The following is a 55,978-nucleotide window of genomic DNA, read 5'->3' as shown; positions in this document are numbered from 1 at the left end:
CGCCGTGCCGCTGTGGCTCTGCAGGAGCTCGATGAGCTGCCCGACGAGCTGGTCGAGGAGTCCGGCCTCGTCGGCGTCCAGACTGAGGCGCAGCGCGCCTCCGGGGAGCGGGAGGAGTCTCACCCGACGCCCCCTTGCCGCACGGTGGCCCAGAGTCCGTACCCGTGCATCGCCTCGACGTGGAGCTCCATCGCCTCGCGACCGCCCTCCGCGACCACGGCGCTGCCTGCGGTGTGTACCCGCATCATGAGTTCGTCGGCTCGCTCGCGCGTCATGCCGAAGTGCGTGCGGAAGACGTAGGAGACGTACGACATCAGATTGACCGGGTCGTCCCAGACCACTGCCTGCCACGGCTGCTCCTCCTGAGCCTCGAGCTGTTCTGCGCGGTCAGGTCTGAGCCGCGTGTCCGCCATCATCCCCACCCCAGCTCGTGGATGCGTTCTTCCGAGATGCCGTAGAAGTGGGCGATCTCGTGCACCAGCGTGATCCTGATCTCGGCGACGAGCGTGTCGCGATCCTCGCAGTGGGCGAGGAGGTTCTTCCGGAACAGGATGATCCGGTCCGGCTCTTCGCCGAATCCGTATGCCTCGCGCTCGGCGAGCGAGAAGCCCTCGTAGCTGCCGAGGATCGCGCTCCCGTCCTCGGGCTCGTCCTCGACGAGGAAGATGACGTTGTCGAGCTGCTCCATCATGTCGTCGTGCAGCGAATCGAGGCCCTCGGCGACAAGAGCCTCGAACTCCTCGGGTGGCACATCGAGCATGATTTCAGCCTACACAGCGGCGCCGATGAGTGTCACCCGCCGAGTCGCCGCGCGATTCGCACGGGCCCGTCGCATGGGCTATGATGGTGGAGTTGTCCCGCGGCCCGTTCCGCGTGACAGACATGGTGGCTATAGCTCAGTTGGTAGAGCACCGCGTTGTGGTCGCGGGGGCCGCGGGTTCAAGTCCCGTTAGCCACCCCACATACGAAAGGCCCCGGCTCAGCGCCGGGGCCTTTCGTCGTTGTGGGCTCCCAGCCAGTCACCCCGAGCGTCGCGCGATGTCGGCCGGCGTGTAACTGGCGAGGGGGTTCCTGCCGAGCGCCTGCCGCGCCGCAGCTACGAGCAGGTGCCGGGTGTGCGTCGCTTTCCCCGCGCGGACGATGCGTGTGCGGAGGCGGTAGGCGTCGGTGTAGGCGATGCGCGGCGCCCAGACGGGGGACCGGCGTCGTCGGGACACTCGTGCGGTGAGGTGCAGGAACGCTTGGGTGCTCCCGATCGCTGACGCGAGGTCGACGCCGGCGGAGATGGAGGGGAGCGGGGCGGGGGCCGCGCCGTGCTCACCGATCACGGCGCGGAGCGAACGCAGATCGGTGTACGCCGGGATGTATGGCAGGCATCGTGCGAAATCGACCCCTCCCTCGGCGATTTCGTCGAGCGGAGCCTCCGACGAGAACCCCATGAAGCGTTCGAATGTCCATGACGATTCCGGTGCGAAGGAGGTAACCTGCGCAGCGAATCCGACGTTCATGACGAGCAGGTCGGGGATTCCCTGGTGGCGTGCGCGGCGGGCGATGAGCGAACCGATCTCGGGTCTCGTGAGCTCGGACTCGTCGAGCACGAGCGAAGCACCGAGCATGAACTCCTCGACGTTCTCAGGGGTGACGCCCGACAGGAAGGTCGTGATCTCAGCCTCGGGATTGATGTCGAGCACCCGGTCGCGGAAGACCTCGGCTTTCGGGCGACCGCAGGTGGACACCGCGGCGCCCTCGACGCGGTTGATGTTCTCGAGTTCGAAGACCTCGGGATCCGCGATCCGGAACCGGCTCACGCCCATCCGAGCGAGCTTGAGGCCGAGCTGGAATCCGTCGCCGCCGACGCCGGCGATCGCCACGCAGGAGTCGGTCAGCGCGCGCTGTTCGTCCTCGCTCCAGAAGCCGTAGTTGCGCGAGAACTCCGGAGACGCGAGGGAGCGCGCCATCACGAGGCCCGGGCGGTGCGTGAGCGGCGGACGGCCCGGCCGAAGTGGGTGAGCGACGGTTCGGCTGCCCGGTACGCGTCGATGCACCCCCCGTTCCTGAGATCGACCTGTTCGGCGGAGCCCGCGAGATCGATCTCGATCGGGAGGTTGAAGTCGAGGTAGTGCTCGACGTATCGGGGTTCACCGATGCGGGAGATGGAGATGATGCCCTGAAGATGACGCTCGAGCCACGGTTCGATGATGGCGAAGGTGCGACCGAGGTCGTGATTCGCGATGTACGCGAGCATGACGGCGAATAGGTGCCACTGGATCAGGTCCTGCACCACCGCCGTCTCGTGCCTAGCGATGACGCGGGAGACCTCGACACTGCGCGCATCGAGCGGTACCGAGGTGAAGGAGTCGGGGCAGAAGTCCTCGACCGGCAGCGGTGTGCCCTCGCCCCTGATGATGAGACGCGAGACGCCGACGACGCGGACCCCCTCCTCGTGGTTCTCGAAGATCGCGAATGCGACGGACCGGGCGTCGTCGGCGTCGCGGTCGGTCCCGTCCTCCTGAATATCGCTCTCATCGAGCTGGCCAGTCTGATCGACGTAGACCTTCCGTCGGAGGAAGAAGTGCGCGTGGTATTCAGCCGCGAGTCCGGGCATCGGCACGTCGTTCACCGCGATGAGACCGCAGGCGAATCGGGTGTCGGGGGAGTCTGCGAATACGGTGGAGGAGAGGACGGGAATGACGTCTCGGTTCGTGACGGTGCGATCGATGTGTGACAACGACGGGTTCCTTCTGAGTGAATGCTGCCGAAGGGGCGCGGAGCGGCGGATCCGCGGGCGGGCGGGTGCGGTCTCATTGTGCACCACGAGCGACGTGAACGGTCGCTGGACGCGCGCGAGCGCATCATTTCGTTCGGATATGTCTCGCCTCCCGACTGCCACGTTGGTAGCATGAAGCGATCACGCAGGCCTGAGAGGAGCGATGGTGCCCGAAGACACTTGGCGAGCGAGCGGTCGGGGGTCCCGCACGGGGTCGGACGACGTCCGGGCGCGGATGCTGCGCAGTGCCATCGACCACGTCGAGTCGGTCGGCCTGACGCTCGGCGTGGGTGATGCGGTGGTGCAAGGCCTGGCCCGCGACGCCGGTGTCTCCCCCCGGCAGTTCGCCCAGCTCTGGCCCTCATCGGAGCACTTCCTTGCCGACGTCTTCTGCGAGCTCGCCGACCAGGCGAGGATCGACCGCGCGGACTCGGAAACGCTGCTGACGACCTGGCAGTATCTCAGCATGCGGACCGAGGATCTGCGCTCGCCCGAGGGACGGAGGCGGGTGCTCATCGACATCATCAGGACCGCGGCGGAGTACAACTTCGACGTCGTCACGGCATCGGGCAAGTGGCGCACCTACGCGGCGCTCTCGACGACGATCATGTCGTGGCCGGACGAAGCGGTGCGCGCGAGGATCCTCGACGCCCTCCGTGCCAGCGAGCTCGCGTTCGCCGAGACGATGGAGAGTTTCTACCGGAACGTGCTGCCGACGGTCGGCTACCGATTGAAGCCGGTCTACCACGGCGATTATCAGCCGTTCGTCGTTGCCGCAGCATCGGTGATCGAAGGGCTCGGGATCGTGCGGACGACGGTTCCGACGCTCGTCGAGGCCCGCTTCGATTTTCCGGTGGGTGAGGGAACCGAGGCCTGGTCGGTGGCCTCTCTCGCCTTCGTCGGCGTCGTGGACGCTTTCATCGAACCCGACCCCGCTTTCGTGCCTGAAGAGGCGATCGCTCGCCTGAGCTCAGGCGTCGACGTCACGCCGAGGTCGCAGGCCGATCAGCACTTCTGACGCGTCGTTCCGCTCCTGGAGTACGGCGGAACCTCTCCTAGAGCGGTTCAGCTGACGACGGCCTGTGCACCCCGCTGCTGGAGGCGATCGCGGGTGAGTGCGAAGGAGAGCGGGCGGCCGAAGTGGAAACCCTGCGCGCTTGCGGCCCCGAGCCTGCGCATGACCTCGACCATGGCAGCGGTCTCGATCCCCTCGACGACCATGGTGTAGCCGAGGTTGTCGCTGAACCCCTGGAGCGCTTTCACCACTTCTCGCTGCCTCGCGTCATTGAGGTTGTTGATGAGGCTCTTGTCGATCTTGAGGATGTTCATCGGGAAGTGGACGAGGGAGCCCACCGAGGAGTCGTCGGAGCCGTAGTCGTCGAGGGCGATGACGATCCCGGCGGCCTGCAGCGCCTCGGCATCTCGGCGCAGCTGGTCGGTGGCCGAGCGGAGCGAGCGCTCGTTGAGCTCGATGCACAGTGAGACGTCTGGATGGGCTCCGGCGGCTTCGCGGACGAACGACCCCAGTTCCCGCTCGCTGATCTGCCCGAGTTCCAGGTTGACCGTCATGCAGTCGATGCTCGGCACGATGGTGCGGAACGACTCAGCGGCCTCCAACGCCTTCGTCACCACCTGCCGGGTGAGCTCGTTCATGAGTCCGAGGCTCTTGGCCCTGGCCACGAGCGACGGTGGCGAGATCGGGCCGAGTTCGGGATCGACGTAGCGCACCAGCGCCTCGAACGCCCAGATCTCTCCGCGTTCGAGGTCGACGATCGGTTGAAAGGCGAGCGAGAGCCTGTTGTTTTCGATCGCACGCGCGACGATCTCGTTCGTGCGTGTGGATCGGTGCGTGGACAGCCCGACGCTGCTGCCGTGGTGCGCACCATCCGCGTCACGCGACCGCTTGATCTGCAGCATGGCGCGGTCGGCGTCTTCGACGAGCGTCTGAGCGTTGATTTCCCGGTGACTCGAGAAGGCCAGGCCGGCGCTGACGACCGGCCGCAGCTGCTTTCCCTCGATCATGAGTCTCTCGCTCAGCGCGTCGACGATACGGTCAGCGTTGGCCTTCGCCTGGTCGATGGAGTCGAGGTCGGTGAGGACGACGACGAATTCGTCGCCGCCGACACGGGAGACGAAGTCGCCGCCGCCGGCCGTCCGTTTCAACCGTTCGGCGACCGCTCGCAAAATCTCGTCGCCGGCGCGGTGGCCGAAGCTGTCGTTGAGCTTCTTGAAGTTGTCGAGGTCGATGAACAGCAGCGCGATCCCCTCGCGATACGGTCGGTGCTCGTTCGCTTCGACGAGTGCGCGCTGGAACGCCCCGTAGTTCGGGAGGCCCGTGAGCGGATCGCTGTTCGCGCGTTGCTCGAGCGCATTGACCTGGTACTGGATGCGCGCCGTCTCGCTGGCGACGTGCGCAAGCGTCGAGAGCGCCCGTTCGTCGTCTCTCGTGAACGAGGCGCCTCCGATTTTCCGGGCGGCGATGACGTAGCGCTCGATCTCGTCGCCGAGGAATACGGGGGTTCCGATCTCTGCCCCTTCAGGGGCACGGTCGAGGATCTCGACGTCGAGCGCGTCCACGATCGATTTCGCGCGGTCGCGGAGCGCTGAGACGAGCGAGTCCCCGGACTCGAGCGGCAATTCGACGGCGGCGTCCACCACGGCGCTGAGTCGATACTCCACGTCGGTGTATGCGTGGCGGCGTGCGAGCATGTAGCAGATCGCCGCGGCGAGGAGCACGATGAACGGCGCGAGATCGGCGTCAGGGTCGTTCTCGAGCCAGGGGATGACGACCGCATGGCTCACGTTCATCGCTGTCGTCGCGAGTGTGACGAGCAGGACGACGGTCATGACCCGCTTTGCGCTGAGGGAGAACCGCCACCCCTCGCTGTGGAACGGTGCGTCCAGCCGATATCGGACGAACTCGCCAAGGAGGAAGACGAAGTAGTAGGCGCATGTCGCGAGCAGGAGCTTCGGGAGCGTCCAGAGCACATCGTCGGGGAGCTCCGCCTGAACCGAGGTGAACGCCAGCGCGGAGAGCGAGCCGAGGCCGGCGATCTGGAGCGCGTGGAGGGCATTCCGGCGAACGACGAGCTGCGAGACCACGATGCCGATCGCCCAGACCCCGACGCCGACGAACGGTGAGATATCGGGGTGAGGGATGGCGAGCATAATGACGGCGACCCCCACCAGCGGGAACCCGGGGGAGGGCCCGACGCGCACCTGCATCGGCGCGCAGATGATCACGCTGCCGATGATGGTGAGCATGAGCGTCCAGGACTCCGGTGGACTCGCGAAGAGGCCGGCCAGCGCAGACGAGATGATCGCGATGGCGAAGACGATGAACGCGAAGCCGAAGATCACGCCCCGCTTCGTCGCCCGGTCGTGTCTGACCACCATGCCTCTTCCTCTGTCGCGGAGAGATCCGCGTCATGACGCCGGTCTCGAACCTGAGAGGTGTTCATTATGACATGACCTGTCTCGATCAGAGCAGCGCCGCGGCGGGCCGCCTCATTCGGCCACAGCTGCCCCGATAGCCTCACCGAGTGCCCGGGCGCCGGTCTCGGAAGGGTGCACTCCATCCGAGGTCATGTCGGGTTGGAATCGATCCCCGCTCCTGAGTGGGTCGGCCGCATCGACCCACTCCCAGCCCTGCTCCCCGGCGAACGACCGGAGAAACGCGTTCAATTCCGTAGTGCTCTCCCTGGCGTGATCGTTGGGCGGCACCGAGGACAGAATCACTCGGTCGATTCCCACCGCATCGACGATCTCGAGCAGACTGGCCCCGGTGTCATCGTGCGATCGCGTGGACACGTCGTTGGTGCCGGCGAGCACGACGAGCACGTCGGCGTCGAAGGGCCCTGAGATGGCGTCGGCCATGCGCTCGGTGGTCGCACCCCACTCAGCCCAACCGCCGACGAACTCGACTTCGGGGCCTGCGGCGTAACTCGTCCAAGAGAGTGGCCCGGGAACGCCGTCGTTCAGGTCACGGCTGTCGCCCGCGGTGATCGAATCGCCGACGACGGCCATCCGCACAGCCTCGGCACGGGCCGGGGTTTGCGGTGGCGGGTCGCTCGGTTCTGGCGGCGCGGTACAGGCGCTGACCGCGAACGCGATTCCGGCGACCAGCGTCACGGCGAGTGGACGTCGTCCCATATAGCCAGCGTAGGGGAACCCGCCACGGGCGTACACTGTGACGGCCGCACACCGTGTCGAACCGCCCGAGGAGGCGCCGATGACTTCTTCCCGCAGCAGCCGCGCACCGCTCAGGCGACGCGATGCGAGTCGCAGACGGGCGCAGGGAGGTCGTGCTCCCGAGTCGGCCCGGTCGTCTCGGATCACCCGCTACGTGCGCGACGGCGTGGTCGAGACCGCACCGGACGACGCCGCGGTGACGGACGGGCTCGCATTCGCCGCGGCGGGAACCGACCGCATGACGGTGTCGCTCTACCCATCGCCGACCGAGGCGGACATCCGGGAGCTCGCTGACGCCTGGGACCTCCATCCGATCCTCGTCGACGACCTGCTGCACGCCGGCCAGCGGCCGAAACTCGAGCGGTACGGCGACGTCCTCTTCATCGTGGTGCGCTCCGCCTGGTACATCGATGAGCGCGAGGACGTGGACTTCGCCGAGTTCCACCTCCTCGTGCGCGCGGGAGCCGTCGCGGTGCTCTGCCCCGATCGCAGGTGGATCGACGGAACGCCCGGATCCGCAACGGAGTCGTTCGCGATCGGAGCATCGGATCGGCGTGAGCAGACCCTCCTCGCCGACGAACAGGTCCTCAGACTCGGACCCGAAGCCGTCGTCTACCGCCTCCTCGATGCGATCGTCGACGGCTACGTCCCAGTGCTGCAGGGACTCGGGACCGACAAGGAGCAGGTCGAGCGCCAGGTGTTCAGCGGCGACGACGGGGTCGCCGAGCGCATCTACAGGCTCAGCCAGGAGGTCATCGACCTGCAGCACGCGACGTCGTCGCTCTCGGAGGTCGTCCTGTCGCTGAATCGCGGATTCGGCAAATACGACGTGCCCGAGGAGCTCAGAGCGTATCTCGGCGACGTCTCGGACCATCTCGCGCGCGTCAGCGTGCGCGCATCCGAGTATCGCGAAGCGCTCGCGCAGATCCTGAGCGTCAACGCCACGCTCGTGGCGCAGCGGCAGAACGAGGATATGAAGAAGATCTCGGGCTGGGCGGCGGTGCTCTTCGCTCCGACCCTCATTGCCGCTGTCTACGGCATGAACTTCGACGAGATGCCAGAGCTGCACTGGGCGTTCGGCTATCCGATGGCGGTGGGGCTCATGGCAGGGTTCGCCGGCCTCCTCTTCGGGCTCTTCAAGTGGCGGAAGTGGATGTGAGGTGTGAGCCGGTTGAACCGCGCCCGAGACCGGAGGAAGATGGAGGTGTCAGGTCAGACCCGCAGTAACGAATGAAATTCGGGAGAGCATCCATGGTCACCGTTGCACAGAACATCGTCGACACCCTCGAAGCGAACGGAGTGGAGCGGGTCTACGGCATCCCGGGCGACTCCCTCAACGGATTCACCGATGCGCTGCGGACATCGTCGATCGACTGGGTGCACGTGCGGCACGAAGAAGCGGCGGCCTTCGCCGCATCGGGGGAGGCCGCGACCACCGGAGCGCTCGCGGTGTGCGCCGGGAGCTGCGGCCCCGGGAACCTCCACCTCATCAACGGTCTCTTCGATGCGCAGCGCTCGCGCGTGCCGGTGCTCGCCATTGCGGCGCAGATCCCGAGCGACGAGATCGGGTCGAACTACTTCCAGGAGACGAAGCCGACGGAGCTCTTCCGCGACTGCTCCGTCTACGCCGAGCACGTGTCGACGGCGGAGCAGATGCCCCGTGTGCTGCGCATCGCCATGCAGGCCGCGATCGAGAAGCGCGGTGTCGCGGTCGTCGTGATCCCCGGAGACGTGGCGCTCGCCGACGCGGTCGATACGACGGTATCGACGCTCACTGACAACGATCCGCGGGTCATCCCCGCGGTGAAGGATCTGGAACGGGCGGCAGACCTGCTGAACGGTGCGAAGAAGGTGACGATCCTTGCAGGCGCAGGTGTCGCGGGTGCACACGACGAGGTCGTCGCGCTCGCCGACGCGCTCGCTGCGCCGGTGGTCCACGCGCTGCGCGGGAAGGAGTGGATCGAGTACGACAACCCCTTCGACGTCGGCATGACCGGACTGCTCGGCTTCGCCTCCGGCTATCGGGCTATGGAATCGGCCGACGCCGTGCTCATGCTCGGCACCGACTTTCCGTACCCGCAGTTCTACCCGGACGACGCCGTGAAGATCCAGGTCGATCTGCGCGGGGAGAACCTCGGACGACGCACGCCGCTCGACGTCGGACTAGTGGGTGATGTCGGCGATACGGCTGAAGCTCTGCTGCCGCTCCTCGCACCTCGCAAGAGCCGGGCGCATCTCGAGAGCTCGCTCGACCACTACGCGAAGACCCGTCGGCGTCTCGACGATCTCGCGACGCCTGCCGGCGCCGGCAAGCCGATCCACCCGCAGTACCTCGCGCGGCTCATCGACGAGATCGCGGCCGACGATGCCGTGTTCATTCCCGACGTGGGGTCGCCGGTGGTGTGGGCCGCACGCTATCTCACGATGAACGGGCGCCGTCGCCTGATCGGCTCCTTCAGCCACGGGTCGATGGCGAATGCACTGCCGCAGGCAGTCGGCGTGCAGGCGAGCCACCGCGAGCGTCAAGTTATCGCGCTCGCCGGTGACGGTGGCCTCGGCATGCTGCTCGGCGAGCTGCTCACCCTCGACCAGAACGCGCCGCTCCCCGTGAAGATCGTGGTCTTCAACAACTCCTCGCTGAACTTCGTCGAGCTCGAGATGAAGGCGGCCGGCTTCGTGAACTACGGGACCGGTCTCAAGAACCCGAACTTCGCAGCGGTGGCGGAGGCCATCGGCATCCGGGGCGTCCGGGTGAGCGAATCCTCGGAACTCGAGGGCGCACTGCGCGACACCTTGGCGCACGACGGCCCGGCACTGATCGAGGTGATGACCGACCGTCAGGAGCTGTCGATGCCGCCTTCGGTCACGGCCGCCCAGATGAAGGGGTTCACCCTGTACGCACTGCGCACCGTGCTCTCGGGGCGCGGCGACGAGGTCGTCGATCTCGCGAAGACCAACCTGCGTCAGATCCTGTAGCGCCATGACCGCGAACGAGATCGTGCGCCGCGTGCGCGTCACGGGGCGAGTCCAGGGAGTCTCCTTCCGGGCGAGCTGCCGTGACGAGGCGCGATCGCGCGGCGTGACGGGGTGGGTGCGCAACCGGGACGACGGGAGCGTCGAAGCGTTGTTCGCCGGCGATCCCGAAGCTGTCGAGACCATGATCGCGTGGTGTCGATCCGGGCCGAGCGGAGCGCGAGTCGATGACCTCGACGTCGCCGCCGTGGAGCCGAGAGAACTGTCCGCGCGAGAGCGCCCCGAACCCGGGACGCCGTTCGCGGTGCACTGAGCCGAACGCAGAGTCAGGGGAGCAACATGTCAGTACCGGAACAGTCAGGGTTCGCAGATTCCGCCATCGACTGGGGGAGGTTGCGCGCCGGCGCGCGCACGGCGCTCATCGTGCAGGGGGTGCTGAGCCTCATCATGGGCGTCGTCTTCCTCTTCCTCCCGTTCGAGTCCGTCTGGGTGCTCGCGATCTTCTTCGGCGCGTGGATTCTGGTCACCGGGATCTTCGGCGTCATCGGGCACTTCGCGCGCGACCGCGAGCTGCGGTCGGGGTGGGCGCTCGTCTCGGCCATCGCCTCGATCATCGCCGGCATCCTCGTGCTCGTGCTCCCCGGCGTGGCGGCGGTCGCCGTCGTCTACGTGATGGCGTTCTGGGCGATCGTGCTCGGGTTGTTCACGGCCATCGGCTCCTTCCGGCTGCGGAGCCTCGGGGCCGGAGCGTGGTGGGTCGGGCTCATCGCCGGCATCCTCGCGGTGGTCCTCGGCATCATGATGCTGATCAACACGGGTGCTGCCCTCCTCGGGATCGTCTGGCTGATCGGTATCTACGCCATCATCGAGGGCGTCTCCGCGATCGTGCTCGGAGTGAGGCTGCGCCGTTCTGCCGTCGCGTAGGGAGCGCCGATACGCTGAGGAGATGGTCAGCGACGCCCGATCCGATGCCACCCGTCCCCATCCGAGTATCGTCGCGCTCGGAATCGCGGTCCCGGAGACCGTGATCACGCAGGATCGGGTGCGTGACCTGTTCATCGCCCACGCTGCCGATGACCGGCGCTCCGCGCGCATCGTCCGAGCCGTGTTCGATTCGGCTGCCATCGACTCCCGCCGCACCGTAGTTCCCGAACTCGGAGGCGTCGGCACCGGCGCCTTCGTGGACGCCGATTCCGGCCGCATCGGGGTGCCCTCCACCGCCGCCCGGAACGCGAGATACGCTGCTGCAGTGCCCGCGCTCTTCGCCGAGGCCGCAACCGAGGCGCTCGCCGCTGGCGGAGTGCCGACGGCAGTGATCACCCACGTCATCACGGTCTCCTGCACGGGATTCTTCGCCCCGGGGCCGGAGTTCGGGCTCGTGAGAGACCTCGGTCTCCGGCCGAACGTGCAGCGTTACCATCTCGGATTCCAAGGGTGCGCCGCGGCGATCCCCGCTCTGCGCATGGCGTCCCAGTTCTGCGCTGCGGACCCCGCAGCGGCGGTGCTCGTGGTCTGCGCCGAGCTCTGCTCGCTGCACATCCAGGCGTCGACGCACCCCGACCAGCTCGTCTCCTCGGCGATCTTCGCCGACGGAGCAGCGGCCGCGATCGTCTCGGCGAATCCGGAACTCGTCCGCGACCGTCGCCGCCTCGAGTGCGGCGACTTCGACTCCGTCATCGCTTCCGAGGGCGAGAAGGATATGCGCTGGACCATCGCCGACGCCGGCTTCGATATGACCCTGACCGCTGCGGTACCGCGGATCGTGGGTCGCGAGGTGCGTGGAGCGTTGGCGGGGCACGGCATCGTCGAGCATCCTCCCTCGCGGTGGGCGATCCACCCCGGAGGCCGCTCCATCCTCGACCGGGTCGAGTCGGCGCTGGACCTCGGCGACGACGCGCTCGCAGCGTCGCGACAGGTGCTGCGGCGCTTCGGCAACATGTCGTCGGCGACGATACTGTTCGTGCTGCGCGACCTGCTGGCTGCCGCCGACCTCGCCGACGGGGAGCGCGTCCTCGCCGCCGCCTTCGGGCCGGGGCTCACCGTCGAGTCGGCCTCCCTCACCGCCCGGATTCCCGGGAGTGCCGGCCAGTGACGCTCGCCATCCGCGATACAGAGCTCCGCGAGCTCATGGATGCCGCGGACTGCGATCCGATTCGCCTGGATCGCACGCTGCGGCGATTCACGGTTATCAACCGCCTGGTCGGCGGGTGGGGACGCGTCGTTCGCCGGGAGATCCTGCCGCGGCTCGGGGACGCGCAACACTCGGGGATTCCTGTGCGCGTGCTCGACGTGGGCTGCGGAGGCGGCGACGTGCTCCGCCGGGTGGTCCGACGGTTGCGTCGCGCCGGCATCGATGCCTCGGGGGTCGGGATCGACCCCGACCCGCGCGCGATTGCCGTGGCCCGGCGCACCGGCGACCCCTTCGTCTCCTATCGGACCGTGCGCGCCGAAGCACTCGCCGACGCCCTGCCCGAGTCAGGTGAGACGTTCGACGTCGTCATCTCGAACCACGTGCTGCACCACCTGCCAGACGTCGAGCGGCGCGTCTTCTTCACGGCGACGGCATCACTCGCGGCGCGCGTCGCGATCCACTCCGACATCCGCCGGGGTCGAGTCGCCTTCGCCCTCTATGCCGCCCTCGTGACCCCGTTCGCCCCCGGCACGTTCCTCAGGGTCGATGGCCTGCGTTCGATCAGGCGTTCCTACCGGGTGCCCGAGCTCGCGAGCGTCGTCCCGAGCCGGTGGCGGGTGCGCCCGAGCCGGCCGTTCCGTCTGCTCGCGATTCACGAGGCCGTCGGTCATGATGCGTGACCTGCTGATCGTCGGCGCCGGGCCCGTCGGTCTGGCATGCGCGCTCGAGGCCGCCCGCCTCGGCCAGAGCGCACTGGTGCTCGATGCGACGCCAGGCCCCGGGGCGTCGAGCCGCGCGGTGGGAGTGCACCCTGCCGCGCTCGCGGCGCTCGCGCCGAGTGGAGCCGGTGACGCGCTCGCGGCCGCCGCGCGACACGTGCGCCTCGGCGAAGCCCGCGCCCGCGGGCGCACGCTCGGCGTCGTCAGGTTCGGGCGACTGGGCGGCGACTACCCGTTCGTCGCGACGGTGCCGCAGGAGCGCACGGAAGCGATCCTCGGCGAGCGCTGGACCGCTCTGGGTGGCGCGGCGGTGGAGTGGGGGTCGGAGGTGCGGTCCGTGCGGAACGCGCACGACCGGGTGGTTGCCCGCGTGCGCGACGCGTCGGGGGCCACCCGCGAAGAGCACGCGCGCTTCGCCGTGATCGCGACCGGTGCCCGTGGCGTCGACCTCACGGGCCTGCGCGCGCACGTCCGTCAGCACGCGTATCGTGACCGCTACCTCATGGCTGATGTGCCCGATCTCGGTGCGGACGGGGACACCGCCGTCATCCATCTCCACGCCGAGGGCGTGCTCGAATCGTTCCCGCTACCCGGTGAGCGCCGTCGATACGTCGCGTGGGCACGGGACACCGGTCGCAGCAGAGCCGACCCCGAGCAGCTCGGCGATCGCTTGCGCCACGTCGTCGCGACCCGCACCGGTTCCGCGCTCGCCGCCTCGGCCGTGGGGACGGCGTCGGGTTTCGGCGTTCGCCGCACCCTCGTCCCGCGGATGCGGCGGGGGCGTATCGCCGTCATCGGAGACGCCGCGCACGAGGTGAGCCCGATCGGCGGACAGGGGATGAATCTCGGCATTCTCGATGCCGTCACGCTCGCGAGGGTGCTCGGCACGGCCGGGGAGCGCGACGGCGCGCTCGGACCCGACCTCGACGGTGCGCTGGAGCGATGGGCCCGTCGACGTCGCCGAGCAGCGGGGCTGTCGGGACTTCTCGCGGCCGCGAACACGCGCATCGGCCGTCCGCTCGGCGACGCGGGGGATCGCGCAAGGTCCTTCCTGCTCACCGCGATCCTGCGGTCGCCGGCCGAGCGGCTCCTCGCCGCCGCCTACGCGATGCGGTTCGATCCCGACGGCTGAGCCCGCTCTCGATCGAGGTCGCTGCCGACGTTCAGCGCGTGCCTAATCCGGTGAGCGCGAGCTGCACGGCGAGCAGGATCGCCGCCGCCATCACGAGTCGGAATGAGACGCGGGTCTGTATGCCCCGTGCGGCATTCGCCGCGCCCCACGCGCTCAGCCCGATGATGACGAGGGTGAGGCTTACGGCCCACGGGGAGGGAGCGCTTCCGGCATCGAGGGCGCTGCCCCAGAGCACCGCGACAGCGGCGACCGCAACCGTTGCGAAGGCGCTGATCAGCGCTGCGCGCGCGCCGAGCCGGTGCGGGAGACCGCGGATCCCGGTACGAGCGTCGTCTGCAAGGTCAGGGACGACGTTCGTGAAGTGCACCGCGACACCGAACGCCGCGCCGGCGAACGTCGCCCACGGAGGTGCGAACGCCGGATGATCCGCGGAGAGCGTGACGAGCGAGGGGAACAGCCCGAAACTCACGACGAAGGGGACCACCGACACCGGAGACCCCTTGAGACCCGCGTTGTACGACCACGCCGACGTGAGAGTCACCGCGTGCACCACGGCCATCCAGCCACCCAGCGGGAGTGACAGCGCGAGCGCACCCGCCACCGCGATGACGGCTCCGAGCCAGGCGAGCCGGAGGAGTGCGGTGTCGTGCACCAGCGGTTTGTCTGCGCGACCGCTTGCTCGGTCCCGGCGCACGTCGATCGCATCGTTCGAGAGGCCCACGGATACCTGCCCGAGGAATACCGCACAGGCGAGGATCGCGACCCGCTCGACGGGGAGCGCAGCGGCCGCGCCGAGGAGCGCCGCCAGCGCTGTTACGACCAGCGTGGGACCGGGATGCGTGGAGCGCCAGAGCGCGCCGATCACGGTGGTTCGCGAACGTCTGGTCACGTCACCTCGCTCCATCATGTCGGGGATCGCTGAGCCTTCAGGCTAGTGCAGGGCGCCCGCGGTCAGAGGTTGCGTCGCCGAGTCGCGAGAGGGGGAGATCGCCACATCTCGGCGGTCGTGGAGAGGAAGACGCCCGCGGGCGTGAGAAGCTGGGTCCGTGACGAGAGATACGAGCAACGGGGCCGTGTGGGACGATCTGAGCGCTTCGGAGCGCGCACTCGCGGGTGTCCTGCTCCGTGCCGATGGGCCGGTCGGCGCTGCTCGGGCGCATCGCTCGCTCCGCGAGGCGGGAGCGAGCATGAGTCAAGCAACAGTGTCACGTATGTTCCTTCGCCTCGACACCATCGGAGTCACAGTCGGTGAGGGGCGGAGTGGCAGGGTCCTCTCCGACTGGGCACGACGGGAATTCGAACGGGCGACGGACCACCGTCGTCGGAATGCGCTGCTCGACGGGATGTTCGGCGAAGCCGACCGGTCGGAGCTGATCGATCTGCTCGCCCTGCGGCGGGCGATTGAAATCGAGGCTGTGGATCTCGCGTGCGACCGTTCGGACCGTGCGGATCATCTCGCACTCCTGCGGAGTCTTGAGCTCTACGATGAGCACACGCTGAGCGGTGGGGACTTCTCGCGGGATGCGATCGAGTTCCATGTGGCCCTCTGCAGGGCGGCCCACAGTGCGCCATACTCGGTGATCGCGGAAGCGCTCTATCCCGATGTCACACGGCTCGAGCCCCTGACGCGCGCGGCCGCGCATCGGCTCGGAGAGCGCGAAAAATCCAGCGAGGAACACGCGGCTATCGCTCGAGCGGTCATCGCCGGAGATCGGGAACAGAGCCGACGGCTCACAGCCGCACACTTCGACACGATGATTCGATGGCTCTCTCGATTGAACGAAGAGGAGTTCGACGAGCTCGTCGCAGACCTCAATAATCCTCAAATATGAGGATAATGCTTCCTCACATGTGAGGACTCGTGTTAGCGTGGTGCGAATTCGACGAGGAATCGAGGAATCGTGCCATCCGTATCGACACCACCACCAGCGCCCAGAGACATGAGACGCGCCCGAAAGGCCGCGGCTGGGGCCTTCGTCGGCACCTCTCTGGAGTTCTACGACTTCTATATCTATGCAACCGCCTCAGCGCTGGTCTTCGGCACGGTGTTCTTTCCCGAGAACGAGAATCCATTCATCGGAACGCTGGCCGCCTTCGCTGTGTTCGGCGTGGGGTTCCTGGCTCGCCCCCTCGGGGCAGTGGTGATCGGTCATATCGGGGATCGTCACGGGCGCAAGCGGGCACTCATCATTTCCCTGATGATGATGGGGGCCGCGACCTTTCTGATCGGTTTCGTCCCTTCGTTCGACTCCATCGGCCTGTGGGCCCCGGCGATCCTCGTCGTCCTGCGGTTGATTCAAGGCTTCGCGATCGGAGGCGAATGGGGCGGTGCCGCCCTGATCTCCACCGAGAGCGCACCTGAGGGAAGAGTGAACTTCTTCGGAGCCTTCACCCAGCTCGGTTCTCCGGCGGGAACGGTGATGTCGTCCGGCATGTTCGCTCTTGCCGGACTGGGCGGTCAAGAGATTCTCGAGGAGTGGGCGTGGCGTGTCCCGTTCTGGTTCGCGGGCATCCTCGTCATCGTCGGGTTGATTCTTCGCGCACGACTCGAGGAATCTCCAGTCTTCCAACGGGCGGTGAGCGAGCAGGAGAGGAAGAAGCTTCCCGTCGTCGAGGTGTTCCGTAAGGAGTATCGATCGGTCCTCGCGGGTGTGCTCCTGGTGGCGCACGGCATCGGAGGGTTCTACGTGACCGGGACGCTCTTTCTGTCATATGCGACCCAGGGGCAGGGGCTCGAGAGCTCGCCGCTGTTGATTGGCCAGATCATTGCCGCCGCAAGTAGCTTCGTGACCTTCCCGATCGTCGCGACCCTGGCCGATCGGATCGGAGAGCGTCGTGTCCTTCTCGTGTCGGCCGTGCTCGTGATCGTGTTCGCTGCACCGCACTTCCTCGTCATCGGGAGCGGGAACTACGTGCTCATCAGTGTGATGCTCGTGGTCACTCAGACGGTGGGTGCCGGCGCGTGGGTCTGTATTCCCGGGTTCCTCGGACGAGCCTTCGCACCTGAAACCCGGTATACGGGGATCTCTCTAGCCTATCAGCTGGCCTCAATCCTGTTCGGAGGCGTGCTCCCCTCGGTCGGCGCCGCGATCCTGGCCGTGACGGCAGGCGCCGTCATCGGTCCGGTCTTGATCCTCGTGGGGCTCGCCGTGATGGTCATGATCGGCGCAGTTCTCACTCATCGAATCGTCAAGGAGCGCGAGGCCGTATGACTACTGCAATCGAGTACACAGCCCCCTGGATCATCGCCTATCAGGACGGTGAGCACCGGATCCTCAGAGACGGGGCGGTGGTCGTCGATGGCGACCGGATCGTCCACGTCGGCGCACCGGGAGCCGTCGAAGTCGACCGCACCAAGCACACGGAATCCATCATCGCGCCCGGTTTCATCTCCTTGCACGCGCATATGCAGGAGTCGCCGGTCGATAAAGGTATCGCGGAGGACATCGAGAAGCGGCAATTCTGGGGGACCAATCTCATCGAGATCCTCCCGCCCAGGTCGCAGGCTCTCACGCCCGAGGATGCGCGGACCTGTGCGCGGGTTTCGATCGCCGAGCATCTGCGTACAGGAACGACCACGGTCATGCAGATGGGGGTCGAAAGCGAAGCGATCGCGGACCTGTGCGCGTCAGTGGGGCTGCGCGCCTACATTGCAGAGTCGTACCGGTCTGGCGAGTGGTTTACCGATGATGGGAAGAATGTCGAGTACCGGTGGCGTGAGGACGATGGACACGCAGCCTTCGAACGCGCGTTGTCCTTCGCGCTGCGTCACCGGAATCGCTCCGGTAACGAGCTGGTGACAGGATTCCTGAACCCTTCACAAGTGGACACCTGCTCTGAAAGCCTGCTCCGTCGTACACGCGAGGCTTCCGATGAGCACGGATTGCTCATGCAAATCCACGCGGCACAGTCCTACTCGGAGTTCCACGAGATGACGAGACGCCACGGCCGCACTCCCATCGAGTGGCTTGACGACATCGGGTTCCTCGGGGATCGGACCCTCATCGGACATGGCTTGTTCCTGACCGGAACGAGTTGGACGAACTTCCACGGAGATGATCTGGGTCTGCTCGCGCGTTCGGGTACCTCTGTCGTGTACAACCCTTGGGTGTTTGCAAGGAACGGCATCATCATGGAGTCGTACGAGCGTTACCGCGAGGCCGGCGTCTCAGTGTGCTTCGGGACGGATACGACGACTCAGTCGATGCTGTGGTCGTTGCGATGGGCCTCGATCATCACCAAGGTATTCGAACACCGAGCTGACGCCGCACGGGCACGTGACGTCTTCGACTCAGCAACACTGCGGGCCGCCGAAATCCTGGGACGGAGCGATCTGGGACGGATTGAGGCCGGCGCGAAGGCAGATCTCGTCTTCTGGAAGACGCAGTCGGCCTATGTGACTCCGCTGCGGGACCCCATCCGCACAATCGTCTACTATGCCGAGCACGAAGATATCGCGGCCGTGATGGTCGACGGTACGTTCTCACTCGCAGACGGGAAGGTCGTCGGACTCGACGAAGCGGCTGATCTGCGAGAGCTCCAGGAGATTTCTGAACGAGTGTGGGCGGGATGGTCCGAGCGTGACTGGGCTCATCGGACAATCGACGCTCATGTTCCGATGAGTTACGGGGAATTCACCTACCCCTCCTGATGCAGCACCCGTCAGCGGCCTCCCGCTAGGATGGACGTCGAACGGAGTCGGAGTACAGCGCCCGGAGGAGGACGCGGATCGACGCGGTGGAGACGGTGATGGCGGTGACCGCCGTCGTGCTGCTCGGGTGCATCGTCGCCGGTGTCTGGCGCGCCGCTCGCGGCCCCACCGCGCGTGACCGACTCACGGCCTTCGTGTTGCTCGGCACGACCGGAGCGGCGCTCCTCATCGTGATCGCCGCGCTCACCGACACCCCCGCGTTCCGGGACGCGGCGATCGCCGTCGTCGGACTCGCCGCCGTCGTCGCTCTGGTCTGGACGCAGCGGGAGCGCCGATGAGCGTCGTCGTCATCGTGCTGCTGGTGGTCGGCATGGGCTTCATGGTCGCTGGCACGCTCGGACTGCTCAGGTTTCCCGACCTGCCGACCCGGCTGCACGCCGTCGCGAAGGCCGACAACCTCGGGCTCGGGCTCATCGCCCTCGCACTGATCGTGCAGGTGCTGTCGACGGAGTGGGCGTGGGGCACAGCGCTGAAGCTCGCCCTCATCTGGCTCCTCGCGCTGGTCGGCACGGCCGTGAACGGGCACCTGCTCGCGCGGCGCGGCACCGACCAGCGCCACACCGACCAGCTCGAGGATGACGGCAGCGAGGGCGGCTCCTGATGGATGTGCTCGCGGTCTTCGACGTCGTGCTGCTCGGGGTGGTCGTGGTGACGGCGGCGATCGCGGTGATGCTGCGCGGCAGACAGGCCACCGTCGCGGTGTTCCTGATATTCGGCGTGCTGCTCGCGGTGCTCTGGGCGCGTCTCGGCGCGCCGGATATCGCGGTGGCCGAGGCGGTGCTCGGCGGCGGGATCACCGGCGCCCTGCTGGTGGATGCGCTCTCGGACCGCGCCCAGGCGTCCGTCGACGGTGCGCCGCGGCACCGGTGGCTGGTCGGCGGGTTCGGCGTTGCCGCGGCGGCGGTGCTGACGGCGGGCCTGCTCGCCGTGACGACGCGACTCGGATCTCCGACGGGCACGCTGCCGGCGGCGGTCGACGCCGAGCTGTCCCGGAGCGGAGCCGAGCACCCGGTCACCGCGGTGCTCCTGAACTTCCGCAGCTTCGACACCCTGCTCGAGATTGCAGTCGTCATGGTCGCCGCGTTCGCCGCCACCGCCGCGAGCGATGGGAAGTGGGCGAGACGTCTGGAGGCGCACGCCGATCTCGGCCGCGTGGGTGCCCTGCTCGTTCCGGTCACCCTCCTGCTGGCCGGCTGGTTCCTCGTCGCCGGAACCACTCGCCCTGGCGGTGCGTTCCAGTCGGGCGCCATGGTGGCGGCCGGGCTGCTCATCGCGTACCTGACCGGTGCGCGCGGCACCTCCACGCGCGGTGCGGCCGGCGAGTGGCTCGTCGCCCTCGGCACGCTGAGCTTCGTCACCCTGTCGGTGGCGACAGCGCTGTGGGGCGAGGGCTGGCTCGTGCTGCCGGAGGCGGGAGCATCGACCCTGATCCTGACGCTCGAGACGGTGCTCGCGCTCAGCATCGGCGTCGGTCTCGCTCGGATCTTCCTCGCGAATCGTCGCGCGGGATCGGAGGCGCGATGACGCTCGCAGAACTCGCCCTGATCGCCGGTCCCGTGGTGCTCGCCATCGGGCTGGTCGCGCACCTCCTCGTGCGTGACCTCCTGCGACGCATCGTGGCGCTGAACATTGCGTCGGGCGGCGTCATGATGGTGCTGCTCGCCATCGCGGCGCGCAGCTCCGCACCCGATCCGGTGCCCCAGGCGCTCGTCCTCACCGGGATCGTGATCATGGCGGCGACGAGCGGCGTCGCTCTGGCCTTCGCGCGGCGGGTCGAGTCCGAGACCGACGAGCTGGACGCTCCCGACGACGACGTCGAGCAGGGGGAACCGTCATGACCCCGGGCGGCGTGCTCCCGGCGCTCGTGCTCCTGCCGCTTGCCGGAGCGGCGATCGTCGCGCTCGTGCCCGCGGCCGTGCGGCGGTGGACCGGCGGTGCGTTCGCGGTCGCGACGTCTGCGATGGCCGTGCTGCTCGCGATCGCCCTCGCAGCGAGCGGTGACGGAGCCGCCGCCGAACTCGCACTCGGCGGGTGGGACGCACCGCTCGGCATCACGCTGCGGGCGGACGGCGTGAGCCTCGTCTTCCTGCTGCTGACGGCGGTGATCGGACTCGCCGTCTCGACGGTGGCCGTCGCGAGCGACGCGATGAGCGGGGGTCCGCGGTTCTGGCCGCTGTGGCTCGGGCTCTGGGCCGGGCTCAACGGCGTGTTCGTCTCGGGCGACCTCTTCAACATGTTCGTCATGCTCGAACTCGTGACCCTCGCCGCGGTTTCACTCGTCGGGCTCGGCGGGCGAGGTTCCGCCGCCGCGGCACTGCGCTACCTCTTCGTGGGGGTGGTGGGCTCGCTCCTGTTCCTCCTCGCCGTCGCGCTCGTCTACGCGGAGACGGGCGTGCTCGACCTCCTGCTCGCAGCAGACTCGATGCCGGGCGGTATCGTGCTCGTCACGGTGCTCGCGCTGACAGTCGTCGGCATGGGGGCGAAGATGGCGCTGTTCCCGCTCCACTCCTGGCTGCCCGTCGCGCACCCGGCAGCGCCCGCGGCCGTCAGCGCAGCACTCTCGGCGCTCGTCATCAAGGCGGCGGTCTTCGTGCTGTGGCGGGTGTGGTTCGCGGTCAAGGACGACAGCGCGGCGGTCGCCGTCCTCGGCATCGCCGCAGGGGCGGCGGGTGCCGCAGCGGTGATCTGGGGGAGCGTCATGGCGCTTCGCGCACGGCGGTTGAAGCGCATCATCGCGTACTCGACGGTCGCCCAGGTCGGGTACTTCGCGATGGTGCTCGATCTCGCGGGCGACGGATCGGGCCTGGGAGACGGCGCCGGGCCAGGATGGGTCGGCGGCGTCACTCTGGTGCTCGCCCACGGCCTCGCCAAGGCGGCGATGTTCCTCGCCGCCGGCAATCTGGCGCTCGCCTACGGTTCGGATCGCCTCGACGGTCTGCGCGGCGCCGTCTCGCGCATGCCGGGAACCGTTGCCGCGCTCGCCGTTGCCGGGGTGAGCCTCGCGGGTCTGCCTCCCACCTTCGGGTTCGTCGCGAAGTGGCAGCTCCTCGTCTCCGCCATCGAGGCCGAAGCGTGGTGGTGGGCGGCCGTGCTTGCACTCGGGGGCCTTCTGGCCTTCGGGTACACGGCCGCGATGATCCGCGCCACGTTCAACGCTCCTGGCGAGGAGGCTCCGGCGCCGCAGCACCGCACTCCCGTCGCGCTGGCCGCAGTGCCCCTCGTGCTGGCGATCGCCTCAGTTGTGCTCGGCGTGTTCTCGAGCGGGCTCATCGCGCTGATCGGCGAATACACCCTGATCGGAGGTGGCGCGTGAATCCCGAGGCCGCCGTCGACTACAGCATCGTGCCGCTGCTGATGCTCCTCACCTCGCTCCTGCCCGGCGCGATCATCTTCTTCCTCCGCGAGGATCGGACCCGCCTGCGCACCGCCCTGAACCTCTTCGGTGCGCTCTCGAAGGTGGCGTTCGTCGTGGTGCTGATCCCGCCGGTCGTCGCAGGGGAGAAGCTCAGGGCTTCCATGGAGTGGGCGCCAGGCATCGACATCGTGCTCACGACCGACGCGTTCTCACTGTTCTTCGTCGGCCTTTCGGCGGCGCTGTGGCTGGTGACGACAATCTACGCGATCGGGTACCTCGGCGGGTCGCCGAACCAGTCCAGATTCTTCGGGTTCTTCAGCCTCTGCGTGACCGCGACCACCGGCATCGCGCTCGCGGGCAACCTGCTGACCTTCCTGCTCTTCTTCGAGCTGCTGACGCTCGTCACCTACCCGCTCGTCGCGCACCGCGGCACGAAGGAAGCGTTGAACGGTGCGCGCACCTACCTGATCTACACGCTCGGCGGTGGAGCACTCGTGCTCATCGGCGTGGTGTGGCTCACCGTTATCGCCGGGCCCGTCGAGTTTGTCTCTGGCGGGGCGCCAGAGGTCGCGGCGGCGATCGACGAGCACCCCGTCGCGATGACGGCGATCGGTGGACTGCTGCTCGTCGGCATGGGCGTCAAGGCCGCGATCTTCCCGCTCCACGGCTGGCTGCCGGTGGCCATGGTCGCCCCGGCACCGGTGAGCGCGCTGCTGCACGCAGTGGCAGTCGTGAAGGCCGGCGCGTTCGGGATCGTGCGGGTCGTGCACGACCTCTTCGGCCTCGAGGCCGCCGACCGACTCGGTCTCCTCTCGGTGCTCGCGGCGTTCGCCGGCTTCACGATCATCTACGGGTCAGTGCGCGCGCTCATGCAGGACGACCTCAAGCGCCGACTCGCGTACTCCACCGTCTCGCAGTTGTCCTACGTCGCGCTCGGCGCCGCACTCATCGCCCCGCTCGCGACGTCGGGCGCCCTCGTCCACATCGTCCATCAAGGGCTCATGAAGATCACGCTGTTCTTCTGCGCAGGACTTTTCGCCGAGGTCATCGGTGTCTCGAAGGTGAGCGGGCTGCGCGGGGCCGGGCGCCGCATGCCGCTCACCTCTCTCGCCTTCACGATCGGAGCCTTCGGCATGATCGGTCTGCCGCCGCTCGCCGGGTTCGTCTCGAAGTGGCCGCTCGCGCTCGGAGGGCTCGATGCCGAGGCGCCCTGGGTGGTCGGCGTGCTCGTCGTCAGCACGCTGCTGAACGCCGCCTACTTCCTGCCCGTGGTCTACGCCCTCTGGTTCACCGATCCCGATCCCGGTGCCGACTGGTCGGGCCGTCGCTCGGGTACCCGACGGTTCGAAGCCCCGCACGCGCTGCTCTGGCCGGCGGTCACGACCGCCGCGCTCTCCGTGGTGGTCGGCGTCGCCGCCGGCTGGGGGTACTCACCGTGGAGTCTCGCCGAGTTCATCGCCGAGGGGAGTTACCGATGACGCCGGGAACCGCATCGCTCGCGGCCGTCAGCGACGCCCTGTGGGGCTTGGCTTTCGGCATGCCGCTCATCCTCGCCGCGGTCGTCGCCGTGACGGGCGCCGCCGCCGGGGGCAGCGGTCGGAAGATCAGAGACGGCCTCACCCGCTGGTCCTGGGTCGCCGCGGTTCCCGCTGGAGCGCTGGCAGTTCTCGGTGACACGGGCGAACGATCGATCCCGTGGATGCTGTTCGGCACGACACTGCAGCTCGACGAGATCGGTCGCCCGCTCGCGGCGCTCGCCGCCGTCGTCTACGGCCTCGCACTCGCGTTCGTCCCGCACGGCCCAGACGGCAGGCCAGCACTGCTCACCTCCCTCATGCTCTTGTGCTTCGCCGCGAACCTCGGGGTCTTCCTCGCGGCTGACACCGTGACGTTCTACCTGTGTTTCACGGTGATGAGCTTCGCGGGTGCTGCGCTCGTCATCCACGGCCGGTCTGCCTCGGCGCTGCGCGCCGGGCGGATCTACCTGGTGATGACGGTGCTCGGGGAGGGCGCGGTGCTTGCGGCGGTGCTGCTGACGGTGCGCGCCGGCGGCGTGATGCTCGCCGACGCCGGTGCCGCGGTGGCTGGCGCACCCGAGCGAGACCTCATCATCGGACTCCTCATCGCCGGCTTCGGGGTCAAAGCGGGCACCGTTCCGCTGCACGTGTGGTTGCCGCTCGCCCACCCTGCGGCGCCGACTCCCGCGAGCGCAGTCCTCTCCGGCGTCATGCTGAAGGCGGGACTCGTCGGGTGGATCCGCTTCCTCCCGCTCGGCGAGGGAGAGGGAGAACCGGTGTGGGGCGCGATCCTGCTTGCTCTCGCCCTCATCGGTGGGTTCGCCGCCGTTCCGGTCGGCGTGCTGCAGGATCACCCGAAGGTGATCCTCGCCTACAGCAGCATCAGCCAGATGGGGGCACTCGCCGCACTCATCGGAGTCGCGTTGCTCGTGCCGGAGCTGGCAGAGGCCTGCGTTGCGGCGGCCGTCGTCTACGCGGTGCACCACGGGTGCGCGAAGGCCGCGCTCTTCCTGGGCGTGCAGGTGTGGGAGTTGGAGCGCTGGCCGTGCTGGTTCGTTTCCGCCGCGCTGACGGTGGCGGCGCTGTCGCTCATCGGCATGCCGCTCACGAGCGGCTACTTCGCGAAGTACGGGGCGAAGGAGGCGGTGGGCGACGCCGGCATCTCGTGGGCCGCCGGCCTACCGGTCGCCGACGTGCTCCCGTGGATCGGAGTCGGCTCGACGCTGCTCATCGCCAGGTTCGCGTGGGTGCTCCGACGTCGGGAACGTCAACGCCAGGCGACCCCCGTTCTCCGCGGGCTCGCGTGGGTGGCGCTCGCCGTCGCGGCCGTCTGGCCGGTGTCTCGCCTCGCCGACGGGTGGTCGCCTCCGCTGTCGGTGCCCGAGTGGTTCAGTGCGTCGTCGTGGTGGGATCAGAGCTGGCCCCTCCTGCTGGGCTTGGCGGCCGCATTGATTGTCGGCCGACTCGCCGAGACGGTGCGCGGTCGCCGGAGTCGTATCCTTCACCCGCGAGGCGACATCGTTCCGCCAGGTGATGTGCTCGCCATCGAGGAGCGGCTCGTACGCGCCGCGGGTCTCCGTCTCGGGGCGGCGGTGCGCACCGCCGACCGGGGCGGGCGGGCGGTCCGCGCGGCGGCCCTGCGGGTCCCGAGCCCGCTGCCGTTCGTGGAGCGCGCTCAGCTCCGCCTCGGCACCTGGGCGATGTCCGGGGCCGCACTGCTCCTGACGCTCACCGCGATCGTCATCTGGCTCGCGATCTCAGGGGGGTCCGCATGATCGCTTCGTTCCTGAGCCGCACCGTTCTCGCCGCGCTCGTCTGGGTGGCGCTCATCGAGGGAGACCCCACCATGCTCGCCTACGGAGCCGTCGCGGTGCCGGCAGTCGTCTCGGTGAGCTATCTGCTCACCGGCAGACCCGAGCGGCTGGGCGGGTCCGCGTTTGGGCGCGCTCACGCGCTGGCGGTCCTCGTCGGGTGGATCCTGGTCAGGTCGGTGGCCGGCGGAGCGGATGTCGCTCTTCGCGCGCTCCGCTTCCCCCGGCCGCGGGTCGACCCCTACTGGACGACCTACGCGCTGCGTCTCACGTCGGAACGGGGGAGGACCGCACTCACCCTCCTCATGAACCTGATCCCCGGCACGCTCTCGGCCTCGCGGGAGGATGCCGAAGTGGAGGTGCACGTCATCGGCTCGGACCTCGAAGTGACCGAGGCGCTGCGGACCCTCGAAGCCCGGGTGGCGCGAGTTATGGGCGAGGAGCCTCGGGCGACTCGCGAATGAGCGAGGCGTAGCGCTCCTCAGACTCGGAGGCGAGCGTCTCAGATGCCGCCTTGTCCGGCCCCGATCCGGCGACGAGCACGGCGCGACGGAAGTAGTCGAGTTCGCGAATGGACTCGGCGATGTCGGTGAGCGCGCGGTGATCGCCCCGCTTCTCGGGTGAGCCGAAGAACGCGGCGGGGAACCAGCGCCGTGACAGCTCCTTGATCGTGGAGACGTCGATGCTGCGATAGTGCAGACGCTCCTCGAGCGTCGGGAAGTACTTCGCCATGAACCGGCGATCCATACCGATGGTGTTGCCGGCGACGAGGGGGCGTCGACCCGGGGTGACGAGCCCGTCGAGGTAAGTGATGACCCGCTGTTCCGCCTCCTCGAGGGTCGCCCCGTTCTCGATTCGCTCGAGCAGCCCCGACTTGGTGTGCATCTGCCGTACGAAATCACCCATGTGCGCGAGCGCCTCGGGCCCGGGATTGATGACGATCTCGAACCCCTCGTGGAGGGGCTGCAGGTCGAAGTCGGTCACGATGACGGCGATCTCGCAGAGGCCGTCGAGGTCGGGGTCGAGTCCGGTCATCTCGCAGTCGATCCAGACGATCTGCTCTGCGGGGGCGTTCGACACGGGGACTCCTCGGGCTCGGCGGCGCGTGCCGGTGCGGCACCAGCCCAGTCTACGGGCCTCGCCCCGGTGAGCCCCTCGCCCGCACCACCCCCACCACCCGCACCACCCGCACCACCCGCACCACCCGCACCACTCGCGTCGAGGTTGCACTTTGTGCGGCTTCCTGGGGCGTGAAAGCGCACAAAATGCACTCTCGGGAGCGGGGAGCGGGGAGCGGGGAGAGGTGAGAGGTGAGAGGGGTGCGCGACTACTCGGAGTGCGAGTGCACCCGCCCGGCCTCGAGGCGGAGGATCCGGTCGCTCACGTGGGCGATGACGTCGGGGTCGTGTGAGACGAACAGGTGCCCCGTACCGCGCGTCGTCTGCAGGTCGTCGAGCAGGTCGAGTACTCGCGCCTGCACTGTGACATCGAGGGCCGAGACGGGTTCGTCGAGCAGCAGCACCTCGGGGTCTCGTGCGAGCGCGCGGGCGATCGCGAGGCGCTGCCGCTGCCCTCCCGAGAGTTCGGACGCCGGTTTCGCGAGGAGGGAGGCGTCGAGGCCGACCTCCTGGGCGAGGGCGGTGGCGCGGTTTCGGCGGGCCGCGCGTGGCGCACCGGCTGCGCGCAGCGCGTCGATCAGGATCGCTTCACCGCGCGCGCCTGAGGGGAACGAGTCGAGGGGATCCTGCGGCACGAACGCCACGCGTCGGCGCATCGCCCGCCGCTCAGTTGGGCCGGCGGTGCGGCGGTCGATGCCGCCGACGAGCACGGAACCGGAATCCGGGGCGAGGAGCCCCAACGCGGCGCGCAGCAGCGTGGTCTTGCCCGATCCGGACTCGCCGACGAGACCGACCGTCTCGCGTGAGCGGACCGTGAGCGAGGCGCCAGTGAGCACGGGGCGGCGCTGCGCGGTTCCGCGGACCGGGTAGGCGACTGCGACGTCGGCGAGCCGCAGGAGCTCGTGGCCCTGGTCTCCGACGCCGGCCGACGCCTGGCGGGACTCCGTTGCGAGGCGCACCCCGCGGGGTACCCCGCGCGGGGAGGCGGCGATGAGCTCGCGGGTGAACGGGTGGCGCGGTTCCCTGAGCACGGTGGACGGGTCGCCCGACTCGACGATGCGTCCGCCCCGCATCACGTGCACGACATCGGCGATGTCGGTGACGCTGGTGAGATCGTGCGTAATGAGGACGACGCCGGCGCCCGCATCCGCCCGCGATCGGAGCTCGTGGAGCACGCGGCCGCGGTGCGCGGCATCGAGGGCCGTCGTGGGTTCGTCGGCGACGATGAGTTCGGGATCGGTGATCAGCGCCGAAGCGACGAGTGCGCGCTGCCTAAGTCCTCCGGAGAGCTCGTCGCTGCGCACGCGGAGCTGAGACTCGGGTTCCGGCATGCCCGCCGCCCCGAGCGCTGCGAGCACGCGCGGCCGGCGTTCCGCGGACGACGCGACGCCGTGGAGGCGGAGCGCGTCGCCCACCTCGTGCTCGACGTGTCGCAGTGGATCCAGTCCGCCGAGCGCGTCCTGCGGCACAAGACCGGCCTCGGCGCCGCGCACGGCGTTCCAGCCGCGCGACCCCTGAGCGGGAGCCGTTCGACCGGAGATTTCGTGGGCCGTTGAGTCGGCGAGCGCCGTGCGCGGCAGCAGGCCGAGCAGTGCTTTGGCGGTGAGTGTCTTGCCCGATCCTGACTCGCCGACGAGCGCGACGCAGGTGCCGGACTCGACGACGAGCGAGACGCCATCGACGGCGACGTGTCCGGTGGCGGGGAATCGTACCGTGAGGTCGGTGATGCGCGCCGCGATCATGCGAACCGCCCCCGTCGTTCGAGCGCGCGGCCGATGACCGTCGTGCTCAGGCCGACGAGCAGGATCATCGACCCGGGGAACACCGTCATCCACCAGGCCTGCGTGAGGTAGGGGCGCCCGGCGTTCAGCATGGCGCCCCACTCGGGTGCCGGTGGGGGAGCTCCGAGCCCCAGGAACCCGAGCGCTGCGGCGAGGATCACGGCGTGCCCGACGCCGAGGGTCGCGAGAACGAGCACGGGCCGGAGCGCTTCGGGCAGGACGAGCGTGCCCCAGATCCGCGGACCCCGGTCGCCCTGCAGGCTGGCCGCCTCGACGGCTCCCGAGGTGAGCGCGCGCCGCACCCCGCCCCTGACCATTCGCGCGTAGCCGGGAGCGGTCGAGATGGTGACGGCGATGACGATGGAGGCGAGGCCGGGCCCGCGCACCGCGATCACGAGGAGGGCGAGTAGGAGGCCAGGGAAGGCGAACAGCGCCTCGATGAGGCGGTCGGCGATGAAGCGGATGGGACTCGCCCAGCGGCTCCGCGACCCGCCGGCGATGGCACCGAGCGCGACCCCGCAGACGAGGCCGGTGAGGGTGGCGACCACGCCGATGGTCAGCGACTCCCTCGCGCCGAAGACCACGCGGCTCAGGATGTCTCGACCCGAGTCGTCGGTGCCGAACAGGTGGGCGAGGCTGGGCGCCTGGAACGACTCGGTCGGGGCGACGGCGAGCGGCGGGTGCGGGGCGATGAGCCCTGGCGCGAGGGCGCAGACGATGAGGATCGCCGCCACGAGACCTGACCCCACCTCGACGGGGGTGAAGCGCGCGCGTCTGCCGGGTGCGCGCAGCAGCGCACTAGACATGCGACACCACAGCCTCGAGCCGCGCCTCGGTGCGCGGGTCGACGCGCGCGATCACCAGATCGGTGATGAGCGTCACGAGCACGTATGCGAGAGCGGCGAAGAGGACGACCCCGAGCACCACTGGCACGTCGCGCGAGAGGACAGCCGTGACGAGCGTGCGCCCGAGCCCTGGCCTGGCGAAGATGACCTCGATGACCGCTGCGCCGCTCAGGAGCGACCCGAGGGCCCATCCGGTGAGGTTCAGCCCGGGAACGGCCGCGTGCCTGAGGACGTGGCGCATCCGCACGCCGAGCTCGGTCTCGCCGCGCGCGCGAGCGCTCTCGACGAACGGCGCCCGCAGCGCATCGTCGGCGCCCGTGCGGCACACCTGGGCGAGGAAGCCCGCTGTCGGAATCGCGAGCGAGAGTGCCGGGAGGATGATCCCGTCGACCCTTCCGGTGCTGACGGGCGGCAGCCAACCGAGGACGCTCGCGAAGAGGAGGACCATGAGGCTCGCGAGCCAGAAGTTCGGCATCGCCGCGGAGATCAGGTCGAGTGTCCCCGCGACTGCTCGGGCGACACGCGACCGTCCGCTCGCGATGATGACGCTGACGAGCGCCAGCACCCAGGCGAGCAGGAGCGCCGTGCCCGCGAGCACGAGCGTCGGCCCGGCCGCCGCCCCGATCACGCGCGTCACCGGGAGGCTCTGAGCGTACGAGGTGCCGAAGTCGAAGACCACGAGCCGGGAGAGGAAGTCGAGGTACTGGACGGGTACGGGCCTGTCGAGCCCGAACTCGGCGCGCGCCGCTTCGAGCGCTTCGGCGCTCGCCTGGCTCCCGGGTCCACCGAGGGCAGCCTCGGCAGGGTCGCCTGGAATGAACTGGAGGGCGACGAACGCCAGGGTCGCGACGACGAACAGCACGACGACGCTGCCCCCGAGGCGCGCGAGCGCGCGGAGCAGTCGTCGCCTGCCGTTCGTCGTCATGCGCGAGGCGCGCTCAGGCGCCGGCGACCACGTCGGCGAGCCACGGTGTGCTCACCGTCGGGAGGGCGCGGAAGCCCTCGAGATCGCTGCGGTACAGGAAGTGGTTCTGCTGATCGTAGAGCGGCAGGATCACCTGGAGTTCGGCGATTCGCTCCTGGGCGGCCGTCGCCGCGGCGGCGCGGGCGTCAGGATCCATCTCGGAGCCGACCGACTCGAGCAGGTCGTCGAGCTCGGGGTCGCTGATCTGCGCCGCGTTCGCGAAGTAGCCGCTCGGCGCTGGCTCGATCGCGTCGGTGTGGTACAGGAAGCGCAGCACGTCCGGGCCGATCTTCGTGTAGGGGGCGCTGACGAGCTCGTACTCATGAGTCGCGAGGGCCTCGTACCAGCTCGACAGGTCGAGCAGGCTGATCTGCACGTCGAATCCGACCTCCGCGGCGTTCGCCTGGATCTGCTCGAACAGTGCCTGCTCGGCCGGCACGGACTGGTTGGTGCTGACGGGGAACCGCAGGGTGAGACGCTCGCCGTCCTTGACCCGGAAGCCGTCGGCGTCGCGCTCGCTCCATCCGGCCTCGTCGAGGAGGTCGTTCGCGCGATCCTGGTCGAAGACGTAGCTGTCCGGCGACTGCTGCACGAGCGGCTCGGCGCTCGACATCGCCGAGGTCGAGCGCTCGGCGGTGTCCTCGAAGAGCGACGAGACCGCCGAGTCGACATCGACTGCCGAGATGAACGCCTCGCGCACGCGGATATCGTCGAACGGCGTCTGGCCCGAGTTCAATTCGATCCGGTTGCTCGCACCGGGGCGCGGAGCGTCGAGGTGCTCGAGATCCTCCGACGCCTCGGCGGCGGTGATCTGATCGGGCAGCGGGTTGTCGATGATGTCGACCTGGCCGCTCTCGAGCGCCGAGTAGCGCGCCGTCGAGTCGGGGATGAACCTCCACGTGAGCGTCGAGACGGCGTTCTCCGGCGGCAGCGCCTCGTCGCCGGGGGGCGTCGCGTAGTCGGGGTTGCGGCTCAGCTCGATGCGGTCCTGCTTGACCCACTCGTCGACCACGTAGGGGCCGCTGCCGATGGGTGCGAGGCAGTTCTCATCGCTCCCGCGCTCGATGCCTGCGGGGGACTGGATCGCGACCCAGACCTGCGCGAGCGATTCGAGCAGGGCCGCATCGGGGCGCACCATGTGGAAGCGCGCGTGGGTCGCGTCGACGACCTCGACCTCTTCGATCTGCTGGACGGCGAGGTAGCCGGTCGAGGATCCGGTCTCCGGATCCTGCAGGTGCTCGATGTTCGCCTTGATGGCGGCGGCGTCGACGGGGGTGCCGTCGGTGAACTGCGCATCGGCGTCGAGGGTGAAGTCCCAGGTCATGCCCTCGTCGCTGACCTTCCAGTCGGTCGCGAGCCAGGGCACGATCTCGCCGTCGTCGTTCCGCGAGACCATCGATTCGAGCACCTGGGTCGCGAGGAGGGCCTGCGGGTAGTTGCCGCCGACGTGCGGATCGAGGCAGGTGGGCTCGGCGTCGCCCGACGCGTAGACGAGGGTGTCGCGCGGTCCGTCGCCGCCGGTCGAGCACGCGGCGAGCGGCGCGACGAGCGCGACTCCGGCGAGCGATGCAATGCCCACGCGGGTAGCGCGAGCGGACAGACGGGTACGACGTGACATTCGGCGGGCTCCTGTGCTCCGGTGAGAGGGCTCCTGCTCCGTCCATTCATGGACCCGGTGCAAGAACATGGCGTTGACCATCATCCCACACAACGGGTGTTCCCGGGGAGCACGGCCGCCCCCGCGAGTGGAATAGGCTGGCAGGCATGCCCGTGCTTCCCATCACCATCTGCGGCGAACCCGTACTGCACCGCCCCGCCGCACCCGTGACCGACTTCGGCGACGACCTCCAGCAGCTCGTCGCCGACATGTTCGAGACCACCGTCGCGGCACCGGGGGTCGGGCTCGCCGCACCGCAGGTCGGCGTCGGCAAGCGGGTGTTCGTTTGGATCTACGAGGACCAGGACGAGGGCCCGGCCAGGGGCGTCGCCGTGAACCCGGAACTCTGGATCAGTCCGCCCGAGCCGGGACTCCCTGGCGAGGAGGACGTCGAGGGGTGCCTTTCGTTCCCGGGCGAGCGGTTCGCGCTGCGCCGGTCGGAGCGTGCGCTGCTCCGCGCGCAGGATGCGCAGGGGGAGCCGTTCGAGATCGAGGCGAGCGGTTGGTTCGCCCGGATCCTCCAGCACGAGTACGACCACCTCGAGGGGTTGCTGTACGTCGACCGTCTCGTCCACCCGGAGAGTCGCGCCGCGCAGAAGGCCGAGCGCAAGAACGGATGGGGCAAGCCGGGGCTCACCTGGATGCCGGGAGTCGACGATCTCGAGGGCTGAAGCCCGTCTACGCGTCGGACTCGCGCTGCATGCGGCGCGAGTCGCCGACGCAGGACCATGCCACAGCGGCCGCGAAGAGGAGCGCCGCGCTGATTGAGAACGCCCACCCGAAGCCCGCGATGTCGACGACGGCGCCGGCGACCATCGGGCCGATGACGCCGCCCAAGTCGGAAAGCATCGAGTAGCCGGCGACCGCTGAGCCGCCGCGGCGCATCCCCACGACGTCGGCGAGGACCGCCTGCTGCCCCGGGTTCGCGAGCGCTGAGCCCGCACCGGCGAGGAACATGACGGCGGCTGCCACTGCGATCGACGGTGACGCCGGGAACAGGGCGTAGGCGATACCGCATACCGCCATGCCCGTGATGAGCAGCGGCTTGCGGCCGACGGTGTCGTTCCAGCGGCCGGACGGAAAGATGAGCACGGCGTTGCCGGCCGCGTACGCCGCGAGCACCCACGCGGCCATTGCGGCGTCGCCCTGGAACGCAGCGGCGACGAAGAGCGGCACGATCGAGATGCGCACTCCGAACGAGGTCCAGCCGAAGGCGAAGACGGAGCCGAGCAGCACCCGGTACTGCGGCACCGCGAGTGCGGCGGGCAGCGTGAGCACCTCGCGGTCGTCCGCGGTCCCGCCGACGCCGACGTACGTCGAGCGGCGGAGCGCGATCCACACGACGAGCGCCGCGACGATGAGCGTGCAGAAGTAGAAGACGAACGGAGCGCGGAGGCCGAAGCTCGCGACGACCGCTCCGAAGACGGGCCCGATCAGGCTGCCGAGCAGGAATCCCGCGGCGTTGAGGCTCGCGACCCGGCCGCGCGCCCTGACGGGGCTCACCTTGATGAGGAGGGCGGTAGCGGCCACCGTGAACATGATGGACCCGATCCCGCCGACGCCTCGAAGGATCAGCAGCTGCGGATAGTTCACCGCGAGAGCGCACGCGCCCGTCGACAGCGCCACGATGAGGATGCCGGTCGAGTAGGTGCGCCGCTCGCCCATGCGACCGAGCACCCAGCCCGCGAGCGGCGCCGACACGAGGCGCATGAGGGCGAACGCACTGACGATGGCCGATGCCGCGAAGTTCGAGACGCCGAATGCCTGCGCGTACTGCGGGATCGCCGGGGCCACGACGCCGTAGCCGAGTGCCACCGAGAAGCCACCGGCGACGAGCGCCCAGACCTCGAAGGGGAGCCGTGCGCGCTCGGTCGGAGAAGAGGGGGATCGCGGCACCCATCGATCCTACTCCGGTGCGGCCACCCGGGGGATGCGCCGTCCGATGCCGGTGAGCACGTGGCGCTGGATCGTATCCGCGGCGTCCGCCCAGTCCTCGGCAGACGGTGCGCCGGTCCGCGGCTCGCCGAAGAGGACGACCTCGTCGCCGACCGAGACGGGGGTCTCTCCGACGTCGACGACGAACTGATCCATCGCGATCCGTCCGGCGACAAGATGCGGGTACCCGTTGATGAGCACCGATGCGTTTCCGGTCGCCTGGCGGGGAACCCCGTCGGCGTACCCGAGCGGGACGAGCGCGAGCGTCGTGTCGCGCTCGGTGCGGAACAGGTAGTCGTAGGAGACGCCAGTGCCGGGCCCGACGCGCTTCACCGAGGCGATGCTGCCGCGCAGCGTCATCGCTGCCGTGAGTCCGAGCGCCGCACCGTCGCGGTCGGGGAGCGGGCTGAAGCCGTAGAGGCCGAGCCCGATCCTGACCGCGTCGAATCGAGACTCGGGGAGCTCAAGCGCGGCCTGCGATGCGGCGATATGGCGGATCCGGGGTCGGAGCCCCGCTGCCGTCGCGACCTCGACCGCACGCGTGAAACGCCGGATTGCGGCGCGATCGTCGTCGAGGGAGGTGTTGGAGAGGTGGCTGAACACGCCGACGACCTCGATGCCGCCCGCCCGCTCGAGCGCGGCGGCGCGGGAGCAGACGCGCTCCCAGTTCGACTCGGGCACGCCGTTGCGCGAGAGACCGGTGTCGATTTTGAGGTGCACACGGAGGGGAGCCGACGCGGCCCCGCCGTTCGCGGCGGCTTCGAGCTGCTCCGGTGACGACAGACCGACCTCAATGTGTCGCTCGCGCGCACGCGCGAAGGTCTCTCCCGGGGCGTGCAACCACGCGATGATCGGGGCGTCGATGCCCGCCTCGCGCAGCTCCACCGCCTCCTCGAGGTCGGCGACCCCGAGGTGCGATGCGCCGCCCGCGAGCGCGCCGCGGGCGGCGAGGACGGCGCCGTGTCCGTACCCGTCGGCCTTCACCACCGCGATCACGGGAACCCCGGTCAGCTCGGCGAACACCCGCGTGTTCCACGCGATGGCTGCGACATCGATGGTGGCCTCACGGAACGGCGCGGAGCCCGGTCCGCTGGGTGTCACTGGGTGCTCACTCATGCGGGCCGGGCTCCTTCGCGTTCAACAGAGGGGTGCCGAACTATTCTATGGACGGTCGGCCCGCGCACGCTCCGCACTGGCGTCGAGCGTCGCTTCGGTTGCGCGCCACTCCTGGTATCCCGGTTCGTCGGCGAGTGCGACCTCGATCTCCTCGCGCGACGCCTTCAGCTTGGGGTCGAACTTCAGGTACGCGCGCGTCTCTCGAGCCACGAGTCCTGAGAGGATGAGGAGCCCGATGAGGTTCGGGATCGCCATCAGGCCGTTCATCACGTCGGAGAAGGACCAGACGACGGTCAGCTCGGTCGTCGCACCGATGAAGACCACGAGCGAGAACAGGATCCGGAACGGCATCACGACCTTTCGGCCGAAAACCTTCTCGATGTTGCGCTCGCCGTAGTACGACCAGCCGAGGATCGTGGAGAACGCGAACATGGCGAGCCCCAGTGTGACGACCCAGTGGCCCCACTCGCCAGGCAGACCCCGCGAGAACGCCTCACCGGTCATGAGTGCGGCAGACATCTGCTCCCCGGTCTCCGGGTCGGTGAACGTGTATGCCCCGGTCGTGACGATCACGAGTCCGGTCATCGAGACGACGATGATGGTGTCGATGAACGTCTGCGTCATGGAGACGAGGCCCTGGCGCACCGGGTGCGTCGTCTGCGCGGCTGCCGCGGCGATCGCCGCAGATCCCATGCCCGATTCGTTCGAGAAGATACCGCGGGCGAAGCCGAACTGGATCGCCATGATGATCACCGAGCCGGTGAAGCCACCGGCCGCAGCGGTCCCGGTGAAGGCATCCTGGAAGACCATGGCGATCGCGGCGGGGACCTCGCCGATGTTGACGCCGAGGATGTAGAGGGCGGCGACGACGTAGAAGATGATCATGATCGGCACGAACGCGGACGTGACCTTGCCGATCGACTTGATGCCGCCGACCAGCACGACGAGGGCGAGCACGGTCAGGACGAGGCCGGTCACCCAGGTGGGCACCGAGAAGCTGTTCTCCATGTTCGCGGAGATCGAGTTGCTCTGCGTCATGTTGCCGATGCCGAAGCATGCGAGGATCGCGAAGATCGTGAACGACCAGGCGAGGAGCTTGCCGAGCGGACCGCGGATCCCCTTCTCGAGGTAGTACTGCGGGCCGCCGTTGCGTTCGCCCTTGGCATCGACCTGGCGGTAGCGCACGCCGAGGAATGCCTCCGTGTACTTGGACGCCATGCCCAGTAGGCCGGTCACCCACATCCAGAACAGTGCACCGGGACCGCCGATGCCGATCGCGGTGGCCACGCCGACGATGTTGCCCGTGCCGACGGTGGCGGCGAGCGCAGTGGTCAGTGCCTGGAACTGCGAGATGTCACCGGAGGCGCCCGGGTCCCGGCGTCGGAAGATGCCGAGCGCGAGCGCGGATCCGAGTCGCAGGAACTGGATGCCCCCCAGTCGCACGGTGAGGTAGAGCCCGGTCAGAAACAGCAGGGGGATGAGGACGAAGGGCCCCCACACCACTCCGCTGATGGCGTCGAGGATGGACTGGAGAGTGTCAGTCACGGACGGTTCCCACTTTCGATGTCGCGGCGTTGCGTGAACGGTGCCCTCAGCCTTGTGAGTCTGAGAGCAACCTGAGTGTCGAGTATAGGGGAGGAACCGAACCGGCCGCGACAGTGCTGGCCCCGCCGAACAAATGTCTGTTCGGCGGGGCCAGTGGCGCGCGTTGTGTCAGGAACGCGGGGCTATTCGTCAGTTGGCGTCGAGGAAATCGAGCAGCGCGCGATTGAACTCGGTCGCGTGGCTCGTGTTGATGCCGTGTGGGCCGCCCTCGATGACGTGCAGCACGCTTCCCGAGATCGCCTCGTGCGTCCGCTGACCCGAGCCCTCGAGCGGAACCGTCGCGTCCGAGTTGCCGTGCAGCACGAGCGTCGGCACCGTCACGTTCGGCAGGTCATCGCGGAAGTCGGTGCCGGCGAAGGCGTCCATGCACAGGAGCGCCGCGCGCTGGTCCGACTGGTGTGCGAGTCGCAGCGCGGCCTGCCGCTGCTCCTCGCTCACCTTGAGGTCGCCGTCCACCGAGAAGAAGTCGGTGATGAACTGGTCGAGGAAGCCGTCGCGGTCGTCCTCAAGACCCTGTCGCATACTCTTCGCGGAGTCCGCATCGAGCGGTCCGTCGGGATTGTCCTCGGTCTGAGCGAGGTACGGGGGGACCGCGGCGGCGAACACGACGCTCCGGATCCGATCCTTGCCGTGGCGGGTGAGGTACCGTGCCACCTCTCCGCCGCCCATCGAGAAGCCCACGAGTGTGACGTCGGTGAGGTCGCGCGCCTCGAGCACGCCGGCGAGGTCATCGGCGAGGGTGTCGTACTCGTAGCCGGCCTCCGGCTTCTCGCTTCGGCCGAACCCGCGGCGATCGTAGGTGATGACCCGGTAGCCCTCGGAAGCGAGCGCGTCCACCTGCTCGCTCCAGGACTCGCCGGAGAGCGGCCACCCGTGGATGAGGACGACGGGCCTTCCGGTGCCGCCGCTGTCGTCGACGTGGACGGGGGCGTTATCGAGTACTCCGTGGTGTTCCTGCGTCATGAAGACCTCCCTGAGTCGCGAGGGGCGTTCCGTTGACGCCCATACTCCACCCTAGGGAAGGAGCGGATCTCGCGTCAGGGGTTGCGCTCTCGGGGAACACAGCACGGCAGTTCGAGTGCCCCCGGCAGGATTCGAACCTGCGACCGTCGGATTATATTGCCGCAGATTCGGGGCGGGCTGCCTCCGTGGTCGATCTGTTCTCAGGGCAGGCAATCGAGGCGTGCTCGTGAACACCCGGAACATCGTCGATGATTTCGACCTCGTGGCCGCCCTCGCGGCCGAACTCAGGATCGCTCGCGGCGCGCGCGACCGCGTACGGCTACAGCTGCTCCTCACAACCCTCGCTCGCGAGGTCGATGAGTTGACCATCCACTACCCGGATCCGCATCAACTCCCCGCAGTCGTCCGACGTAACGGACGACTCGATCGCGGACTCCTGTCCGCCCTATTCGCGCCGGCGTTAAGCTCTCAAGTCTATCCAGAAACATGAACTTTCATCTTTCGCTAGTGTCCGACGTTCACGCTGCTGACGGCAGAGCCACGACGAACGGAGACGACATGGACGACGACGCCATCCTCGCCTACTGGGCGACCACCGCCACCGCCTCGGGCTACCGAACACGCACCACCCGCGAGCACCTCATCAGCCTCCGCGCCACACTCCGCCGCACCGGCAAGAGCATCCTCTCCATGACCCGCCACGACCTCATCGGAGATCTCGGCCGCGAGGGCCTCGCCCCGGCCACACGAGCCCGTTACAAGAGCCTGTTCCATGGCTTCTGGTCATGGGTACAAGAGGAGGGGTTCCGACTCGACAACCCAGCCGTCAGGCTGCCCCGAACCATCGTCCACAAGAAAGAAGCGAACCCGATCGAGACCGATGACCTCGAGATTGTCATCAACTCCGGCATCTACGCAAAGACGCGTATGTACGTCCTCCTCTACGCCTACCAAGGCTTCCGAGCATCCGAGATCGCCGCGGTGCACGGCTCGATGAGTATCGATTGGACCAACCGCCGGATCCTCTCACGTGAGGCAAAGGGTGGCAAAGAGGTGTGGCGTCCGATGCACCCGTTGATCTGGGAGCAGGCGCAGCGCTACCCCCGCGATGCATGGTGGTTCCCCTCACCTTCGAACTCCGACGAGCACATCACCGGCAAGAACGTATCGACGGTCCTGTCGAAAGCGTTCAAGCGGGCCGGCATCACCGGACACCGTCCCCACAACCTCCGCGCGTGGTACGCGACCAACCTCGATCTCGCCGGGGCTCCGACGACTGTGGTCGCTGCGGGTCTCCGGCATTCCGACCTACAGAGTGCGAGCCGATACATCGCGGTCCCTCAGCAGCAGATCGAGCGCTATCAAGACATGCTGCCGGTGATCTCTGTCCCCGAACGGACCCCCAGGGGAGAGGCGGCACGGAGGCGCGCGGCGTAGTACCCTAGTCTGGTTGCCCCCGTAGCTCAGAGGATAGAGCATCGGCTTTCTAATCCGCAGGTCACAGGTTCGAATCCTGTCGGGGGCGCAGCGCCCCCACGGTCACACCGTGGGGGCTTTCGCTTAGTTCGAGTGGCTCAAAGTGTCGCATTGCTTTGCACTTTACTGTCGCATCGTGCGACACTGTAACTGTCGGAGGGAAAGCCCCACCGACAGGAGGGGGGAACCGATGGAGATCATCGGACTCCTGACCGCGGCGGTCAACTTGATCACCGCGGTTATCCTCTGGCAGACCGCCAAGCGCAACAGGCGCCGCGACTGACAGAGAAGGCCCCGAGATACACCAACTATCTCGGGGCCGCCCTCCCTCATTATAACCTCAGATAGGGGGAATCAAGATGGAGACCGCAACACTCGTTCTCTCGGTTGTCGCGCTCGTCGTGGCAGTCGGGGCGCTCATCCTGGCCGTTCGGGGTCGAAAGTGATCGACCACGAGCGCGCGCTCGCAAAGGCTGCTACCCGATTGGCTGACGCGATCGAGGCACGGAGCGCGGCGATCGTGGCGGCCTACAGTGATCACATGAAAGTCACCCACATCGCGGACGCCGTAGGGCTGAGTCGCGCGCAGGTGCATCGAATCCTGAATGATGCGGGAGTGGGTCCCGGATCCGTCTCGGGAGGCGCAGGGCATACTTGACTCGCAAGTTTCCGCTGTAGCATTCTTGTCGAACATAGTTTCGATAAGGAGCCGTGATGCAGGAGAGCCGCCGGGCTCGCGAGGCCGCCGCGCAGCGCAAACGGATGCCCTACGTGCAGATTGAGACCGACGTATGGGCGATAATGCGGAACTCGACAGAGGTGCCTGCCGCGATGATCTACCGGATCTCGGACCGGATCCAGGTCGCGAAGTACCTCGTGATGACCTGGAACGCCGAACCGCATCGGCGACGAATGATCGCGATGTACGACACCCTCGAGGACGCCAATTTCTCCGTGAAGTGGGACAACAGTGGCCATGTCACCGGGCGAGAGAACCACGCCACCGGCGCCTACTATGAGCACAGGCGCAACCTTGAAGCTCAGAGAGAGCAGCAAGGCGGACCGCGCTAGGACGCACGAAAACGCCCCCACCCGACCGCAGTCAGATGGGGGCGTTCAGATGAGATCCGCGAGTGTTTGTGGGACGGGGGGAAGCTCCGCGCCCGGTGCGTGGCGGCGGTGGGAATCGATGAGCGCGCGGACGTAGCCGACGAGTGCCCATTCACGGCGCGCGTACTCTTCGACCATTCCCTCGAGCTTCGCGACACGTCGCGTAAGAATCTGCAGTTCGGCGCGATGGTCCTCGGCCTGTTGCTGCTGATTCTCACGAAGACGCGCCAACTCCTCGCGCATGGGCGTGAGCAGGTCAGTCGCAGACTCGGTGATCGTGGCGGCGGCATCTGCGCGCTCGGTTCCCCGTTTCGAACGTGACGTGATGACGGCGACGGCGACCGTCGCGATCGCGCCGAAGATGCCACCGGAGACAAGGTAGGGGCCGATGTCAGAGAGGAACGCTTCCACGGCGCTCCCTCCGTGCGGCATGCGCGGCACGGCGGAGCTGGAGAGCGTCGCGTGTAACCGCGGTGAGTGTGGCGGCGTTGAGTCCGAGCACGAGTACGCCAGTGAAGGTAAGTCCGAACGCGTCACCGAGCGAGACGGCGAACGCACCGAGCGCGGTGGTGATCGCGAGCCCTCCGCCGAGCTTGAACCATCCGCCGAGCCATTGGTTCGGGCTGAGGATGCCCCAGATCGACAGTGCGGGACCACCGAGGAGCAGACCGACCCACGCCTGGTGGAACCCGTCACCGAGGGCATCGCGCACGGGCGCAGTAACTCCACCGACGAGCATCACCGCGCCGCCGATGAAGTAGAACGTCAGCATGACGAGCTCGGCAGGGTTCTGCAGGCGACTGCGTAGCGTAGGAGGCGAGGTCGTCATGATTTCTCCCGTGTGCAGAGGTGGACGGCGAGCACGACCGCGCTCCCGATGATCGCTACGCCGATTGCGGCGACGATGAGACCCATCTCGGATCCTTCCTACGATGACCACGGCCGCGACGATGATGAACAACGCCGCGGCCGCGATGATGAGTTCGGGGGTGAGCATCCGCGTCAGCGCCGCCCGTGATCGGGCGCGGCGAGGAACGCAGACTCTGCGCCGGTCGTCGGTCCGTCGACTTCTTCGAACTCGTCGTAGTATTCGGTGTCGTCGGGTCCGTCTTCCTCGTCGGGAAGATCGTCGACGGTGGTCGCGTCGAGCAGCGCGGACTCCGGGAGCAGATCAGCGTGCGGGCCGTCCCGCTGGGTGCGGGTCTTCGGCGTGAGGTTCGCGAGCGCGGGGGCGCTGTTCGCAACGCCGAGCACGGTCGCACCGAAGCCGGCCCAGATGGCGAACTCCTCGGCGCTCATGTAGCCGTAGAAGATCAGGACGGGGCCGGCGGCGAGGCCGACGGCGTATGCGTACTTGCGGGCTTCGCGGCCCTTGTCGGTGTTCGGCATGGTGAACTCCTTATCGGTTGATCTGCTGGGAGAGGCGGCGCGCTTCGGACTGCGCGTTGATGTAGTCGGTTCGGTTATGGCGGCAGTGCGGGACCCCGGCACCGATGCCGTACAAGCGGCACCACGCCTTGCCGATACCCGGCGACGCAGTGACCATGAACCCGCGGTAGATGTTCACGTTGCCGCTCTTGCGCATCTGGCTGCCGTTCAGGTCGAGCCCGATGCTCGGGTGTGCCAGGGTGTATTCGGTCTTGTACCGGGGATCGACCCGGACGATCGTTCTCGTGGGCATGTCTTCGTCCTCCTCAGGGAACTGCAGGGGTTTCGGTTTGGGTGTGGGGTTCGGGCTCGGCTTCGCGGACGCCGCCGAGAGGTTCACGATGAACGGGAGGGGGTCCGTGGTTGCACCGCTGGCGAGACGCAGGATGAAGTGCAGGTGCGGGCCGGTCGCCCAGCCAGTCGCGCCGACCTCGCCGACCTTCTGGCCCGCCTTCACGCGCTGCCCGTATGCGAGGTGCGACGGGGCATTCATGTGTGCGTATCGGGTGGCGAATCCGGAGTTGTCGCGGATCTCGATGAGCCAGCCACCGCCCTGAGGGTCCCAACCGTTGAACGCGACCCATCCGTCGTGCGCGGCGAGGATTCGGGTGCCCGCGTTCGCTGCCCAGTCCTGACCGTTGTGCAGCTGTGCAGCGACGACGCCGGGGATTGCTCCGCGCCACCCGTACGTGTCTGTCATGCGTGCCCCGGGTACGGGGTGCCTCAATCTGATACTCATAAGTGCGTCCCTCCGTTTGCGGATGTATCCGGCTCGGGCTCCGGTTCCGGTTCCGGTTCCGGTTCCGGCTCGGGCTCCGGTTCCGGTTCCGGCTCGGGCTCCGGTTCCGGTTCCGGCTCGGGCTCGGGCTCCGGCTCGGGCTCCGGTTCCGGTTCCGGTTGCGGCTCGGGCTCGGGCTCCGGCTCGGGCTCCGGCTCGGGCTCCGGTTCCGGTTCCGGCTCGGGCTCCGGATCCGGTTCCGGTTCCGGCTCGGGCTCGGGCTCCGGCTCGGGCTCCGGTTCCGGTTCCGGCTCGGGCTCCGGATCCGGGAGTTCGATCTCGAGAATGCCCTCGACGGCTCGGCGGATCATCGCGTCGCTGATGTCGTCAGATGATCCGGTCTGGTTTACGATGCAGCACCAACCGGGCTGTACGGCGAGCTGCCAGCGATTCTCCTTCGCCCAACCGAACGGATCGGAGCTGATGAGTCCGGTAGCGGTCACGCACGCGGCGACGCGGCGGAGCAGCATATTGTCCTCGACGAGGATGGCTTGCACTTGATAGTGAGTCACGATGGTTCCTAACTGTCGATCAGGTACTCGCTGTTGAGCGTGTAATAACTCGCGGTCCCGCCTGTGGTCGCGATGAGCATTTCGCCGGACGCGCTGATGTACGAGCGCCCCGGGGGAGCTCCGCCGCCAGATGCGAGGAGTCGTACCGATTTGTAGCCGTCTCGCACGCCTGGGAGATCCGGTATGCCGCCTCCTGGGATCACGGAGACGTATGACGTGCTGAATGAGCCGGAGCTACGGGTGAGAGCGCCCTGCAGGTGCAGTTTGCCGCCTGCGATCGCCCACTCGGGCCGCTGCCCTTGGTGCACATCGATCCGATCTGAGAGCGGGAGTGGCTGCCAGTTCAGCTTTCCGCCGTGTCCGATGATCGTTGCCCGGCGTTGGTGCAGTGCGACGAGAACGCGGCTGCCGACCGAGACACCAGTCACGAGCGTGGACGGCGCAGCGAGCAGCGGAGCCTCGTCTCCGTCGATCTGGACCGAGGTTGGATTCACCGCTCGAACGGTCGCCCACTTGAGATCAGGTTTTCCTCGAGCAACTGCGGCGAGCGCTCGCATTCGACGCCAGATCTCTGCGAGGTCGATGTCGTTCATGCTTCTCTCCACTCTGCGGAGCATTGGGCGTCGAATCCGAGGGTGTAGGCCATGCGTTGGACGGTGGCTCTGACGGGTTCGCGCGTGGTGGGTGCGAACTCGACGAGGTCGTTGGGGTTGAGAGGGATGATGGCGTGGGTTGCGTCGAGTTTCGCCACGGGTGACATGGCGTCGGCGAGGCGGCGCTGAGCGAGTTGGTCGAAGACGGTTTGTGTGCTGCCCTCGACGCCCTCCTCGGTGCGGGTGATCCATCGCCCTCGTGCTTCGTAGCCGAACGGGCTGTCGGCGTCTTCGTTGGACGCGACGCCGACGAGGGGAGGCGTGTCGTCTGAGCCCTGCCCGACAACGATGTACCGGTTGGGGACGCTCGCGAGATCCTGCTCGCGTCCCCAGTCGGGCGTGTGAATCGCGGCCTCGCCTGCAGCGAACACCCACGACACTGCGCGATCGCCGGGTGCCCGGTACGGCTCCACACGGAACAGGCCCGCACCGTCTGCCCACAGTGACCAGTAACCGGCCGCCTGCAGCAGGTCGTTGATGATCGTGAGCTTCGGGGTCGATGCCGGCCACACCTGCGGGTTCGCGAGGGTGGTGTCTGACTCCGTGACTGCGATGCGTGTCTCACCGGCGGAACGGATGAGATCCACGACCGCCGGAACGATCGGGGTACCGGCGGCAAGTGAGAACGTCTCGTGGATTGCGTCCTCATCGAGCACAGCGAGTTTCGACAGGAGTTCGACCTCCCACGCCGTGCGCAGATCGGTGCGATCCTCGGTCGGTGACGACAACAGTAGTGTCGCCACCGGCCAAGGGTCCACGCCGAGGATCCCGGGATCGTAGGTGAAGCGAACCCGATCCCGCATCCAATCGATGTCAGCTGTCGAACCGACGAGCGACATCGAGCCCGAGGCGCCCAGTCGCGTCGTCGCCGCGAGCTCGATCCGGCCCGCCGACGGCGTGATGTCCCGCTTCGGGCGATCCTCACTGTCGAGCAGCTCTGTCCGCCAACGGGGGCGACGATGGCCCGTGAGACGCTGATCCATCGCCACCCCCTTCTACCGCTCCGTCTCGTTCAGACCGAACGAGACCTTCCACACCATCGCCGCCTCGTGCGTCCACGAAATATCGCTGCACGAGCCGTAGATCCTGACACCGGTGGGATCCCGGTACAGGTGCACCGGGTGGACCGCGTTGGCGAGGTCCTGCAGCAGCTCGAGCGACGCGTTGCCGTCACCATGTCGGACGAGTCGCCCGCCGGCCTGTACTGACCGGGTCAGCGCCTCACCCGCGTACGCGACCGCGTGCGGCCGACCCTCGTAATGCTGCGCGGTGCGCGCGCGCCCCGACGTGACTTGCACCTCTGCGTCGTACGGCATCCGCGCGGCGACGATGTACCCGTCAGAACCTGAGAGCCACAGTGCCGGAGAATCCGCGATCACGGTGATCTCGGCGACCGCTGTCGCTCCGATGTCGGAGAACGCGATCGCGCGATACATCGTCTCGCCGGCCGATAGTGACTCCCAGTCCTCGAGATCCGCCGACGGCGGGAGATCCGCCGCCAGCAGCTCCCATGTTTCACCCGAGTCGATCGACCGATAGACCTCGGTGCGAACCGTGTCGGCCGGCCTGATGAGGCTCGACGTGGAGTTGTCGCGCACACCATCCCAGCGAGCACGGTTGAACCCGAGGCCGGTATCCACCGAATCGCTGTCACCGTCGAACCAATCGCCCCTGTAGCTCTCGAGGATGATTCCCACGCGGTCGAACCAGACATCGGGGTCGCCCTGCACGCCGCCGACGAGCTGCATCGAGACCGTGCCCGTTCCCGGGGAGGTGTAGATCTCGAGCTCCTCGGCGCCCGCGACGCCGCTGTGTGCGACCGAACGGGTAGGGCTCGGAGTGAGAGCATCGATCGTGCCGAGACGCGGGCTCGCGCTCGCAGGCCGATCCCGATCGAGGTACGCCGTCGCGACGATACGAGCACCCTCGGCCGCCGGCGATGGGTCCGCCCAGAACCTCGCAGCGGTCACGGAGCCGCCGGGACGGTTGCTCACCAACCGCAGAGAGTAATCACCCTCTGCCGCCCACCTGCTCGACTTGATGCACGAACCGTATACAACCGCTATCCCCGGCGGACGCTGACCGACGAGCACGCACGAGCTGTTGAACCGTGCACCGGTCCAGCGCGCCTCCATGTCCTCATCAGGGCTCTCCTCGCCGTGGAACCAGGGACCGGCGTAACCCGGTGCCCAGATCCCAGGGAGAACGAACCACACGTCGCCGGACCCTCGTAGACCCCCGTGGATCATCTGGAACCGGTAGGTGTCGCTCATCGCGCCGAACTCGATCCGGTGCAGCTGCTCGCCTCGTGAGTTGCTCGACCGGTTCGACCGCGCTAGGGGGTTCCGCAATGAGAGGCTCGCGTAGTAGCTCTTGATCGATCCCTCGAGTGGCTTCTCGAGGTATGAATAGACTTCCGCGACGCCGCCAGATTGGAACTCCTCGGGTATGTTCGCCCAGACGAACGCATCCGTGGACGAGCTCTCAGCCGTCGAGATCAGCCGCAACGACGGAATACCGTTCTTCGTGTACCGCGTCGAGACGATCGGAATGCAGTACGCCGCGGTCAGACCAGCCGGCCGCCACCCGTACAGTCGCGAGGCGGATTCGTTTTCAATACCGGGCGAGTCGAGGGTACCCCACGCCGGCGTTAGATCTGGGTCGTCGGACACCGAACCATCGAAGATGACCCCGGGGGCTGTCGTGATGTGACGGAGGCGAATGTTCCCCTGTAACGTTCCAATGCCGAAGTTGTTTCGGGAGAATCCGAGCCGCAGCTCCGTGTACCCCGACGGCACGACGAACGTCACTCGCTTCGTCTCCTCCGTATTGATCGCCGAGACCGGGGTGTCTTCGGATACGACGGAGGTCCAGTTGTTCGCGAGTCCAGATACGTATCCGAGCGCGACCTTGGGCTGAGCGGAGAGAGTCGTCGACGCAACCTTGAACTCAACCGTGATGCTCTCGCCCGCAGTCACCGGGATGAGCGCCGAGTACATCGATGCGCTCGCCCGGATAGCGCCATCTGCAAACGCCAGCGAAGCACCGCTCCAACCTCGCGTGCTGTTCGCACTCTGCATGATTGGCGAAGGAATCCGGTTCTCGTGGACGAGCACCCGCCACGCGCCGCCCATCGCCGGGTTTGGATACCCGTTGCGGTAGACCTCGACATCGGTCGTGGCGTCGCTTTCGAAACTCGGATTGATGACCCGGTTCGTCGCGATCGCAACAGACGTGATGTCGCCCTCGCCGACTTCGACCGATACCGACCCTGCGTCCTCGTTCCATCGCCCATCGAGAACCGGCGGAAGTGGAGCGATGAACTCCACCTCGACGTTTGCCTCGGCCCACTCTGACCACACATCTCCGGTTGCCGCGCGCACGCGCACGACGTAGCTCTCACCATCGGCGAATAGCGCGCCCTGCTCGAGTGTCGAGGTGGCACCTTGGCCGTCACGTTCAAGGATCACGATGTCGTCGCTGTCGCGCACCTCGACTTGCCAGGCCGACTGCGGTCGGTCCTGTGATTGGAACCAGGACCACTCGAGCGCGAGCTCGGGCCGGAACAGGAGCCCGTCTTCGGGGCTCAGGATTGCGACGCCGGGGCGCTCGACGAGTTCGAAGGTCGCCGTGGCCGACCACGGCGAAGCGTTCGCGTGATCTCCCCATGTGCGGACGCGCCACGACACCGACCCGTAGGAGCCGGCGCCGAGCTGCGTCGCGGGGTCGTTGATGAGCACGAACTCGTCGGCCGTGCGGATCTCGCCGAGGAGTCTCCACGAGGTCTCGCCGGGGCGCTGAAACTCGATCCGACGCCTGGTCTGCTCGGATGCATCGGCGGGGTTGTGCTGCCAACGGAGGATGAGGGGACTGTCACCGTCGAGCGCTCCGCCGTTCGGCGTGAGCGCAGTCGGCGCTTTCGGCGGGGCCTGCAGCTCGACCGTGTTCGACGCCGACGACCATGAGCCGAGCAGCGTCCCGCGTCGAGCGCGCACCGTGTAGCGGTGAGTGACTGCAGGGTCGGGGTTCTGATGGGTCCATGGGAGCTGCACGCCGGTTGCGACGGTCGTGTTGCCATCCCGGATGTCGTAGGACTGGACCCACGGATTCGGAGCGGTCGCCGAGATCCGGATGCCGCCGGAGACGCGTACCGCGCGGACGTTCGACGGTGCGGAGGGCGTCGTGTAGACCGGTCCGAAGGTGTTCGACCATGGTGAAGCGCCGGCGGAGTTGTGGCCCTGAACGCGGTAGTAGTAGCGGCCGTTCGCCTTTGTCGTGCGGTCGGTGAAGTTCGAGGGGTTCCCGCTCGGGCGGCCCACCTGCACCCAACGGCCATCGCCGACGGACCGCTGCACGGTGACGGAGGTATAGGTCGAGGTGCGGGACCACTCGGGGCGGTGCTGCACGTCGCTCGACCGGACTACGCGGTCGATCCGGGGCGCGGTCGGACGGGCCGCCGGACGCGCTGGAATCGGGAATCGTCGAGAAACCGACGACGAACCGAGCGGGTGAGTGACAGAGACGCCATACGAGAGGTTCTGTCTCGACCCCGAGGTTGCGCGACTGCCAGAGGTCTCGTGGATCACGATTCGACTGTTCGTGCCGACCGTGATTCTCCGGGTACGGGAGCCTCCGCCCCAGTACCCGGAGAAGTTCATCGTGATGTCGAGGCTGGTGATCCACGCCGTGCGATCGGTCTGCAGGTGGACGCGATGCGTCAACCGGACCGAGGAGGTGCCAGATCCCACCGAACGGGGCGACATGACGGTTTCAATGCCGATGCGAACATGATTGCGCCATGCGCCCCAGTGGATAGACATCTAGACTCCTAGCTCCTCTCGAGCTCTCGAACGGCTCGCCGGGGCGAGCTTCTGTTTGATGCGTCCGTCGATGACGCCGACGAGCACGCCGTCGGTGTCGTAGATCTCGAACGTCGCCCGGTCGGGACCGCCGCCCTCACCCTTGTCGCCGACCATTCGGTCGAACTCGTCGCCGGTGAAGATCGGTTCAGGTCGCCCGGTTCGGTTCTCGACCAAGCTCACGCCTGTCGGGAGCCATCCGCCGTTGTCGAACAGCAGCGGTTTGCGGGTGCTCGCCTGGCCGTGATCGTCCTTGCCGATGAATGAGGTGAAGTGCTTCACCGCGTTCTCGGCTGTCTGCTTCGCGAGCCCTGCCGCGGCATCGACCCACATACCGCCGCCGGGGAACTTGTCCGTGATCTTCGTCTTCACCCAATCGACGAGACCGTCGAGCGGGTTCCACCAGCCACCATCGCCGCCAGACGGCGCGGTGTGCCCGGACATGAACGGTGCGGGATTGATCCAGTTGCCAGAACCGAGGCTGCCCCGGTATCCGGTCTCGATCATGTAGTGCAGGTGCGGGCCGGTCGAGTTGCCGGTCGAACCGACCCGGCCGATCGTCTGGCCCTTGCGCACTTGCTGCCCCACCCGCGCGGCTATCGACGAGAGGTGCGCGTACCACGTCAGGATGTTTCCGTCGTGGAGCACGTTGACCTGATTGCCGCCGCCGAACGATCCGCCGGGCTCCCACCCGGCGTGCGTGATGCGTCCCGCGGCGGCCGCCATCGTCTTCGTCCCCGTCGGTGCGGCGAGGTCGATACCGTTGTGACCACTGTGGAACGGCTGCGATACGCTGTAGCTGCCCCGGGGAAGCGGCGTCACGAACCCGCCGCCCTTGTACCCCGGGATGCTGCCATGACGGTTCATGTGATCGAGCACGCCAGGGTGGCGCGCCTCGATCGCGCGACGTGATGCCGAGCGGATCACATGCTCATCGCCATGCACCACGCCCGCAACCTTCGTCGCGGCCATGGCTCCGGTGTATCCGCCGTCATGGAAGCCCTTGGGGAGGGCGAGCTCTGCGATGTTGACGCCGGGGATCTTGTTGATCGTTCCGATGAGCCCATCGTTGATGACTTTTTGCAACACGAATTTGACAGGTGTTTTCGCGGCGTCCTTGATCTTGTTCCACGCGGTGACGATGCCGTCTTTCGCCTTGCGGAACGCCTCGGCAGGCTTCGTTTTGACGAAGTTGATCATGGTGGTGAGCGTGGATTTGATCCCGGACCAAATAGTTACGAATGTGTTCTTTATTGCAGTCCAGGTTGAGGACCACACAGATCGCACAGCCGCGACTCCGGAGCGGACCAGATTGTGCACTGCAGCGAGTCCGGAGGTCAGCCAGGAGGTGATGGCGGTCCAGGTGTTCACGAAAAAGCTGCGGACGGCAGTCCAGCCAGCAGACCAGACGGTGCGTACGACAGCGAGGCCGAGAGCGATGATCTGTTTGGCCTGATTGATCTTCGTGGTAACCCAAGTGACTATTGCTGTCCAAGTGGAAACAAAGAACCGTTGCACCGCTGACCAGGTTTTCTCCCACCCGAGCCGTATGGCGAGCACCCCGACAGCGATGATCAGTTTCGCCTGATTGATCTTCGTGGAGATCCACTCCGTGATGGCGGTCCAGATCCCCACAAAGAAGTCACGAACCGCAGCAAGGCCGGCCTTCATCTGCTCCCAGCCGAGTGCGAAGGCGGAGACGACGAACGCGAATCCGGCGCGGATCTGGTCCCAACCGGCGACAAAAGCGGCCGTCACCGCGGCGAATCCAGCCTTGATTTGCTCCCAACCCATCGCGAAAGCTGCGACGACAGCAGCGAAGATCTCTCGCCCCGCCTCGGTCTGTGTGAAGAACCAGACGACAGCGCCGACGAGAGCGGTGACGGCGGTTATCACGAGTCCAATGGGATTCGCCTTCAGCGCCGCATTGAACAATGCCTGTGCTGCAGCCGCGGCCTTCGTCGCCACGGTGGAAGCGACAAGCGCGACCTTCTGACCGACGACGACCGCCGTGTTGCGTACCCATGCGGTCGTGGTCCTCCAAAGGGATGCGGCCTGCATCGCGGCGAGCTGAATCCAGAGCTTGAGTCCCGCCTGGTGCGCGAGCAGCGCCACACGGTTAGCGACGAGCTTTGCCGTGTTCGCGACCCACGCCGCGCCACTCCGCGCGAGCGCCGCGGTTTTACTTGCCATCGCGACAATGAAGTCTTTGACGTAGAGTCCGATGATTTGCACCGTGGCCCATTTGTCGGCCACCATCGCCGCTGTCTTCCTGACCCACGCGGCAGTGTTGGCGACCAGGCCAGCCGTGAGCTTCGCGAACGAGATCGCGGCGAGAGCCACCCGGTACGCGACGAAAGCTCCCGCGGCGATTCCTATGGTGGTTGCGAGAGCGTTGACGCGCGAGTCACTTTCTGTGACCCAGGAGATCACTGCCGAGAGGACGCTCGCGGTCTCGGTGAGCACACCCGTGAGAACACGCAGACCCTCCGTCAGGACTACCCCGGCGATCTCGGCGACGGTCCGCAGGTATGGGGCGAGGCTAGTCGCGAGCCCGAGGACCGCACCGAGCAGGTCCGAGAGGGCGCTCTGCAGCTCGGGGGAGGTGGAAACTAGACCGATGAACAAGCCAGCGGCGATACCCAGTGGCCCGCCGAGCCTCGCGAGCGCCCCGGCAAGACCACCCAACCCCGGAACCATCCCGATCAGCGGAGCAAGGCCGGAGGCGCCGAGAGCGGCGAACGCGCCGGCGGCCGGAGCGAGCACCGCTCTCGCTTCGGCGAGCTTCCCCGTACCGCCCTCGAGTAGCTGCACGAACCGGTCGAGCATCGGGGAGACAACGTTCCCGATAACCTCACCCAGGCGTGAAGCCTGATCCTCGACCGGGCCGAGAGCGGCCTGAATTGACTGGAACAAGGGGGCAAGTTTTGGGAAGACGCCGCCCATGATTCCGGCTCCGATCCGCCCTAGAGCAGCGAATACGTTGGCCATGGCTCCTGAGAACGTGTCCCCGCTCGACTGAGCGGCACCACCGAGGCCCTCCTCCATGGCCTTCTGGAAGGTAGCGAAATCGATCTCTCCTGCAGAGGCCATTTTCGACGCTTCTTCGGAGGTCACCCCCATCGTCTTCGCCAGGAAGCTGAGCGCCGGGACGCCGGCGTCGTGGAGCTGATTGATCACGTCCATCTGGACCTTGTTCGAGGCGGCGACCTTGTTGAAGATCGCGCCCATCGAACCCATGTCCGTACCGGCGATCGTCGCCGCGTCCGCGACGAGCTTGAGGTTGCGCTCGAGTTCCTTACCCGGCTTGACGCCGGCAGCCATAGCGCCAGCGGCTGCGGTCGCCGCTTCGTCGAGACCGAACGCTGTCCCCTTGACCGCTGCGGTCGCGTTCGTCATGATCTTCTCGATGGTCTTTGAGTCGTTGCCGAGGCCACGGAGCTTCGCCTGCGCCTGGTCGATCGCCTTGAGGCGGCCGAATCCCTTCGTCAGAGCGACACCGAGAGCGGTACCTGCGGCCGCCATCGTGACCGTAGAGACAGCCTTGAACCCGTTCGTGAGACGGGCACCCATCGACGAGCCGATCTTGCTGGCGGGAACGCCGCCGAGCTCCTTCTCGATGACCTTGCTCGAGCCCTTCATGGTGGGAAGGAGCGTCAGGTAGGCGACACCGAGACTGGGGTTGGATGACACGGGCGGCCCCCTCTCTTAGAGTTGGGGCCGCCCGAATCAGGGCTGCTCGTCTTTCCGTTGCTGCGCCTCGCGGCGCTGGCGCTGTTTCTCGCGCCAGGCGTGCGCCTGAGACTCGAAATGCGCCTGTTGCTGCTCCTGCTCGTAGATCCCCTCGGGGTACGGTCTCCGCTTCACCTTCGAGGGCTTCTTGGAATTGACCGCGATCACCGCATGCTCGACGAGCCACCCGGATTCGGTCTCATCGGTGATCGCCGCTGGACCGCCGAAGAACTGCCCGAGTTGCGATCCACGAGGCATGTGGACCGCGAGATTCGCGATGTGCGTTGGTGTCTCCGTGCCGTCGTAGAGATCGTCCAGTCTGACGCCGTAGTAGCGTCGGAGGTCGGCCTCGAGGCGTTCGGGACATATCCGGAGGATCTGCAGGAGCTGATCTAGTTTTTTACGTCGGGAATCTCCTCAGCGAGCGAGGTGAAGAACTCGGCGAGGTCGCTCGCCTTCGTTCTGCCGTCGTCTGCGAGGTTCCGCTTGAGTCGCGCGTACTCCTTCTCGCCGAGGAGGAGCCGGAGCGCGACCGACACCTGCCGGTTGTCGAACGCCTCGAGCACATCAGCGTCATCGAGGATCTCCGGGCTCACGAGGGTGTAGGTCTCACCCTTCCACTCGTGCCGCATGGCTTCCTTCTTCGGCTTCTTCTTCTTCTTGTGGTCGGTGGGGGTCTTCGCGCCTTCGGGGATCTCGGGCATGGTGGGTTCTCCTTCGTGTGGATGTGTCGTGTGGGTTCGGGGTTAGGGTGACGCGGCGGAACCCACACGAACGCCGCGCCACCCGGTCGGTTACGGAGCCTCGACTCCGGCCTCGAGGAACGACTCGGCGTTCGTGAGGATGTAGGAATCGCCGATGATCTCGAATGTGATCTCGTACCCCGTCAGGTCGGACTTCTTGTGCCCGACGGTGCCGCGCTCGGTGGCCTGCACGAGGTCGCAGCACAGGAACTTCTCGACGCCCAGATCGTCGACGAATCGGATGACCGCCTGACGCTCGACGGTGCGCAGCGACTCCGGCAGATCGATCCGTGCGACGCGATCGGCGCCCTCTCCGGTCACGGTCGGCTTCTCGTGCCCCCAGTAGAGCGCGGAGACGAGCGGCGACTCCTCGATGCACTGGATCTTGAAGCTCTTTTCGGTCGAGGTGACCTCGGTGCGGAGCGTCGTGCCGCCCTGCATGCCCTTGAACTTCTCGATGTCAGCGGAGAGTTCGAGATCGATACCGTCTTCGTGAAGCCAGCCGACCGATTCGAACGGCGCGCCGGGCTCGACGAGAGTCGTCGGGAGGGTTCCGGCGCCCTTCTTGGCGAACCAGACCTCAGTGGCGAGTCCGCCATAGACGCGGACGTTGTTCAGGTTCTTAGACACCTCTTGCCCCCTTCGGGCTCGTTCTCGCCGGCTTCTCCGGCTTGGGATCTGCCTCGGGCTTGGCGGCCTCCGGCGGGGTCTGCGCCGCCGGCGCGGCCGCGGCATCGGGACTGGACTGCTCGGAGTCGCCCGTCTCGGTCTCCGCCGAATCGGTGTCGGCGGCCGCGTAGCGCACCTTGCCCCGAATCACGAGGTTTCGCGCGGTGGCGGGGTCGATCTCGGCGGTGTCGCCGCCCTGGTACGTCTCACCGGATGGGCTCACCCAGCGCGACGCGAACGTGACCTTCGTCATGTGTTCTCCTGACATAGAAAAGGCCCCGATTCACGGGGCCTGGGTGATAGTGACTCGCGAGTGCAGAGTCACTGGGAACTGGTACCGGGGTCCTTCGGTGTCGGGATCCGGAGACCAGCGCTCTGCGCCTACCTCGACCTCATAGACGGGGTTGTCGCCGAGTCGTCGGATGCGTGCCATCGCGGTTCTGGCGGCGCGCGCTACGCGCCCCGCGTCCCGCTTCGTCGGCCCGTGGCTTTTGATCAGAAGGAGCGTCCGACCGGAGACGGGCGTGACCATGCCGCCGCCGATCTGCTCGACCTCGTGGAACTCGTTCGGCTTGGGGTTCGGCACCTCTTCGCCGGAGGCGACGCCCGTGCTCTCGAATAGGTACCCGGCTACTTCGTCTTCAACGTCGTCGAACGCGAGGTGCTCAGCCAAGTTGACGCCCCCAGACCCGCATGAGTATTTGATCGCGGCGGTTCGCGCGGTGCGCCGCGGCAGTCGCCGGTTGAACGAATACGCGGTCGAGCCAGGGGTGACGAGTGTCGAGCACGGCCTCGAAACCTTCTCCCGCGTCAGCCGCCCACGCTTCGCCGTGCTCGAGGAGCGCGGCGCCAACGGTGGGAAGTTTCATCGCTTCGTTGAACCCGCGAACGTCCGGTCGGAACCTTCTGGCCATGTGTCAGCCCTCCCAGCGCGTCACCTTCGCTTGCGTGTGGTTGAGGTATCCGGTCGGGGAGCGCACGTGGAATGCGTCGCCCTCGAGTTCGTACTCGATGCCGTCGATGAGGACGTGATCCGTCGCGTCCACGAGCGAGGAACCGAATGGCAACTTGAGCCGGTATCCGGTCTTTGTCGCGTTGCGCGCATTTGGAGCGTCTTCTGACTCGAGGGGTTCGATCCAGCACCCCGCGATGTCGTGCGTGGCGGGTTCAGCGCGGAAGTCTGTGGTGGTGGAGCCGTGTCGGGTGAGCGCGGGATAACGGAGCCTCGTCACGGTCATGGTGTCGAAAGTGCTCATCGTGTTCTCGGGATCCGGAACGCGTCGAGTGCCTCGAGTTCGTGAGGAAGGAACATCGAACCCGCCGCCGTGCCGCCTGGCCCGCGACCGAACTGCACGGCCGCGCCGAGGGTCGTCTCGCTGACGATGTTCCCTGCAGGCGTGAGCGTTCCGCGCGCGATCGCGGCGGCGAGCGCTTCGGCGATCGCGCCGGGGCACTCGTGGAAGCCGTGCGTGAGGGTGATGTCGATCTTTCGCCGGCGTCGGTTCCATCGTCCGGTGAGGCGTTCGATGATGCCGTTGGTGTCCCAGTCGTAATCGCGATCGAGTTCGAGGCGGTGGCCGTCTTCGCGGATCTCGGCGATGTTGCTGACGTGGAGTGAGGGGAGTGTGAGGAGGCGGTCGGAGCGTGCGCTGAGCGTGAGTGTCTCGGTGATCTGGCCCGCGACGCGCCAGCCGCAGCGGTCGCGCACTGCGCGGGATGCGGCGCTGGCGATCGTCTTGGCGAGCACCTGGTCGAGTGGTCTGTTGGTGAGTTTCTGGATCTCCTCGACGGAGAGGACGAGATCCGGAGTCTCTTTGGGCATGGTGATGTCGCCCCCTTCGTCGAGTTGGTCGGCGCGGCCCCACGGTCGGGGCCGCGCCGATGTGGGTTACGCCGACTTCGTGGAGAGGATCCGGAGAGCCTGGGGGCGAATGACATCGCCGCCGACGCGCTTCCGGAACTTGAAGCCGATCATGCCCTCTTCCGAGTAGAGCTCTTCGAGGCGCTTCACGGTGATGCCGAGACGGTCGTAGACGCGGTATCCGGCGTTGAAATCGCCGAATGCGGCGATCGGCGAACCGGCCTCGATTGATGCGATGTCTTCCTGGTTCGCGATCGCGAATCCGTTGAACGTCGCCGGTCTGCCGGCCTGGACGGACGGCTGCCAGAGGTACTGGCCGTTGCTGTCCTTGATGGTCGAGATGAACAGCTCAGTGAGGGAGCTCATCAGGAATCCACCGTTTCGGCGGTACTGCGCGGGCACGGCGTAGACGAGGCCCTTGAGGTCGTCGATGATCGCGGCCTTGCCGTTGGCGCCGCTGTTGCCCGAGTAGTCGGAGGCCAGCGACTCGACGACGGGGACGCCGCCGGCGGTGCTGAAGATGCCGACCGGTCGGTGCTGCGCGTGCCCGGCGCCGATGGTGAACGCGGTGTCTTCCGCCTCGGCGGCCGCGCGAGCGAAGCTGTCACGGACGAACGCCTCGAGGTTCGTGTCAGTGTCGTCGAACTCGTCTTCGCCGATCTTCGCGAGACCGTACAGGTCCTCGATGTACGTCCACTCCTCCTCGGGGGTGTCGGGCATCGAGTCGGTGAGGGTCTGCTCGTTGGTTTCGAGCTTGCCCCACCCGACCTTGACCTCATCGAGCGAGCGACGGCGCACTCGGTTCGAGGTGGTCGGGCGCTGACCGGCCAGGGGGCGAATCGCACTGATGCGCGGCACCTCGCGGA

Annotated in this window: 58 protein-coding genes and 2 tRNA genes (2 of these 60 only partly in view); 25 read left to right on the top strand and 35 right to left on the bottom strand. The window is 67.5% G+C overall.

What is annotated here, in order from left to right; genetic code table 11:
- The 3 genes in view from K8P10_RS10270 to K8P10_RS10260 are tightly spaced (each overlapping or abutting the next) and all read right to left on the bottom strand, a layout consistent with a single transcriptional unit that may run on beyond the window.
- A protein-coding gene (locus tag K8P10_RS10270) for a DUF2017 family protein (RefSeq protein ID WP_224778833.1) crosses the window boundary here: on the bottom strand, positions 1-123 show its 5' end (the start). Its footprint begins 444 nt before the window's first position; 123 of the gene's 567 nt are visible here — the first part of the coding sequence; its start codon is at positions 121-123; its stop codon lies beyond the left edge, outside the window.
- Positions 120-413 carry an ATP-dependent Clp protease adapter ClpS gene (gene clpS, locus K8P10_RS10265; protein WP_224778832.1) on the bottom strand — a complete coding sequence of 98 codons (294 nt, stop codon included), beginning with the start codon at positions 411-413 and terminating at the stop codon, positions 120-122. The genes K8P10_RS10270 and clpS overlap by 4 nt, the downstream gene beginning before the upstream one ends.
- Complete coding sequence (locus K8P10_RS10260; protein ID WP_224778831.1) at positions 413-760, bottom strand: metallopeptidase family protein; 348 nt, start codon at positions 758-760, stop codon at positions 413-415. Before K8P10_RS10260 ends, clpS begins: the two co-directional genes overlap by 1 nt.
- A gap of 125 nt (positions 761-885) precedes the next feature.
- On the opposite strand from K8P10_RS10260, the gene K8P10_RS10255 reads away from it, so the two are divergent.
- Positions 886-961 (top strand) — tRNA-His (locus tag K8P10_RS10255).
- Between the two features lie 58 nt (positions 962-1,019).
- Here the strand turns inward: K8P10_RS10255 and K8P10_RS10250 are convergent.
- Together K8P10_RS10250 and K8P10_RS10245 are read right to left on the bottom strand one after the other, a co-directional pair.
- Positions 1,020-1,958, bottom strand: a complete 939-nt coding sequence (locus K8P10_RS10250) for a ThiF family adenylyltransferase (RefSeq protein ID WP_224778830.1) — start codon at positions 1,956-1,958, stop codon at positions 1,020-1,022.
- Positions 1,958-2,728, bottom strand: a complete 771-nt coding sequence (locus K8P10_RS10245; protein WP_224778829.1) for a GNAT family N-acyltransferase — start codon at positions 2,726-2,728, stop codon at positions 1,958-1,960. Before K8P10_RS10245 ends, K8P10_RS10250 begins: the two co-directional genes overlap by 1 nt.
- Positions 2,729-2,933: 205 nt before the next feature.
- Here K8P10_RS10245 and K8P10_RS10240 point away from each other — a divergent pair, with 205 nt between their 5' ends.
- On the top strand, positions 2,934-3,785 hold the full coding sequence (locus tag K8P10_RS10240) for a hypothetical protein (protein ID WP_224778828.1): 852 nt from the start codon (positions 2,934-2,936) through the stop codon (positions 3,783-3,785).
- A 47-nt stretch (positions 3,786-3,832) separates the two neighbouring features.
- On the opposite strand, the gene K8P10_RS10235 is transcribed toward K8P10_RS10240, so the two are convergent.
- Together K8P10_RS10235 and K8P10_RS10230 are read right to left on the bottom strand one after the other, a co-directional pair.
- Positions 3,833-6,163: a bifunctional diguanylate cyclase/phosphodiesterase gene (locus tag K8P10_RS10235; RefSeq protein WP_224778827.1), complete on the bottom strand. Its 2,331-nt coding sequence runs from the start codon at positions 6,161-6,163 to the stop codon at positions 3,833-3,835.
- 111 nt (positions 6,164-6,274) lie between these two features.
- The gene (locus tag K8P10_RS10230) at positions 6,275-6,919 is read right to left on the bottom strand and encodes an SGNH/GDSL hydrolase family protein (RefSeq protein WP_224778826.1); all 645 of its coding nucleotides are present in this window, start codon (positions 6,917-6,919) and stop codon (positions 6,275-6,277) included.
- A 79-nt stretch (positions 6,920-6,998) separates the two neighbouring features.
- On the opposite strand from K8P10_RS10230, the gene K8P10_RS10225 reads away from it, so the two are divergent.
- From K8P10_RS10225 to K8P10_RS10195, 7 genes are all read left to right on the top strand, one after another.
- Entirely contained in the window at positions 6,999-8,117 is a 1,119-nt protein-coding gene (locus K8P10_RS10225) for a magnesium and cobalt transport protein CorA (protein ID WP_224778825.1), read from the top strand.
- A gap of 92 nt (positions 8,118-8,209) precedes the next feature.
- Positions 8,210-9,934 (top strand): ubiquinone-dependent pyruvate dehydrogenase, encoded by a 1,725-nt coding sequence (poxB, locus tag K8P10_RS10220; RefSeq protein ID WP_224778824.1) that lies wholly within the window; start codon positions 8,210-8,212, stop codon positions 9,932-9,934.
- A gap of 4 nt (positions 9,935-9,938) precedes the next feature.
- Positions 9,939-10,244 (top strand): acylphosphatase, encoded by a 306-nt coding sequence (locus K8P10_RS10215; protein WP_224778823.1) that lies wholly within the window; start codon positions 9,939-9,941, stop codon positions 10,242-10,244.
- A 26-nt stretch (positions 10,245-10,270) separates the two neighbouring features.
- A complete protein-coding gene (locus K8P10_RS10210; protein ID WP_224778822.1) occupies positions 10,271-10,855 on the top strand; it encodes an HdeD family acid-resistance protein in 585 nt (194 codons plus the stop codon).
- Between the two features lie 22 nt (positions 10,856-10,877).
- On the top strand, positions 10,878-12,023 hold the full coding sequence (locus K8P10_RS10205) for a type III polyketide synthase (RefSeq protein WP_224778821.1): 1,146 nt from the start codon (positions 10,878-10,880) through the stop codon (positions 12,021-12,023).
- Entirely contained in the window at positions 12,020-12,742 is a 723-nt protein-coding gene (locus tag K8P10_RS10200) for a methyltransferase domain-containing protein (RefSeq protein WP_224778820.1), read from the top strand. The genes K8P10_RS10205 and K8P10_RS10200 overlap by 4 nt, the downstream gene beginning before the upstream one ends.
- Complete coding sequence (locus K8P10_RS10195; RefSeq protein WP_224778819.1) at positions 12,732-13,913, top strand: NAD(P)/FAD-dependent oxidoreductase; 1,182 nt, start codon at positions 12,732-12,734, stop codon at positions 13,911-13,913. The genes K8P10_RS10200 and K8P10_RS10195 overlap by 11 nt, the downstream gene beginning before the upstream one ends.
- A gap of 31 nt (positions 13,914-13,944) precedes the next feature.
- Here the strand turns inward: K8P10_RS10195 and K8P10_RS10190 are convergent, their stop codons facing one another.
- Positions 13,945-14,802 carry a UbiA family prenyltransferase gene (locus K8P10_RS10190; RefSeq protein ID WP_224778818.1) on the bottom strand — a complete coding sequence of 286 codons (858 nt, stop codon included), beginning with the start codon at positions 14,800-14,802 and terminating at the stop codon, positions 13,945-13,947.
- Between the two features lie 157 nt (positions 14,803-14,959).
- On the opposite strand from K8P10_RS10190, the gene K8P10_RS10185 reads away from it, so the two are divergent.
- From K8P10_RS10185 to K8P10_RS10135, 11 genes are all read left to right on the top strand, one after another.
- Positions 14,960-15,745, top strand: a complete 786-nt coding sequence (locus K8P10_RS10185) for a FadR/GntR family transcriptional regulator (protein WP_224778817.1) — start codon at positions 14,960-14,962, stop codon at positions 15,743-15,745.
- Between the two features lie 108 nt (positions 15,746-15,853).
- The gene (locus tag K8P10_RS10180) at positions 15,854-17,125 is read left to right on the top strand and encodes an MFS transporter (protein WP_224778816.1); all 1,272 of its coding nucleotides are present in this window, start codon (positions 15,854-15,856) and stop codon (positions 17,123-17,125) included.
- On the top strand, positions 17,122-18,564 hold the full coding sequence (locus tag K8P10_RS10175; RefSeq protein WP_224778815.1) for an amidohydrolase family protein: 1,443 nt from the start codon (positions 17,122-17,124) through the stop codon (positions 18,562-18,564). The genes K8P10_RS10180 and K8P10_RS10175 overlap by 4 nt, the downstream gene beginning before the upstream one ends.
- A gap of 98 nt (positions 18,565-18,662) precedes the next feature.
- Complete coding sequence (locus tag K8P10_RS10170) at positions 18,663-18,902, top strand: monovalent cation/H+ antiporter complex subunit F (protein WP_224778814.1); 240 nt, start codon at positions 18,663-18,665, stop codon at positions 18,900-18,902.
- On the top strand, positions 18,899-19,225 hold the full coding sequence (locus tag K8P10_RS10165; protein WP_224778813.1) for a monovalent cation/H(+) antiporter subunit G: 327 nt from the start codon (positions 18,899-18,901) through the stop codon (positions 19,223-19,225). The genes K8P10_RS10170 and K8P10_RS10165 overlap by 4 nt, the downstream gene beginning before the upstream one ends.
- Positions 19,225-20,148, top strand: a complete 924-nt coding sequence (locus K8P10_RS10160) for a hydrogenase subunit MbhD domain-containing protein (protein ID WP_224778812.1) — start codon at positions 19,225-19,227, stop codon at positions 20,146-20,148. Before K8P10_RS10165 ends, K8P10_RS10160 begins: the two co-directional genes overlap by 1 nt.
- A complete protein-coding gene (locus tag K8P10_RS10155) occupies positions 20,145-20,462 on the top strand; it encodes an NADH-quinone oxidoreductase subunit K (protein WP_224778811.1) in 318 nt (105 codons plus the stop codon). Before K8P10_RS10160 ends, K8P10_RS10155 begins: the two co-directional genes overlap by 4 nt.
- Positions 20,459-21,937: a complex I subunit 5 family protein gene (locus tag K8P10_RS10150; protein ID WP_224778810.1), complete on the top strand. Its 1,479-nt coding sequence runs from the start codon at positions 20,459-20,461 to the stop codon at positions 21,935-21,937. Before K8P10_RS10155 ends, K8P10_RS10150 begins: the two co-directional genes overlap by 4 nt.
- The gene (locus tag K8P10_RS10145) at positions 21,934-23,457 is read left to right on the top strand and encodes a complex I subunit 5 family protein (protein ID WP_224778809.1); all 1,524 of its coding nucleotides are present in this window, start codon (positions 21,934-21,936) and stop codon (positions 23,455-23,457) included. Before K8P10_RS10150 ends, K8P10_RS10145 begins: the two co-directional genes overlap by 4 nt.
- Positions 23,454-25,271, top strand: coding sequence for a complex I subunit 5 family protein (locus K8P10_RS10140; protein ID WP_224778808.1), 1,818 nt, complete (start codon positions 23,454-23,456; stop codon positions 25,269-25,271). Before K8P10_RS10145 ends, K8P10_RS10140 begins: the two co-directional genes overlap by 4 nt.
- A complete protein-coding gene (locus K8P10_RS10135) occupies positions 25,268-25,771 on the top strand; it encodes a Na+/H+ antiporter subunit E (RefSeq protein WP_224778807.1) in 504 nt (167 codons plus the stop codon). Before K8P10_RS10140 ends, K8P10_RS10135 begins: the two co-directional genes overlap by 4 nt.
- Here K8P10_RS10135 and orn read toward each other — a convergent pair.
- From orn to K8P10_RS10110, 5 genes are all read right to left on the bottom strand, one after another.
- Positions 25,737-26,387 carry an oligoribonuclease gene (gene orn / locus K8P10_RS10130; RefSeq protein ID WP_224778806.1) on the bottom strand — a complete coding sequence of 217 codons (651 nt, stop codon included), beginning with the start codon at positions 26,385-26,387 and terminating at the stop codon, positions 25,737-25,739. The genes K8P10_RS10135 and orn overlap by 35 nt on opposite strands.
- 247 nt (positions 26,388-26,634) lie before the next feature.
- Positions 26,635-28,167: an ATP-binding cassette domain-containing protein gene (locus K8P10_RS10125; protein WP_224778805.1), complete on the bottom strand. Its 1,533-nt coding sequence runs from the start codon at positions 28,165-28,167 to the stop codon at positions 26,635-26,637.
- Complete coding sequence (locus K8P10_RS10120) at positions 28,164-29,012, bottom strand: ABC transporter permease (RefSeq protein ID WP_224778804.1); 849 nt, start codon at positions 29,010-29,012, stop codon at positions 28,164-28,166. The genes K8P10_RS10125 and K8P10_RS10120 overlap by 4 nt, the downstream gene beginning before the upstream one ends.
- Positions 29,005-29,976, bottom strand: a complete 972-nt coding sequence (locus tag K8P10_RS10115; protein ID WP_224778803.1) for an ABC transporter permease — start codon at positions 29,974-29,976, stop codon at positions 29,005-29,007. The genes K8P10_RS10120 and K8P10_RS10115 overlap by 8 nt, the downstream gene beginning before the upstream one ends.
- Positions 29,977-29,989: 13 nt before the next feature.
- The gene (locus K8P10_RS10110) at positions 29,990-31,633 is read right to left on the bottom strand and encodes an ABC transporter substrate-binding protein (protein WP_224778802.1); all 1,644 of its coding nucleotides are present in this window, start codon (positions 31,631-31,633) and stop codon (positions 29,990-29,992) included.
- A gap of 146 nt (positions 31,634-31,779) precedes the next feature.
- Between K8P10_RS10110 and def the strand changes: the two genes are divergently transcribed.
- On the top strand, positions 31,780-32,343 hold the full coding sequence (gene def / locus K8P10_RS10105) for a peptide deformylase (RefSeq protein ID WP_224778801.1): 564 nt from the start codon (positions 31,780-31,782) through the stop codon (positions 32,341-32,343).
- Between the two features lie 7 nt (positions 32,344-32,350).
- On the opposite strand, the gene K8P10_RS10100 is transcribed toward def, so the two are convergent.
- From K8P10_RS10100 to K8P10_RS10085, 4 genes are all read right to left on the bottom strand, one after another.
- Entirely contained in the window at positions 32,351-33,568 is a 1,218-nt protein-coding gene (locus K8P10_RS10100; protein ID WP_224778800.1) for an MFS transporter, read from the bottom strand.
- Positions 33,569-33,577: 9 nt separating this feature from the next.
- Complete coding sequence (gene alr, locus K8P10_RS10095; RefSeq protein ID WP_224778799.1) at positions 33,578-34,723, bottom strand: alanine racemase; 1,146 nt, start codon at positions 34,721-34,723, stop codon at positions 33,578-33,580.
- A gap of 45 nt (positions 34,724-34,768) precedes the next feature.
- Complete coding sequence (locus K8P10_RS10090; protein ID WP_224778798.1) at positions 34,769-36,268, bottom strand: sodium:alanine symporter family protein; 1,500 nt, start codon at positions 36,266-36,268, stop codon at positions 34,769-34,771.
- 189 nt (positions 36,269-36,457) lie between these two features.
- Positions 36,458-37,291, bottom strand: a complete 834-nt coding sequence (locus K8P10_RS10085; protein WP_224778797.1) for an alpha/beta fold hydrolase — start codon at positions 37,289-37,291, stop codon at positions 36,458-36,460.
- Between the two features lie 226 nt (positions 37,292-37,517).
- On the opposite strand from K8P10_RS10085, the gene K8P10_RS10080 reads away from it, so the two are divergent.
- The 4 genes from K8P10_RS10080 (at position 37,518) to K8P10_RS10065 (ending at position 39,838) form a co-directional block, all read left to right on the top strand.
- Positions 37,518-37,781 carry a hypothetical protein gene (locus K8P10_RS10080; protein ID WP_224778796.1) on the top strand — a complete coding sequence of 88 codons (264 nt, stop codon included), beginning with the start codon at positions 37,518-37,520 and terminating at the stop codon, positions 37,779-37,781.
- Positions 37,782-37,849: 68 nt separating this feature from the next.
- Positions 37,850-38,728 (top strand): tyrosine-type recombinase/integrase, encoded by an 879-nt coding sequence (locus tag K8P10_RS10075; protein WP_224778795.1) that lies wholly within the window; start codon positions 37,850-37,852, stop codon positions 38,726-38,728.
- Between the two features lie 15 nt (positions 38,729-38,743).
- A tRNA-Arg gene (locus tag K8P10_RS10070) sits at positions 38,744-38,816 on the top strand.
- A 665-nt stretch (positions 38,817-39,481) separates the two neighbouring features.
- Positions 39,482-39,838 (top strand): hypothetical protein, encoded by a 357-nt coding sequence (locus tag K8P10_RS10065; protein WP_224778794.1) that lies wholly within the window; start codon positions 39,482-39,484, stop codon positions 39,836-39,838.
- Between the two features lie 45 nt (positions 39,839-39,883).
- On the opposite strand, the gene K8P10_RS10060 is transcribed toward K8P10_RS10065, so the two are convergent.
- From K8P10_RS10060 to K8P10_RS09975, 18 genes are all read right to left on the bottom strand, one after another.
- Positions 39,884-40,288, bottom strand: a complete 405-nt coding sequence (locus K8P10_RS10060) for a hypothetical protein (RefSeq protein WP_224778793.1) — start codon at positions 40,286-40,288, stop codon at positions 39,884-39,886.
- Complete coding sequence (locus tag K8P10_RS10055) at positions 40,269-40,706, bottom strand: hypothetical protein (protein ID WP_224778792.1); 438 nt, start codon at positions 40,704-40,706, stop codon at positions 40,269-40,271. The genes K8P10_RS10060 and K8P10_RS10055 overlap by 20 nt, the downstream gene beginning before the upstream one ends.
- 173 nt (positions 40,707-40,879) lie before the next feature.
- Positions 40,880-41,266 carry a hypothetical protein gene (locus tag K8P10_RS10050; protein ID WP_224778791.1) on the bottom strand — a complete coding sequence of 129 codons (387 nt, stop codon included), beginning with the start codon at positions 41,264-41,266 and terminating at the stop codon, positions 40,880-40,882.
- Positions 41,267-41,276: 10 nt separating this feature from the next.
- Positions 41,277-42,005, bottom strand: a complete 729-nt coding sequence (locus K8P10_RS10045; protein WP_224778790.1) for a M23 family metallopeptidase — start codon at positions 42,003-42,005, stop codon at positions 41,277-41,279.
- Between the two features lie 35 nt (positions 42,006-42,040).
- A complete protein-coding gene (locus K8P10_RS10040) occupies positions 42,041-42,595 on the bottom strand; it encodes a procyclic acidic repetitive family protein (protein ID WP_224778789.1) in 555 nt (184 codons plus the stop codon).
- 8 nt (positions 42,596-42,603) lie between these two features.
- The gene (locus K8P10_RS10035) at positions 42,604-43,188 is read right to left on the bottom strand and encodes a hypothetical protein (RefSeq protein ID WP_224778788.1); all 585 of its coding nucleotides are present in this window, start codon (positions 43,186-43,188) and stop codon (positions 42,604-42,606) included.
- The gene (locus K8P10_RS10030) at positions 43,185-44,231 is read right to left on the bottom strand and encodes a hypothetical protein (RefSeq protein WP_224778787.1); all 1,047 of its coding nucleotides are present in this window, start codon (positions 44,229-44,231) and stop codon (positions 43,185-43,187) included. Before K8P10_RS10030 ends, K8P10_RS10035 begins: the two co-directional genes overlap by 4 nt.
- 12 nt (positions 44,232-44,243) lie before the next feature.
- On the bottom strand, positions 44,244-48,068 hold the full coding sequence (locus tag K8P10_RS10025; protein WP_224778786.1) for a fibronectin type III domain-containing protein: 3,825 nt from the start codon (positions 48,066-48,068) through the stop codon (positions 44,244-44,246).
- Positions 48,069-51,800, bottom strand: coding sequence for a peptidoglycan DD-metalloendopeptidase family protein (locus K8P10_RS10020; RefSeq protein WP_224778785.1), 3,732 nt, complete (start codon positions 51,798-51,800; stop codon positions 48,069-48,071).
- A gap of 36 nt (positions 51,801-51,836) precedes the next feature.
- Positions 51,837-52,097: a hypothetical protein gene (locus K8P10_RS10015; RefSeq protein WP_224778784.1), complete on the bottom strand. Its 261-nt coding sequence runs from the start codon at positions 52,095-52,097 to the stop codon at positions 51,837-51,839.
- 134 nt (positions 52,098-52,231) lie between these two features.
- Positions 52,232-52,543, bottom strand: coding sequence for a hypothetical protein (locus tag K8P10_RS10010; RefSeq protein ID WP_224778783.1), 312 nt, complete (start codon positions 52,541-52,543; stop codon positions 52,232-52,234).
- Between the two features lie 90 nt (positions 52,544-52,633).
- Complete coding sequence (locus K8P10_RS10005) at positions 52,634-53,212, bottom strand: hypothetical protein (RefSeq protein ID WP_224778782.1); 579 nt, start codon at positions 53,210-53,212, stop codon at positions 52,634-52,636.
- Positions 53,205-53,504, bottom strand: a complete 300-nt coding sequence (locus K8P10_RS10000) for a hypothetical protein (RefSeq protein ID WP_224778781.1) — start codon at positions 53,502-53,504, stop codon at positions 53,205-53,207. Before K8P10_RS10000 ends, K8P10_RS10005 begins: the two co-directional genes overlap by 8 nt.
- A gap of 30 nt (positions 53,505-53,534) precedes the next feature.
- Positions 53,535-53,924, bottom strand: coding sequence for a hypothetical protein (locus tag K8P10_RS09995; RefSeq protein WP_224778780.1), 390 nt, complete (start codon positions 53,922-53,924; stop codon positions 53,535-53,537).
- Entirely contained in the window at positions 53,917-54,120 is a 204-nt protein-coding gene (locus K8P10_RS09990; protein WP_224778779.1) for a hypothetical protein, read from the bottom strand. The genes K8P10_RS09995 and K8P10_RS09990 overlap by 8 nt, the downstream gene beginning before the upstream one ends.
- Before the next feature lie 48 nt (positions 54,121-54,168).
- On the bottom strand, positions 54,169-54,507 hold the full coding sequence (locus tag K8P10_RS09985) for a hypothetical protein (RefSeq protein ID WP_224778778.1): 339 nt from the start codon (positions 54,505-54,507) through the stop codon (positions 54,169-54,171).
- The gene (locus tag K8P10_RS09980) at positions 54,504-55,073 is read right to left on the bottom strand and encodes a hypothetical protein (protein ID WP_224778777.1); all 570 of its coding nucleotides are present in this window, start codon (positions 55,071-55,073) and stop codon (positions 54,504-54,506) included. Before K8P10_RS09980 ends, K8P10_RS09985 begins: the two co-directional genes overlap by 4 nt.
- A 66-nt stretch (positions 55,074-55,139) precedes the next feature.
- Positions 55,140-55,978 carry the 3' portion of a phage major capsid protein gene (locus K8P10_RS09975; RefSeq protein WP_224778776.1) on the bottom strand. 385 nt of this gene lie beyond the right edge of the window, so 839 of the gene's 1,224 nt are visible here — the last part of the coding sequence; its start codon lies off the right edge, out of view; the stop codon is at positions 55,140-55,142.

Source organism: Leucobacter sp. Psy1 (assembly GCF_020096995.1).
Lineage (GTDB): Bacteria > Actinomycetota > Actinomycetes > Actinomycetales > Microbacteriaceae > Leucobacter.
Note: the sequence above shows the minus strand (reverse complement) of the source record. Positions and strands in the feature narration are given on the sequence as shown.

Bases quoted from the DNA above. Each gene is read 5' to 3' on its own strand.
- clpS (WP_224778832.1), bottom strand. From the start codon at position 413: ATGGCGGACACGCGGCTCAGACCTGACCGCGCAGAACAGCTCGAGGCT.
- K8P10_RS10260 (WP_224778831.1), bottom strand. From the start codon at position 760: ATGCTCGATGTGCCACCCGAGGAGTTCGAGGCTCTTGTCGCCGAGGGC.
- K8P10_RS10250 (WP_224778830.1), bottom strand. From the start codon at position 1,958: ATGGCGCGCTCCCTCGCGTCTCCGGAGTTCTCGCGCAACTACGGCTTC.
- K8P10_RS10235 (WP_224778827.1), bottom strand. From the start codon at position 6,163: ATGGTGGTCAGACACGACCGGGCGACGAAGCGGGGCGTGATCTTCGGC.
- K8P10_RS10230 (WP_224778826.1), bottom strand. From the start codon at position 6,919: ATGGGACGACGTCCACTCGCCGTGACGCTGGTCGCCGGAATCGCGTTC.
- K8P10_RS10225 (WP_224778825.1), top strand. From the start codon at position 6,999: ATGACTTCTTCCCGCAGCAGCCGCGCACCGCTCAGGCGACGCGATGCG.
- poxB (WP_224778824.1), top strand. From the start codon at position 8,210: ATGGTCACCGTTGCACAGAACATCGTCGACACCCTCGAAGCGAACGGA.
- K8P10_RS10215 (WP_224778823.1), top strand. From the start codon at position 9,939: ATGACCGCGAACGAGATCGTGCGCCGCGTGCGCGTCACGGGGCGAGTC.
- K8P10_RS10210 (WP_224778822.1), top strand. From the start codon at position 10,271: ATGTCAGTACCGGAACAGTCAGGGTTCGCAGATTCCGCCATCGACTGG.
- K8P10_RS10205 (WP_224778821.1), top strand. From the start codon at position 10,878: ATGGTCAGCGACGCCCGATCCGATGCCACCCGTCCCCATCCGAGTATC.
- K8P10_RS10195 (WP_224778819.1), top strand. From the start codon at position 12,732: ATGATGCGTGACCTGCTGATCGTCGGCGCCGGGCCCGTCGGTCTGGCA.
- K8P10_RS10180 (WP_224778816.1), top strand. From the start codon at position 15,854: ATGAGACGCGCCCGAAAGGCCGCGGCTGGGGCCTTCGTCGGCACCTCT.
- K8P10_RS10175 (WP_224778815.1), top strand. From the start codon at position 17,122: ATGACTACTGCAATCGAGTACACAGCCCCCTGGATCATCGCCTATCAG.
- K8P10_RS10170 (WP_224778814.1), top strand. From the start codon at position 18,663: ATGGCGGTGACCGCCGTCGTGCTGCTCGGGTGCATCGTCGCCGGTGTC.
- K8P10_RS10165 (WP_224778813.1), top strand. From the start codon at position 18,899: ATGAGCGTCGTCGTCATCGTGCTGCTGGTGGTCGGCATGGGCTTCATG.
- K8P10_RS10160 (WP_224778812.1), top strand. From the start codon at position 19,225: ATGGATGTGCTCGCGGTCTTCGACGTCGTGCTGCTCGGGGTGGTCGTG.
- K8P10_RS10155 (WP_224778811.1), top strand. From the start codon at position 20,145: ATGACGCTCGCAGAACTCGCCCTGATCGCCGGTCCCGTGGTGCTCGCC.
- K8P10_RS10150 (WP_224778810.1), top strand. From the start codon at position 20,459: ATGACCCCGGGCGGCGTGCTCCCGGCGCTCGTGCTCCTGCCGCTTGCC.
- K8P10_RS10140 (WP_224778808.1), top strand. From the start codon at position 23,454: ATGACGCCGGGAACCGCATCGCTCGCGGCCGTCAGCGACGCCCTGTGG.
- K8P10_RS10135 (WP_224778807.1), top strand. From the start codon at position 25,268: ATGATCGCTTCGTTCCTGAGCCGCACCGTTCTCGCCGCGCTCGTCTGG.
- K8P10_RS10125 (WP_224778805.1), bottom strand. From the start codon at position 28,167: ATGATCGCGGCGCGCATCACCGACCTCACGGTACGATTCCCCGCCACC.
- K8P10_RS10120 (WP_224778804.1), bottom strand. From the start codon at position 29,012: ATGTCTAGTGCGCTGCTGCGCGCACCCGGCAGACGCGCGCGCTTCACC.
- K8P10_RS10115 (WP_224778803.1), bottom strand. From the start codon at position 29,976: ATGACGACGAACGGCAGGCGACGACTGCTCCGCGCGCTCGCGCGCCTC.
- K8P10_RS10110 (WP_224778802.1), bottom strand. From the start codon at position 31,633: ATGTCACGTCGTACCCGTCTGTCCGCTCGCGCTACCCGCGTGGGCATT.
- def (WP_224778801.1), top strand. From the start codon at position 31,780: ATGCCCGTGCTTCCCATCACCATCTGCGGCGAACCCGTACTGCACCGC.
- alr (WP_224778799.1), bottom strand. From the start codon at position 34,723: ATGAGTGAGCACCCAGTGACACCCAGCGGACCGGGCTCCGCGCCGTTC.
- K8P10_RS10085 (WP_224778797.1), bottom strand. From the start codon at position 37,291: ATGACGCAGGAACACCACGGAGTACTCGATAACGCCCCCGTCCACGTC.
- K8P10_RS10075 (WP_224778795.1), top strand. From the start codon at position 37,850: ATGGACGACGACGCCATCCTCGCCTACTGGGCGACCACCGCCACCGCC.
- K8P10_RS10065 (WP_224778794.1), top strand. From the start codon at position 39,482: ATGCAGGAGAGCCGCCGGGCTCGCGAGGCCGCCGCGCAGCGCAAACGG.
- K8P10_RS10055 (WP_224778792.1), bottom strand. From the start codon at position 40,706: ATGACGACCTCGCCTCCTACGCTACGCAGTCGCCTGCAGAACCCTGCC.
- K8P10_RS10050 (WP_224778791.1), bottom strand. From the start codon at position 41,266: ATGCCGAACACCGACAAGGGCCGCGAAGCCCGCAAGTACGCATACGCC.
- K8P10_RS10045 (WP_224778790.1), bottom strand. From the start codon at position 42,005: ATGACAGACACGTACGGGTGGCGCGGAGCAATCCCCGGCGTCGTCGCT.
- K8P10_RS10035 (WP_224778788.1), bottom strand. From the start codon at position 43,188: ATGAACGACATCGACCTCGCAGAGATCTGGCGTCGAATGCGAGCGCTC.
- K8P10_RS10030 (WP_224778787.1), bottom strand. From the start codon at position 44,231: ATGGATCAGCGTCTCACGGGCCATCGTCGCCCCCGTTGGCGGACAGAG.
- K8P10_RS10025 (WP_224778786.1), bottom strand. From the start codon at position 48,068: ATGTCTATCCACTGGGGCGCATGGCGCAATCATGTTCGCATCGGCATT.
- K8P10_RS10015 (WP_224778784.1), bottom strand. From the start codon at position 52,097: ATGCCTCGTGGATCGCAACTCGGGCAGTTCTTCGGCGGTCCAGCGGCG.
- K8P10_RS10010 (WP_224778783.1), bottom strand. From the start codon at position 52,543: ATGCCCGAGATCCCCGAAGGCGCGAAGACCCCCACCGACCACAAGAAG.
- K8P10_RS10000 (WP_224778781.1), bottom strand. From the start codon at position 53,504: ATGACGAAGGTCACGTTCGCGTCGCGCTGGGTGAGCCCATCCGGTGAG.
- K8P10_RS09990 (WP_224778779.1), bottom strand. From the start codon at position 54,120: ATGAAACTTCCCACCGTTGGCGCCGCGCTCCTCGAGCACGGCGAAGCG.
- K8P10_RS09985 (WP_224778778.1), bottom strand. From the start codon at position 54,507: ATGAGCACTTTCGACACCATGACCGTGACGAGGCTCCGTTATCCCGCG.
- K8P10_RS09980 (WP_224778777.1), bottom strand. From the start codon at position 55,073: ATGCCCAAAGAGACTCCGGATCTCGTCCTCTCCGTCGAGGAGATCCAG.